Origin of the sequence: Xanthobacter albus, from assembly GCF_043194895.2 — a bacterium.
Lineage (GTDB): Bacteria > Pseudomonadota > Alphaproteobacteria > Rhizobiales > Xanthobacteraceae > Xanthobacter.
In genome coordinates this window covers 2,043,949-2,100,658 of the sequence record NZ_CM195532.1, presented here as the reverse complement: position 1 = coordinate 2,100,658, position 56,710 = coordinate 2,043,949, and the positions used below count along the sequence as shown (strand labels likewise).

General features: G+C 70.4%; 46 protein-coding genes (2 of these 46 running past the window's edge). 21 read left to right on the top strand and 25 right to left on the bottom strand.

Annotated features, from left to right (window positions below):
- The 3 genes from rplM to V5F75_RS09310 form a co-directional block, all read right to left on the bottom strand.
- On the bottom strand, window positions 1-142 hold the 5' portion of the coding sequence (gene rplM / locus V5F75_RS09320) for a 50S ribosomal protein L13 (RefSeq protein WP_394037517.1). It extends 320 nt beyond the left edge of the window; only the first 142 of its 462 coding nucleotides appear in the window; its start codon is at window positions 140-142; its stop codon lies off the left edge, out of view.
- A gap of 237 nt (window positions 143-379) precedes the next feature.
- The gene (locus tag V5F75_RS09315) at window positions 380-958 is read right to left on the bottom strand and encodes an NAD(P)H-dependent oxidoreductase (protein ID WP_394037519.1); all 579 of its coding nucleotides are present in this window, start codon (window positions 956-958) and stop codon (window positions 380-382) included.
- 67 nt (window positions 959-1,025) lie between these two features.
- Window positions 1,026-1,475: a PaaI family thioesterase gene (locus tag V5F75_RS09310; protein ID WP_394037521.1), complete on the bottom strand. Its 450-nt coding sequence runs from the start codon at window positions 1,473-1,475 to the stop codon at window positions 1,026-1,028.
- 122 nt (window positions 1,476-1,597) lie between these two features.
- Here V5F75_RS09310 and V5F75_RS09305 point away from each other — a divergent pair, with 122 nt between their 5' ends.
- Window positions 1,598-2,434: an enoyl-CoA hydratase gene (locus V5F75_RS09305; RefSeq protein ID WP_394037523.1), complete on the top strand. Its 837-nt coding sequence runs from the start codon at window positions 1,598-1,600 to the stop codon at window positions 2,432-2,434.
- A 118-nt stretch (window positions 2,435-2,552) separates the two neighbouring features.
- On the top strand, window positions 2,553-3,986 hold the full coding sequence (locus tag V5F75_RS09300) for a hypothetical protein (RefSeq protein WP_394037525.1): 1,434 nt from the start codon (window positions 2,553-2,555) through the stop codon (window positions 3,984-3,986).
- A 26-nt stretch (window positions 3,987-4,012) separates the two neighbouring features.
- Here V5F75_RS09300 and V5F75_RS09295 read toward each other — a convergent pair whose 3' ends face one another.
- Window positions 4,013-4,231: a DUF2842 domain-containing protein gene (locus tag V5F75_RS09295; protein ID WP_394037527.1), complete on the bottom strand. Its 219-nt coding sequence runs from the start codon at window positions 4,229-4,231 to the stop codon at window positions 4,013-4,015.
- A gap of 109 nt (window positions 4,232-4,340) precedes the next feature.
- On the opposite strand from V5F75_RS09295, the gene V5F75_RS09290 reads away from it, so the two are divergent.
- Window positions 4,341-5,429, top strand: coding sequence for a COX15/CtaA family protein (locus tag V5F75_RS09290; RefSeq protein WP_394041029.1), 1,089 nt, complete (start codon window positions 4,341-4,343; stop codon window positions 5,427-5,429).
- On the opposite strand, the gene V5F75_RS09285 is transcribed toward V5F75_RS09290, so the two are convergent.
- A complete protein-coding gene (locus tag V5F75_RS09285) occupies window positions 5,414-6,112 on the bottom strand; it encodes an LrgB family protein (protein ID WP_394038031.1) in 699 nt (232 codons plus the stop codon). The two genes, V5F75_RS09290 and V5F75_RS09285, sit on opposite strands and share 16 nt — an antisense overlap.
- On the bottom strand, window positions 6,099-6,533 hold the full coding sequence (locus V5F75_RS09280) for a CidA/LrgA family protein (RefSeq protein WP_394038035.1): 435 nt from the start codon (window positions 6,531-6,533) through the stop codon (window positions 6,099-6,101). Before V5F75_RS09280 ends, V5F75_RS09285 begins: the two co-directional genes overlap by 14 nt.
- Before the next feature lie 108 nt (window positions 6,534-6,641).
- Here V5F75_RS09280 and V5F75_RS09275 point away from each other — a divergent pair, with 108 nt between their 5' ends.
- On the top strand, window positions 6,642-7,559 hold the full coding sequence (locus V5F75_RS09275; protein WP_394038029.1) for a LysR family transcriptional regulator: 918 nt from the start codon (window positions 6,642-6,644) through the stop codon (window positions 7,557-7,559).
- Between the two features lie 121 nt (window positions 7,560-7,680).
- Here V5F75_RS09275 and greA read toward each other — a convergent pair whose 3' ends face one another.
- Entirely contained in the window at window positions 7,681-8,154 is a 474-nt protein-coding gene (gene greA, locus V5F75_RS09270) for a transcription elongation factor GreA (RefSeq protein ID WP_394038027.1), read from the bottom strand.
- Between the two features lie 256 nt (window positions 8,155-8,410).
- On the bottom strand, window positions 8,411-11,776 hold the full coding sequence (gene carB / locus V5F75_RS09265) for a carbamoyl-phosphate synthase large subunit (protein WP_394038025.1): 3,366 nt from the start codon (window positions 11,774-11,776) through the stop codon (window positions 8,411-8,413).
- 285 nt (window positions 11,777-12,061) lie between these two features.
- On the opposite strand from carB, the gene V5F75_RS09260 reads away from it, so the two are divergent.
- Window positions 12,062-12,496, top strand: coding sequence for a GtrA family protein (locus tag V5F75_RS09260; protein WP_394038023.1), 435 nt, complete (start codon window positions 12,062-12,064; stop codon window positions 12,494-12,496).
- 19 nt (window positions 12,497-12,515) lie between these two features.
- Here the strand turns inward: V5F75_RS09260 and V5F75_RS09255 are convergent, their stop codons facing one another.
- Together V5F75_RS09255 and V5F75_RS09250 are read right to left on the bottom strand one after the other, a co-directional pair.
- A complete protein-coding gene (locus tag V5F75_RS09255; protein WP_394038021.1) occupies window positions 12,516-12,872 on the bottom strand; it encodes a c-type cytochrome in 357 nt (118 codons plus the stop codon).
- A 218-nt stretch (window positions 12,873-13,090) separates the two neighbouring features.
- Window positions 13,091-13,828 carry a hypothetical protein gene (locus V5F75_RS09250; RefSeq protein ID WP_394038019.1) on the bottom strand — a complete coding sequence of 246 codons (738 nt, stop codon included), beginning with the start codon at window positions 13,826-13,828 and terminating at the stop codon, window positions 13,091-13,093.
- Window positions 13,829-14,059: 231 nt separating this feature from the next.
- Between V5F75_RS09250 and V5F75_RS09245 the strand changes: the two genes are divergently transcribed.
- The gene (locus V5F75_RS09245) at window positions 14,060-15,529 is read left to right on the top strand and encodes an MFS transporter (protein ID WP_394038017.1); all 1,470 of its coding nucleotides are present in this window, start codon (window positions 14,060-14,062) and stop codon (window positions 15,527-15,529) included.
- Window positions 15,530-15,544: 15 nt separating this feature from the next.
- On the opposite strand, the gene V5F75_RS09240 is transcribed toward V5F75_RS09245, so the two are convergent.
- A complete protein-coding gene (locus V5F75_RS09240; RefSeq protein ID WP_394038015.1) occupies window positions 15,545-16,108 on the bottom strand; it encodes a DUF2478 domain-containing protein in 564 nt (187 codons plus the stop codon).
- A gap of 228 nt (window positions 16,109-16,336) precedes the next feature.
- Here V5F75_RS09240 and V5F75_RS09235 point away from each other — a divergent pair, with 228 nt between their 5' ends.
- Entirely contained in the window at window positions 16,337-16,735 is a 399-nt protein-coding gene (locus V5F75_RS09235; protein WP_394038013.1) for a DUF930 domain-containing protein, read from the top strand.
- A gap of 116 nt (window positions 16,736-16,851) precedes the next feature.
- Here V5F75_RS09235 and V5F75_RS09230 read toward each other — a convergent pair whose 3' ends face one another.
- The 5 genes from V5F75_RS09230 to uvrB all read right to left on the bottom strand — a co-directional run bounded on the left by V5F75_RS09230 (window position 16,852) and on the right by uvrB (window position 34,557).
- Window positions 16,852-17,481, bottom strand: coding sequence for a trimeric intracellular cation channel family protein (locus V5F75_RS09230; RefSeq protein ID WP_394038011.1), 630 nt, complete (start codon window positions 17,479-17,481; stop codon window positions 16,852-16,854).
- A gap of 178 nt (window positions 17,482-17,659) precedes the next feature.
- Window positions 17,660-18,427 carry a SapC family protein gene (locus V5F75_RS09225; protein WP_394038009.1) on the bottom strand — a complete coding sequence of 256 codons (768 nt, stop codon included), beginning with the start codon at window positions 18,425-18,427 and terminating at the stop codon, window positions 17,660-17,662.
- A 41-nt stretch (window positions 18,428-18,468) separates the two neighbouring features.
- Complete coding sequence (locus V5F75_RS09220) at window positions 18,469-19,023, bottom strand: invasion associated locus B family protein (RefSeq protein ID WP_394038007.1); 555 nt, start codon at window positions 19,021-19,023, stop codon at window positions 18,469-18,471.
- Between the two features lie 79 nt (window positions 19,024-19,102).
- Window positions 19,103-31,270 carry an autotransporter-associated beta strand repeat-containing protein gene (locus V5F75_RS09215; protein WP_509212165.1) on the bottom strand — a complete coding sequence of 4,056 codons (12,168 nt, stop codon included), beginning with the start codon at window positions 31,268-31,270 and terminating at the stop codon, window positions 19,103-19,105.
- 581 nt (window positions 31,271-31,851) lie between these two features.
- Window positions 31,852-34,557 (bottom strand): excinuclease ABC subunit UvrB, encoded by a 2,706-nt coding sequence (gene uvrB / locus V5F75_RS09210; RefSeq protein ID WP_394036839.1) that lies wholly within the window; start codon window positions 34,555-34,557, stop codon window positions 31,852-31,854.
- Window positions 34,558-34,692: 135 nt separating this feature from the next.
- Between uvrB and V5F75_RS09205 the strand changes: the two genes are divergently transcribed.
- Window positions 34,693-35,055: a DMT family protein gene (locus V5F75_RS09205; protein WP_394036841.1), complete on the top strand. Its 363-nt coding sequence runs from the start codon at window positions 34,693-34,695 to the stop codon at window positions 35,053-35,055.
- On the opposite strand, the gene V5F75_RS09200 is transcribed toward V5F75_RS09205, so the two are convergent.
- Window positions 35,031-36,170: a PQQ-dependent sugar dehydrogenase gene (locus V5F75_RS09200; protein ID WP_394036922.1), complete on the bottom strand. Its 1,140-nt coding sequence runs from the start codon at window positions 36,168-36,170 to the stop codon at window positions 35,031-35,033. The genes V5F75_RS09205 and V5F75_RS09200 overlap by 25 nt on opposite strands.
- Window positions 36,171-36,364: 194 nt before the next feature.
- On the opposite strand from V5F75_RS09200, the gene V5F75_RS09195 reads away from it, so the two are divergent.
- Entirely contained in the window at window positions 36,365-37,486 is a 1,122-nt protein-coding gene (locus V5F75_RS09195; protein ID WP_394036842.1) for a baeRF11 domain-containing protein, read from the top strand.
- A 136-nt stretch (window positions 37,487-37,622) separates the two neighbouring features.
- Here the strand turns inward: V5F75_RS09195 and V5F75_RS09190 are convergent, their stop codons facing one another.
- Both V5F75_RS09190 and V5F75_RS09185 read right to left on the bottom strand, forming a co-directional pair.
- On the bottom strand, window positions 37,623-38,054 hold the full coding sequence (locus V5F75_RS09190; protein WP_394036844.1) for a hypothetical protein: 432 nt from the start codon (window positions 38,052-38,054) through the stop codon (window positions 37,623-37,625).
- A 146-nt stretch (window positions 38,055-38,200) separates the two neighbouring features.
- Window positions 38,201-38,848, bottom strand: a complete 648-nt coding sequence (locus tag V5F75_RS09185; protein WP_393989398.1) for a glutathione S-transferase family protein — start codon at window positions 38,846-38,848, stop codon at window positions 38,201-38,203.
- A gap of 254 nt (window positions 38,849-39,102) precedes the next feature.
- Here V5F75_RS09185 and V5F75_RS09180 point away from each other — a divergent pair, with 254 nt between their 5' ends.
- From V5F75_RS09180 to msrP, 5 genes are all read left to right on the top strand, one after another.
- Complete coding sequence (locus V5F75_RS09180) at window positions 39,103-40,305, top strand: pyridoxal phosphate-dependent aminotransferase (protein ID WP_394036846.1); 1,203 nt, start codon at window positions 39,103-39,105, stop codon at window positions 40,303-40,305.
- A gap of 133 nt (window positions 40,306-40,438) precedes the next feature.
- Window positions 40,439-40,906: a DUF992 domain-containing protein gene (locus V5F75_RS09175; RefSeq protein WP_394036848.1), complete on the top strand. Its 468-nt coding sequence runs from the start codon at window positions 40,439-40,441 to the stop codon at window positions 40,904-40,906.
- A gap of 171 nt (window positions 40,907-41,077) precedes the next feature.
- Complete coding sequence (locus V5F75_RS09170; RefSeq protein ID WP_394036850.1) at window positions 41,078-41,602, top strand: DUF992 domain-containing protein; 525 nt, start codon at window positions 41,078-41,080, stop codon at window positions 41,600-41,602.
- A gap of 77 nt (window positions 41,603-41,679) precedes the next feature.
- Entirely contained in the window at window positions 41,680-42,372 is a 693-nt protein-coding gene (locus V5F75_RS09165) for a DUF992 domain-containing protein (protein ID WP_394036852.1), read from the top strand.
- A gap of 163 nt (window positions 42,373-42,535) precedes the next feature.
- Window positions 42,536-43,504: a protein-methionine-sulfoxide reductase catalytic subunit MsrP gene (gene msrP, locus V5F75_RS09160; protein ID WP_394036924.1), complete on the top strand. Its 969-nt coding sequence runs from the start codon at window positions 42,536-42,538 to the stop codon at window positions 43,502-43,504.
- Window positions 43,505-43,507: 3 nt separating this feature from the next.
- On the opposite strand, the gene V5F75_RS09155 is transcribed toward msrP, so the two are convergent.
- Window positions 43,508-44,737 (bottom strand): type III PLP-dependent enzyme domain-containing protein, encoded by a 1,230-nt coding sequence (locus tag V5F75_RS09155; protein ID WP_394036926.1) that lies wholly within the window; start codon window positions 44,735-44,737, stop codon window positions 43,508-43,510.
- A 282-nt stretch (window positions 44,738-45,019) separates the two neighbouring features.
- On the opposite strand from V5F75_RS09155, the gene V5F75_RS09150 reads away from it, so the two are divergent.
- The 4 genes from V5F75_RS09150 (at window position 45,020) to V5F75_RS09135 (ending at window position 48,003) form a co-directional block, all read left to right on the top strand.
- Window positions 45,020-45,529 carry a hypothetical protein gene (locus V5F75_RS09150; protein WP_394036854.1) on the top strand — a complete coding sequence of 170 codons (510 nt, stop codon included), beginning with the start codon at window positions 45,020-45,022 and terminating at the stop codon, window positions 45,527-45,529.
- 59 nt (window positions 45,530-45,588) lie between these two features.
- Window positions 45,589-46,278 carry a ribonuclease T2 family protein gene (locus V5F75_RS09145; RefSeq protein WP_394036856.1) on the top strand — a complete coding sequence of 230 codons (690 nt, stop codon included), beginning with the start codon at window positions 45,589-45,591 and terminating at the stop codon, window positions 46,276-46,278.
- Between the two features lie 118 nt (window positions 46,279-46,396).
- Entirely contained in the window at window positions 46,397-47,242 is an 846-nt protein-coding gene (locus V5F75_RS09140; protein WP_394036858.1) for a 23S rRNA (adenine(2030)-N(6))-methyltransferase RlmJ, read from the top strand.
- Between the two features lie 167 nt (window positions 47,243-47,409).
- Window positions 47,410-48,003 carry a glutathione S-transferase N-terminal domain-containing protein gene (locus V5F75_RS09135; protein ID WP_394036860.1) on the top strand — a complete coding sequence of 198 codons (594 nt, stop codon included), beginning with the start codon at window positions 47,410-47,412 and terminating at the stop codon, window positions 48,001-48,003.
- A 73-nt stretch (window positions 48,004-48,076) separates the two neighbouring features.
- Here the strand turns inward: V5F75_RS09135 and V5F75_RS09130 are convergent, their stop codons facing one another.
- Window positions 48,077-49,498 (bottom strand): aspartate aminotransferase family protein, encoded by a 1,422-nt coding sequence (locus tag V5F75_RS09130; RefSeq protein WP_394036862.1) that lies wholly within the window; start codon window positions 49,496-49,498, stop codon window positions 48,077-48,079.
- Window positions 49,499-49,786: 288 nt separating this feature from the next.
- On the opposite strand from V5F75_RS09130, the gene V5F75_RS09125 reads away from it, so the two are divergent.
- The gene (locus V5F75_RS09125) at window positions 49,787-50,716 is read left to right on the top strand and encodes a hypothetical protein (RefSeq protein WP_394036864.1); all 930 of its coding nucleotides are present in this window, start codon (window positions 49,787-49,789) and stop codon (window positions 50,714-50,716) included.
- Between the two features lie 16 nt (window positions 50,717-50,732).
- On the opposite strand, the gene V5F75_RS09120 is transcribed toward V5F75_RS09125, so the two are convergent.
- The 4 genes from V5F75_RS09120 to V5F75_RS09105 all read right to left on the bottom strand — a co-directional run bounded on the left by V5F75_RS09120 (window position 50,733) and on the right by V5F75_RS09105 (window position 54,728).
- Entirely contained in the window at window positions 50,733-52,211 is a 1,479-nt protein-coding gene (locus V5F75_RS09120; RefSeq protein ID WP_394036866.1) for an aldehyde dehydrogenase, read from the bottom strand.
- A 325-nt stretch (window positions 52,212-52,536) separates the two neighbouring features.
- Window positions 52,537-52,761, bottom strand: a complete 225-nt coding sequence (gene yacG / locus V5F75_RS09115; RefSeq protein ID WP_394036868.1) for a DNA gyrase inhibitor YacG — start codon at window positions 52,759-52,761, stop codon at window positions 52,537-52,539.
- On the bottom strand, window positions 52,758-53,384 hold the full coding sequence (locus V5F75_RS09110) for a Maf family nucleotide pyrophosphatase (protein WP_394036870.1): 627 nt from the start codon (window positions 53,382-53,384) through the stop codon (window positions 52,758-52,760). The genes yacG and V5F75_RS09110 overlap by 4 nt, the downstream gene beginning before the upstream one ends.
- A gap of 204 nt (window positions 53,385-53,588) precedes the next feature.
- Window positions 53,589-54,728, bottom strand: a complete 1,140-nt coding sequence (locus V5F75_RS09105; protein ID WP_394036872.1) for a bile acid:sodium symporter family protein — start codon at window positions 54,726-54,728, stop codon at window positions 53,589-53,591.
- A 577-nt stretch (window positions 54,729-55,305) separates the two neighbouring features.
- On the opposite strand from V5F75_RS09105, the gene V5F75_RS09100 reads away from it, so the two are divergent.
- Both V5F75_RS09100 and livM read left to right on the top strand, forming a co-directional pair.
- The gene (locus V5F75_RS09100) at window positions 55,306-56,223 is read left to right on the top strand and encodes an ABC transporter permease subunit (protein ID WP_394036874.1); all 918 of its coding nucleotides are present in this window, start codon (window positions 55,306-55,308) and stop codon (window positions 56,221-56,223) included.
- On the top strand, window positions 56,223-56,710 hold the start of the coding sequence (livM, locus tag V5F75_RS09095) for a high-affinity branched-chain amino acid ABC transporter permease LivM (protein ID WP_394036876.1). Its footprint extends 1,000 nt past the window's final position; 488 of the gene's 1,488 nt are visible here — the first part of the coding sequence; the start codon lies at window positions 56,223-56,225; its stop codon lies beyond the right edge, outside the window. The genes V5F75_RS09100 and livM overlap by 1 nt, the downstream gene beginning before the upstream one ends.

Genomic DNA, 56,710 nt, shown 5'->3' with positions numbered 1-56,710 from the left:
CGTGGGGGGTGTAGAGGGGCAGGTGCTTGCCCTTCAGGCGCATGGCGATGATGGTGGCGAGGCGGCCCACGACGAGGCCGCTCGCGTCGATCACCACCCACTTCTTCTCGATATCGGCGGGCTTGGCCGAATACGTCTTCATGGGGATCGGTTCCGAATAAGAAAGCCGGACGTGACGGCCGCGAGGCCGCGCGCTGTCCGGCGATGCAGGGCTTCTAAAGGAGGCCAGGGTATCCGTCAATGCGCACCGGAACTGAAAACACATTCAAAATCATATGGTTATAAAATTGGTATTTTAACACCGTTGAAATTCAGCCGTTTTTGCCTTGGCTTGCGGCCCTCGGAAGCATCGGCGCACCCGGCCACCGCTGCGGCATCCTCACCGCGCCGCGCGGCCGAGCGCCTCCATCCGCCGCAGCCAATCCCGCCGCCGCTCATCGCCCGCTGCCTCGACGCCGCCGAGCACGGTGGCGCGCACGGGCCGGAAGCCCACGAAGGCCAGGATGTTCCGTGTCACCGCCGAGAGGCCGGCGCCGAGATACCAGATGCGGAAGACCAGGGCCGGCATGCCCATGGTCACCACCACCCGCGCGGAACGGCCCTTCAGCAGCATCTGCGTGCCCCCCGGCACGTAGCGGAAGGCGAATCCGGGGCGCAGAAGCTGCTCCAGAAACCCCTTCAGCACCGCCGGCGCGCCGCCGAGCCACAGCGGAAAGAACAGCACCAGATGCTCGGCCTCCATCAGCGCCCCGCGCGCCTCGGCCAGGACAGGGGGAGACGGCGCATCCAGGAAATCCTGCTGCGTGCGCAGGAGGGGCACGTCGAGGCGCGCCACCTCCAGCAGCGTCACCCGGTGTCCGGCGGCGCGCGCCCCCGCCGCATAGGCCTCGGCCAGCGCATGGCACAGGTGCCCCCCGGCCGGATCGGGGTGCCCCTGCAGGATGAGGATGCCGGTCATCTTCGCCTCCCGCCTTTCCCGGTGATTCTGCCTCCGGCGGACGGCGCCGTCCTTGCGCGCGATCAGCTCAGGCCGGGCCGGGGATGGAATAGGTGGCGACGCAATGGGCGACGAGGTCGTCGCTGCCCGCGCCCCGGATGCCCACATCCCCCACCGCGAGGCGCTTGCCGAGCTTGATGAGCCGCGCATCGGCATGGATCGGCCCCGGCGCCGGCTTGCGCAGGAAATTGATGGAAAGGTTGGTGGTGACGGCCAGCGCCACCGGCCCGATCTGCGCCAGCAGCGCCACATAGACCGCGATATCCGCGAGCGCCATGAGCGCCGGGCCGGAAACCGTGCCGCCGGGCCGCAGGTGCTCGTCGGCGGCATCGAGGCGGATGGTGGCGGTGCGCCGGCCGATCGCCTCGATGTGATGGGGCCTGCCGGGCCCGAACGCCTGCGGGAACGCGCCGTGCAGGAACTCCTCCAGCGCCGCGATGGTCATGACCGTCGCCGGCGCGCCACCCTGGATCGTCATCTGTTTCCTCCCATGCCGGAGTTGCCCGGCTGTCGTTCTGCGGGCGGCTCGCGCGCACCCCGCCTTGTGCATAGAATGCCGCCCCACAAGATCAAGCATTCCGCTTTCCGGGAGGATCGCCCATGTCCACGCCGATGCCCGCGTCCGCAGCCGTTGCCGGCGCCTCCGACGGCGCCATCGTGAGAACCGAGGTGGCCGAGGGCGTCGCCACCCTCACCCTCGCCCGGCCGCAGTCGCGCAACAGCCTGTCCGAGGCGATGATGGCCGCCCTCTCCGCAGCCCTGGCGGCCATCGCCGCCGACCCGGCGGTGCGCGCGGTGGTGCTGGCGGCGGAAGGCCCGGTGTTCTCAGCCGGACACGACCTCAAGGAAATCCAGGCCCACCGCGGCGATGCCGACCGCGGCCGCACCTATTTCGAGCAGGTGCTGAAGCGCTGCTCCGCGCTCATGACCGACATCGTGCTCCTGCCCCAGCCCGTCATCGCCGCCGTGGAGGGCATGGCGACCGCCGCCGGCTGCCAGCTGGTGGCGAGCTGCGACCTCGCGGTGGCCGGGGCCGAGGCGCGCTTCTGCACGCCGGGCGTCAACATCGGCCTGTTCTGCCACACCCCCATGGTGGCGCTTTCCCGCAACGTCTCGCGCAAGCACGCCATGGAGATGCTGCTGCTCGGCGAATGGGTGGAGGCGGAGGACGCCCTGCGCATGGGCCTCCTGAACCGGGTGGTGGAGAAGGGCGCGGCGCTGGCGGAGGCCACCGCCCTCGCGCGGCGAATCGCCGGGAAGTCGCAGGTGCCGGTGAAGCTCGGCAAGGCCGCCTTCTACGCGCAGATCGAGATGGGCCTGGAGGAGGCCTATGCCTACGCCTCCCGCGTGATGACCCAGAACATGCTGGCGCGCGACGCGGACGAGGGCATCTCGGCCGTGCTCGAGAAGCGCGCGCCGCGCTGGGAGAACCACTGAGCCCCGCCCCGGTGGGCACCGCACATAGCGGCCTTAACCATCTCTCAACCATAACTGGGTTTTGCTGTCTCATCGAAGCCGGCGCACCTTGCGCCGGCCAGGACGGGACCAGCAGCGCATGGCCTCGAATGTCGCCGAGATCGGGATCAGCGCCGCCGTTGCGGCGCCGGCGCGGGCGCGCCGCCTCGGCGGCTTCAACGCGGGCGCGCTGGCGCTCGCCGCCATGGCCCTCGCCAGCGCCCTGCCCCTGCGCTTCACCGCCTCCGCCGACATCGCCTTCGACACCGCCACCCAGCCGCCGGCCGCCACCGTGCGCGGCATCGCCCAGGTGCTGGGCTCGCGCGAGCTGGCCCGCGACGCGCTGGGGCGGCTCGACCCCGCCGAGGTGGCGCGCCTCGCCTCCGAAGGCCTCTTCCCCGCCGCCGCCGGCCCGGACCTGCCGGCCCTCACGGAGCAGGCGGCCCGGCGCGTGGCGCAGGATGTCTCCGTCGCCCCCGTCAACGGCGGGCGCGGGTTCGACATCGCCGTAACCGCCCCCTCGCCCGCTCTGGCCGCGCGGCTCGCGGACGCCTATGTCTCCGCCGCGCTCGGCCTGGAAGCCCGGCCCTCGGCCGCGGCGCTGCCCGGCCTCAGCCGCGGAGCACCGGCGGCAGCGCCGTCGCTGCCGGATGCGCCGGGGCCCCTGCCCTTCACCCTGCTCGCCGCGGCCACCGCCACCTTCCTCCTGGGCCGGCGCCGCCAGCGCCGCGAGCCGCTGCCGCAGGGTCTTCTCGACCGCGCCGCGCTGCCGCGCCAGCTCGACACGCCCCACCGCATCACCTGGCTCGACGGACCCGCCGCGCGGGGACTGGAGCTGGACGCCGCGGTGGAAAAGCTGCTGCCCCATGCCACCACCTGGCCCGAAGGCCCGGCGCGGGCGCGCGGGCGGCTGGTCTATGTCACCTCTGACAGCCTGCCCGACGCCGCCGGCCATTGCGCGCGCGCCCTCGCCCGCCGCCTCGGCGACGACGCCGGCGTGGTGCTGGTGGTGCTGGACCGCGCGGCGGACAGCGCTGACCTCATCGACCTCGGCTGCGAGGCGGGCGACCCCGGCGTGCGCGAGCTGCTGCTCGGCCGAGCCCGCTTCGGGGAGGCGCTCCACCGCGATCCCCGCTCGCGCGCCCATGTCATCCCGCCCGGCCACCTGCCGCCGGGCTGGACCTCGGTCACCGGCGCGGAAGCCGACGAAGCGGCCGGCGAGACGGCGCGCCTCTCCACCATGCTCGACGCCCTGCGCCAGACCTACGACTATGTGGTGGTGGCCAACCCGCCGCTGGCGGCCGACGAGGCCCTCTCCGGCTGCGATCCGCTGATGGTGTGCCTGACCGCCGACACCGCGCCGTCCACGGCGGCGGTGGAGAGCTTCGATGCCCTCGCGGCCATGCGCTTCCCCCGCATCGTCATGCTGCGCTTCGCCACCGGCGCTGCGGCGGACGAGCCGGAGCCGAAAGAAATCCTGCCGCCCGACATGATCGCCATAATGGACGAGCCGGCCCGCAGGCGGGCGGCCTGAGGCGGGACGGCTCCGCGACGGCCGGCTCAGGCCTTGGGCCGGTCCGGTCGCTCCATCCACCAGATGAGCGCGCCGGCGGGGATCACCCACAGCGTGCCGAGCAACACGTAGCACACGGCCTGCGCCGCCCAGTGCAGCTCGGTCACGCGCCCCTGCGCCAGCGCCATGGCCCCGAGCGCCCACACCACCACCAGGACCAGCAGCAGCACCGTGCCGATGAGCTTGCGGATGCGCTGGGGCATCATGGGCCTCTCTCTCCCTGTCGCGGCCGCCTTGTGGCGCCGATGAGGAGCCCTCTATAACGGATCGGCCGCGAGAGCCACGACAGAATGGCCGCCGGCACGGAGGAAGGCCATGATGGAGGCCACGCGGAACATCGCGCGCCCCTTCACGCGGGACGAGTGCCTGCGGCACGCGCCGGCCGGCGCGCCGCGGGCGGTGCGGCTGTGGCTCTGGGCCATCGCCGCGCTCATCATGGCCATGGTGGTGGTGGGCGGGGCCACGCGGCTCACCGAATCCGGCCTCTCCATCACCGAATGGAAGCCCGTGACCGGCATTTTCCCGCCCCTCTCGCCGGCGGCCTGGGCGGCTGAATTCGACCGCTACAAGGCCATTCCCCAATATGAGATCCTCAACAAGGGCATGGGGATCGACGCCTTCAAGCGCATCTACTGGTGGGAATGGGCGCACCGGCTGCTGGGAAGGCTCACGGGCGCCGCCTTCCTGCTGCCGCTGCTCTGGTTCGCGGCCACCGGGGCGATCCGGGGGCGGGTGCTGGCCCTGTGCATGGGGCTGTTCGCGCTCGGCGGGCTGCAGGGGGCCGTGGGCTGGTGGATGGTGGCCTCCGGGCTCAGCGCGCGCACGTCCGTCAGCCAGTACCGGCTTGCGGTACACCTCACCCTCGCCTGCCTCATCCTGTGCGCCACCGTGGCGCTGGCGCGCGCTCTCGCCCCGGCCCTTCCCGGCCCGGCTGCGCCGAGGCGGCTGCGCGCAGGCGCCCTGGGGCTCGTCGGCCTCGTGCTGGCGCAGATCTTCGCGGGCGGGCTGGTGGCCGGGCTCGACGCCGGCATGGCCTTCGACACATGGCCGCTCATGGACGGGCATCTCATCCCGCCGCCAGAGCAGCTCCTGGCGGCTCAGCCCTGGTGGCGCAATGTGTTCGAGAACGCGCTCACGGTCCAGTTCGACCACCGCATGATCGCCTATGCCCTGTGGGCGGCGAGCCTGCTCCACGCCATCGCCGTGCGCCGCACGCCGGCGGCGTGCGGCGCACTCATCCTCTTCATGCTGGTGAGCCTCCAGGCGACGCTCGGCATCGCCACCCTGCTTTCCGCCGTCGCGCTGCCGGTGGCGCTGGCCCACCAGCTCGGCGCCACCGTGGTGCTGGTGGCGGCCACCGTGCACGCGAGCGACCTGATGCGGGCGCCTCAGCGCAGCAGGTAGGCCACGGCCGGCGCCATCATCACGTTGAACAGGCCCGCCAGCACCATCACGAGGCCGGCGATGGACCCTTCCTCGCCGCCGATCTGGTGCGCCTTGGCGACGCCCGCGCCGTGAGCGCCCATGCCGAACAGGGCGCCCCGCGCCAGGGAGGAGCGCAGCGGCATCACCTTCAGCAGCACCTCCCCCAGCGCCGCGCCGCAGACGCCGGTGAGAATCACGAACACCGCCGTGAGGTCCGGCAAGCCGCCGATGTCGTCGGAAACCGCCATCGCGAAGGGCGTGGAAGTGGAGCGCGGCATCAGCGAGAGCTGCATCGTGGACGACAGGCCGAGCCAGGAGGCCATGAAGAAGGCCGCCACCATGGCGATGGACGAGCCCACCAGCACGCCCAGCAGCAGCACCGGCCAGTGCCGGCGGATGACCGCCCGCTGCTCGTAGATGGGAATGGCGAAGGCCACCGTCGCCGGGCCCAGCATCAGCACCAGCCAGTGGGTGGAGCGGATGTATTCCGCATAGCCCGCGTGCAGGGTGACCGCGACCACGCCCACCAGGATGGGCGTGAGCAGCAGCGGCGAGGTCCACCAGAAGCGCCAGCGCCGGGCGATGAAGCGCGACACGAGATAGGCGCCGATGGTGACCGCCGACCAGAAGAGGGTCGCCTCCAGGGCGTCAAGCGCCGGCATGGGTCTCCTCCCGCCGCGCGCGCCAGCGGTAGCACAGGTCCACGGTCAGCGCCGTGCCGCCCATGACGAGCACCGTGCCCACCAGGATGACGGCCACGATCTTGAGGCCGAGCAGCCCCACGAACTCATGATGGTCGAGCACCGCCATCACCGCCGGCACGAAGAACAGGAGCATCTCGGCGATGAGCCAGGAGGCCCCGCGCCGCACGGCCTTGGGGCGGATCCAGCCGCTGGCGAGCAGAACAAGCACCACCGCCATGCCGACGATGCCGCCGGGAAGGGGCAGATGGGCGACGCGCACCAACGCCTCGCCGAGCCCCCAGAACAGCGCGAGCACGGCGATCTGCATCAGGCCCGAGCGATGCAGGGTGGAGCGGAATAGAACGGCGCTGCGCCGGAACGCGCGCTTGGGAACAGGCATTTTGGTAAACATGGGGGCACCTCCAGTGCCGTCACCCTGAAGATAGTGCCGCCCCCGCTATTATGAAAATGAATTGACTGAATTCAATCCATTCCATAGAGGAATTGAATGGAACTGCGGACCCTGAGGGCCTTCGTCGAGGTGGTGCGCCAGGGCGGCTTCTCCCAGGCCGCCAAGGTGGTGTTCGCCACCCAGCCCACCATCTCCAAGGCGGTGAAGCAGCTGGAGGAGGAGCTGGGCGTTCCGCTGCTCGACCGCATCGGCCACAAGAGCGTGCTCACCGCCGCCGGGGAGATCGTTTACCGACGGGCGCTCACCATGCTGGCCGAGCGCGACGACCTCATCGCCGAGCTCGCCGACCTGCGCGGGCTCCGCACCGGCACGCTGCGGCTCGGCCTGCCGCCGCTGGGCGCCAGCACGCTGTTCGCGCCGCTGTTCGCCATCTACCGGGCGCGCTATCCGGGCATCGACATCCGCCTGACCGAGCAGGGCTCCAAGCGGCTGGAGGAGATCGTGCTGGCGGGCGAGGTGGAACTCGCCGCCTCCCTTCTGCCCACGGCGGAGGATTTCGATTTCCAGCCCGTGCGGTGCGAGCCGCTGATGGTGGTGATGCACAAGGACCACCCGCTGGCGGGGAAGAAGGCGGTGGGCATCGGCGCGCTGTCCGCCTCGCCCTTCATCCTGTTCGAGCAGGGCTTCGCGCTCAACAAGGTGCTGCTGGAGGCGTGCGAGCGCAACGGCTTCGCACCCACGGTGGCGGCCCGCAGCGGGCAGATCGACTTCATCGTGGAGCTGGTGGCCGCGCGCCTCGGCGTCGCCTTCCTGCCCATGACCATCGCCGCGCTGCGGCGCACCTCGGCGGTGTCGCTGGTGCTGCTGGAGGAGCCGGGCACCCAGTGGCACATGGCGCTGGTGTGGCGGCGCGGCGGCTACCTCTCGCGCGCCGCGCGGGCCTGGGTGGACCTCACGCGCGAGGTCTACGGCGCGACGGCGGAGGCAGAGATCGCTCCGGCGCCGGCAAAATAGCATCAACGCCCATGAGCGTGGCGCAAATGCCCCTGCCTCAAGCCCGCCGGGCGCCTGGGTGAAACTCAACGGGCCCCGGTCGAAGACCGGGGCCCGTTACATTGGGAACGACGCCAGGCCGTCAGGACCAGCGCACCTCGACGATCTCGAACGAACGGGCGCCCTTGGGGGTCACCACCTCCACGGAGGAGCCCTTCTTCTTGCCGATGAGGGCCCGCGCCATGGGTGAGGAAATGGAGATGCGGCCCGCCTTGGCATCCGCCTCGCTGTCGCCGACGATCTGCCAGACCCGCTCTTCCTCGGTGTCCTCGTCCACCAGGGTGACGGTGGCGCCGAACTTCACCACGTCTCCCGAGAGCTTGGTCACGTCGATCACCTCGGCGCGGGAGATCTTGTCCTCCAGCTCCGCGATGCGACCCTCATTGAGAGACTGCAGCTCCTTGGCGGCGTGATACTCGGCATTCTCGGAGAGGTCGCCGTGGGCGCGCGCCTCGGCGATGGCGGCGATGATGCGCGGGCGCTCCACCTGCTGGCGCTGCTTCAACTCCTGCTCGAGGGCGGCATGGCCCCCGATGGTCATGGGAATCTTCTCCATGGGTCCTTTCAAGACCTCCTGAAACTGTTCTGCGCGACATGCCGCCCCGCGGCCCGTCGCCCTTCAAAAAACTCCGTGCCCGCGCAACGCGGAAACCAGCGGCACGGCAGCGACGGCATGGAACCCGGTCTCCCGCCGGCCCCGCGCCAGAACCGCCCGGCTGACGCCACGCGACCCCCACCGGACACAGGAGACAAAATAACCACCACGCGCGGACGCCGAAACGCCCGCGCTGCTCAACCTGTCCGTGAATCCCTCAGGCGACGGAGGTCTTGCTCCGCGCCAGCGGGTCGTCGGCGGCGTGGAAATAGTCCTGGAGCGGGCGCACCTTCAGGTCGCCCCCCACATAGGCCTTGATCCCCTCCGCCGCCGCGACGGCACCCGACAGCGTGGTGTAATACGGCACTTTCTGCAAGAGGGCCGCGCGCCGGAGGGAGCGGCTGTCCGCAAGAGCCTGCGCGCCCTCGGTGGTGTTGAACACCAGCTGCACCTCACCGTTCTTGATGGCGTCCACGATATGGGGACGGCCTTCCAGAACCTTGTTGATCTTGGTGGCGGAAATGCCGTGCTCCTCCAGGAAGCGCTGGGTGCCGGAGGTGGCGATCACCTTGAAGCCCAGGTCCTGGAGCATCTGCACCGACGGCAGGATGCGCGCCTTGTCATGCTCACGCAGGGAGATGAACACGGTGCCGGCCTTCGGCACCTTGGTGCCGCCGCCGAGCTGGCTCTTGGCGAAGGCGACGCCGAAGTCGGTGTCGAGGCCCATCACCTCGCCGGTGGAGCGCATCTCCGGGCCGAGCACGGTGTCCACGCCCGGGAAGCGGGCGAAGGGGAACACCGCCTCCTTGATGGCGATATGGTCGAACTTCGGCTTCTTGAGATCGAAGTCCGCGATCTTCTCCCCCGCCATCACCCGCGCGGCGAGCTTGGCGATGGGCAGGCCGATGACCTTGGCCACGAACGGCACCGTGCGCGAGGCGCGCGGGTTCACCTCGAGGACGTAGATGTCGTCGTCCTTGATGGCGTACTGCACGTTCATGAGGCCGCCGACGCCCAGAGCCAGGGCCATGGCCGCGGTCTGCTTCTCCAGCTCCGCGAGGATCTTCGGGCTCAGGGAATAGGGCGGCAGCGAGCAGGCGCTGTCGCCCGAATGGATGCCGGCCTCCTCGATGTGTTCCATGATGCCGGCGATGAACACGTCCTTGCCGTCGCAGAGCGCGTCCACGTCCATCTCGATGGCGTCGGACAGGTAGCGGTCGAACAGGAGCGGGTTCTTGCCCAGCACCGTGTTGATCTGGCCGGTCTTGTCGTTGGGGTAGCGGGCCTTGATCTCCTGCGGCACGAGGCCCGGCAGGGTCTCCAGCAGGTAGTCGCCGAGCTGGCTCTCCTCGCGGATGATCTGCATGGCCCGGCCGCCCAGCACGTAGGAGGGGCGCACCACCATGGGATAGCCGAGGTCGGAGGCGACCAGCCGCGCCTGCTCCACCGAATAGGCGATGCCGTTGGCCGGCTGGCGGATGGCGAGGCGCTCCAGCAGGTGCTTGAAGCGGTCGCGGTCCTCGGCCAGGTCGATGGCGTCGGGGGATGTGCCCAGGATCGGCACGTTGGCGTCGGCGAGCGCCTTGGCGAGCTTCAGCGGGGTCTGGCCGCCGAACTGCACGATGACGCCCCGCACCTTGCCGTTGGTGCGCTCCCGCTCGATCAGCTCCAGCACGTCCTCGGCGGTGAGCGGCTCGAAATAGAGCCGGTCCGAGGTGTCGTAGTCGGTGGAGACCGTCTCGGGGTTGCAGTTGACCATGATGGCCTCGTAGCCGACGTCCTTGAGAGCGAAGGCCGCGTGGCAGCAGCAATAGTCGAACTCGATGCCCTGGCCGATGCGGTTCGGACCGCCGCCCAGGATGATGACCTTCTCGCGGTCGGAGGGCCGCGCCTCGTCGGCGAGCGCGCCCGCGAAGGGGGTCTCGTAGGTCGAGTACATGTAGGCGGTGGGCGAGGCGAACTCGGCGGCGCAGGTGTCGATGCGCTTGTAGACCGGGTGCACGTCGAGCGCGCGGCGCTGGGCCCGCACGTCCGCCTCGGCGCGGCCGGTGAGGGTCGCGAGGCGCGAGTCGGAGAAGCCCATGGCCTTCAGCCTGCGGAAGGCGCCGGGGGTGGCGGGCAGGCCGAGGCGGCGGATCTTCTCCTCCGCCTCCACAATGCCGCGGATCTCCGCCAGGAACCAGCGGTCGATCTTGCAGGCGGCGTGGATCTGCTCATCCGACATGCCGAGCCGCATGGCCTGGGCCACATAGAGCAGGCGGTCGGGCGTGGGCCTGCCGAGCGCGGCGCGGATGGCGTTCTTGTCGTCGCCCTGGCCAAGGCCCTCAATCTCGATGTCGTCGAGGCCGGTGAGGCCCGTTTCCAGCGAACGCAGGGCCTTCTGCAGGGATTCCTGGAAGGTGCGGCCGATGGCCATGGCCTCGCCCACCGACTTCATGGCGGTGGTGAGCACCGGGTCGGCGCCGGGGAACTTCTCGAAGGCGAAGCGCGGCACCTTCGTCACCACATAGTCGATGGTGGGCTCGAAGGAGGCCGGGGTGGCGCCGCCGGTGATGTCGTTCTCGATCTCGTCCAGCGTGTAGCCCACCGCGAGGCGGGCGGCCACCTTGGCGATGGGGAAGCCGGTGGCCTTCGACGCCAGCGCCGAGGAGCGCGACACGCGCGGGTTCATCTCGATGACGATGAGGCGGCCGTCCTCGGGGTTCACCGCGAACTGCACGTTGGAGCCGCCGGTCTCGACACCGATCTCGCGCAGCACCGCAAGCGATGCGTCGCGCATGATCTGGTATTCCTTGTCGGTCAGCGTCAGCGCCGGGGCGACGGTGATGGAATCACCGGTGTGCACGCCCATGGGATCGATGTTCTCGATGGAGCAGACGATGATGCAGTTGTCCGCCTTGTCGCGGACAACCTCCATCTCATACTCCTTCCAGCCCAGCACGCTCTCTTCCACCAGCACCTCGTTGGTGGGGGAAGCATCGATGCCGCGCTCGATGATCTCGATGAACTCGGCCTTGTTGTAGGCGATGCCGCCGCCGGTGCCGCCCATGGTGAAGGAGGGGCGGATGATGGCCGGCAGGCCCACCACCTCCAGCGCCTCCAGCGCCTGGGAGAGGGTCTTGATCTGGCGCGACTTGGGCGTGGAGAGGCCGATCTTGGTCATGGCCTCGCGGAACAGCTCGCGGTCCTCGGCCTTGTCGATGGCCTCGGCGGTGGCGCCGATCATCTCGACGTCGAACGCCTCCAGCGTGCCCATCTTCTTGAGCGAGAGGGCGCAGTTGAGCGCCGTCTGGCCGCCCATGGTGGGCAGAAGGGCGAACCCCTTGGAGCGGTCGCCGCGCTCCTTCTCGATGATCTTGGCGACGATCTCGGCGGTGATGGGCTCGATATAGGTGGCGTCCGCCATGTCCGGGTCGGTCATGATGGTCGCCGGATTCGAGTTCACCAGAACGACTCGGTACCCCTCCTCCTTCAGCGCCTTCACCGCCTGGGTGCCGGAATAATCGAACTCGCACGCCTGGCCGATGACGATCGGGCCGGCGCCGATGATGAGGATGGTTTCGAGATCGGTGCGTTTCGGCATGTCTTCCTGGCGCTCTGGATCACGCGGGCCTCGGGCGCGCCCCCGCCCGCGACAAGACGCGGGCCTGGGAACGTGCTCTAGGCGCAAAAAAAGGGCCGCGGGTCACGCGCCCCTGGAGGATCAGTCCATCGCGCGAGCACGAGGCGCACGGCGGCGATGGATGCGGTTCTAGCCGGCGTGACGCGCGAAAAATCGTGCGTGCCGGCTCCATGGGGCTTCCTTAGACCATAATTTCGGGCGACGGAAGACGCCTTTCCCATTCCTGCCCTGCGGGAGCATCACGCCTTGCACGCAAATCTCGCGGCCCTGCTGCGGCGCTACCGGCCGCTGCTCGCGCAGATCGCTTCCTTCGCCTGGGTCGGCATCCTCGCCACGGGCGCGCATTTCGCCACCCTGGCCCTCGTCGTGGAGCGGGGCATCGCCGGGCCGGTGGTGGCCTCCACCCTCGGCGCCGTGGTGGGAGCGGTGGTGTCCTACGTGCTCAACCGCGCCTTCACGTTCGAATCGACCCGCAGCCATGCCGGCGCGGTGCCGCGCTTCATGGTGGTGGCGCTCGTCTCCTTCATCCTCAACGGCGCGCTGATGGACCTGCTGGTGCACCGGCTCGGGGTCTTCTATCTCCTCGCCCAGGTCATCACCACGGCCGTCACCATGCTGTGGACGTTTTCGGGGTACCGTGTGTGGGCCTTCGCCCACCGGGCGGGCGCCCGGCGCACCTGATGCCCGCCCGGCGCGACTGTCACTTCAGCGTCGCGAGATAATCCACCACCGCCTTCACGTCCTCGGGCTTCTTCAGGCCCATGAACGCCATCTTGTTGCCCGGAACGGCCTCCTTGGGATTGGAGAGGTACTTCGTGAGCGAGGCCTCATCCCACGTGAGGTTGGCGTTCTTCATGGCCGGGCTGTAATTGAAGCCTTCGACAGTGCCCGACTGACGGCCATAGACGCCGAACAGGCTCGGCCCGACGAGATTCTTGCCGGCCTCGACCCGGTGGCAGGCCTTGCACTGGTTGAAGGCGGGCGGCGCATCCGCCGCCTGGGCGGCGCTCGCGAGCAGAAGCGCCGCGGCAGCGGCGCCCATCAATATCCTGGACATTCGGCTCTCCAATGGCGAGGACCGCGCGGCGCCCTTCAGCCTGGGCGCATGCGGTCCGGGTCATGTTCTGCGGCCCGAACGCCCAACAGTCCCCCCATCGACCGCCCAGCCCGGCCGGACGCTAGCCACGAGGCTGGAACGTGTCCAGACAGGCGGACGCAGCGGAGGTCTCCGCCGCCCGCGCATCTTGACGCTGCCCCAGGGTCAGGCGGGCCGCCTCAGCGATAGTTGATCCAGAACACGCCCACCGTTGGGTTGGCCGCCCGCACGCCGGCGTCCGTGGAGGACAGCCGGCGCGGACCGGAGATCCGGCCCTGGGCCGCGGTGCTCACCGTGGCCGGAAGCGCGAGCTGCACGCCCAGCCGGCAGCCGGCGCCGAGATTGGCGAGCTTCCCGCCCTGCCAGTCGGCCACCACCCCGCCGGCCTGGCCGCCGAAGCCCTGGATGCGGAACGGGCCGCCGTTCGCCTTCTCGAGATCGGCGACGGAGGCGCCGATGCCGATGCCGTTCACGGTCCAGGCGCTCTCCTCGGTGAAGGAGATCCGGCGCGGCGCGGCCAGCGCGCCGGGGTCCTTGAAGGAGATCTCCATGGCGAGGGCGGGATCGTTGGGCAGCACCACCACGCCGGAGGAGGTGCTGCCGTCCGGCGAGGTGACGGTGCCGGTGATCACGTTGGCCTGGCCGAAATCGGCCGCGAGGTTGATGGCGGTGCTGTTGGGCGCGAACGGCCCCGCGCACTGGAACTGGCGCGGGCCGGCGGTGGGCTTGGGAATGGCCACCACCGTCTCGGAATAGTCGCCGAAGCCGTCGGTCTGCTTGACGACGCCGGTGCCCCAATTGTCCGGCGAGCCCTGGCAGGCGGAAAGGAACGCGGCCAGCGCGAGGGGCGCGGCGGCGGGCGCCCATGCGGGCAGGCGCGGGAAGAAGCGCTGGAGGGTGTGGCGACGCAGGAACATGGCGGCCTCTCGCATACCGGATGTCGCGGGCGGCGCAGCACGGCCCCGGCACGCGCCGGTCCCGTCCTGCGGGCTTGGGTCGCGGCGCCCGGCGGGGCCCGGCCCGCGCGCATATGCGCCTGCGTCTTTTATCCATAGCCCGGCACGGGCATGGCCGCCAGGGGCCGCTGCCGTCACAACGGTTTCACGGTAAAGAGGTTTCCCTCGGCATCGCAGATTGGGGGCGACACCATGAACGAGATGCGCGCGGACGCGACCGCCACGGCGGGGAAATCGGTCCAGGACTATATCGACGAAGCCCCCCTGTGGCCCGATGGCACGCCAGTGGGCGCCGCCCCCATGACCAGCATGCAGTGGCGCATCTGGTGGCTCGCGGCGGCCGGCAAGTTCTTCGAGGGCCTCGTGGTGTTCATGACCGGCGTGGCCATGCCGCTGATGTCGCGGGAGTTCGGCATGAACGCCTTCGAGCACGGCCTGGTGGGCGCGGCGAGCCTCGCCGGTATCCTCGTCGGCGCGCTGTTCCTGGGCGGGCTCGCCGACCAGTTCGGCCGCAAGATGATGTTCATCGTGGAGATGGTGCTGTTCATCATCTTCCTGGCCCTGCTCTCGGCCAGCCCCAGCTTCTACTGGACGGTGGCGTTCCTGTTCGGCATGGGCGTGGCCCTCGGCTGCGACTACCCCACCGCCCACATGGTGATCTCGGAGAGCATCCCCACCCGCGCGCGGGGGCGGCTGGTGCTCGGCGCCTTCGGCTTCCAGGCGGTGGGCGCGCTCACCGGCACGCTGGTGGGCTATCTCGTGCTCTCCAACCTCTCGAACGTGACCGGCTGGCGCCTCATGTACGCGGTCGCCATCCTGCCCGCGCTGGCGGTGGTGGTCGGCCGCTTCTTCGTCACCGAGAGCCCCTCCTGGCTGATGGTGCACGGCCGCCACGCCGATGCCGAGCGCGAGGCCCACAAGCTGCTCCGGCGCAAGCCGCAATATCCCAAGCACATCAAGCTCACCGCCCGGCACAAGCCCCACGCCAAGGAGGAGCGCCACCCCACGGCGCTGTTCAGCGCGCGCAACCGCCGCGCCACCATCCTCGCCTCCGTGCCCTGGTTCCTTCAGGATCTCGGCACCTACGGCATCGGCATCTTCACGCCCACCATCCTGGCCGCGGCCCTGGGCGTCGCCGCCACCCATGCCCAGGACCTCACCGACATCATCGCCAGCGACGAGCTGGCGGCGGAGGGCGCGGCCGCCATCGACCTGCTGCTCATCGTCGGCATCGGCGCCGCCGTGCTGCTGGCTGATCGGGTGGGGCGCATTCCGCTGCAGATCATCGGCTTCGTCGGCTGCGCGGCGGGGCTGCTCATCGCCGCCTTCTCCACTTACTATACCGACGGGCCGCGGCTTCTTCTCGTCTTCGGCGGCTTCATGCTGTTCAACTTCATGACCAATCTCGGCCCCAACGCGCAGACCTACCTGCTGGCGGGCGAGGTGTTCCCCACCCACATCCGCGGCATGGGGGCGGGCTTCGCGGCGGCATTCGCGAAGCTCGGAGCGGTCATGACCGCCTTCCTGTTCCCCATCCTGCTGGCGGAGATCGGCACCGCGACGCTGCTCTACATCCTGGCCGGCACGTCGGTGCTGGGCGCGGTGCTCACCTACGCCTTCCGTATCGAGACCGCCGGCCGCAGCCTCGACGACATCGGTTAGGACCGGAAGGCCCTGTCAGGACGTGAGGGCTGGCACGCCGCGCCACCAGGCCTCCACCTCCGCGAGCTCGGCTGGCGCGAGGCGCGCCATGTCGCCGGAGAAGCCGCCCCACTCCTCCGCCACGGTGGGGGAGACGGAGGTGAGGATGAAGAACTCGGCCGCCACCGCGGCATGGAAAGCGGCGGTGAGGCCCCGCCCCTCCGCTTCCTGGCGGCCGAACTTGGACAGGACGACCACCGTGCCGGCGCCGTCTTCCCCCTCCGCGCCCGCCTGGGCGAGCCGCGCGGCGATGGCGCTCTCCACCCCCGCGCAGGCGGCGGCAAGTCCCTCCGGGTCCAGGCTGCAGCCGCTGGAGCCGGGGCCGAGATCCTGGTGCAGGCGGTTGGTGGCGCCGGTCACGAGGTCGAGCAGCATCACGTCCTGGTGGGCGATGCCGGGCACCATGTCCTCCACCACGCCGATCACGTGGGCGCCCTGCGCCTTCAGCCGGCGCGCCGCCTCCACCAGCAGCGCCTGGATCACCTCGCGGTCGGCGCCCTGCACGGCGAGGATCATGGGTCGGTTCGGTGCGTCCGGCATGGCGAGCTTCCGAGCGGGCGGCGGGGCCGCCCGTCACGCTGTGTAGTCGGGATACATATCGCACGATCGCCGGCCGGGGCCAATCTGCGCCGGGGCCGCGGCGCGTCGGCTCCTCATCCTCGCCACAGATTCGACTTAAGTCGACCGCGAATGGCCCGTGCGACGCGCGGGCGAGGCACACCGGGGTGGAGCGGGACCGCTCGCGCCCCTTCGAGCGAAAGGCATCCCTTGGCACCCCGTCATCGCCCTGCCGCCGCCGCGGCCGCCCTCCTGCTGTGCGCCGGCGCCGCCCAGGCCTCCCCGCCGAAGCGCGACGAGATGATCCGCCACCTGGACCCCGCCGCCCGCGTGGAGCAGCGCTGCAACGCGCGGGCCATGGGCGTGATCAGCCGCGAGCACCACGACATGCGGCCGGACGAGCTGGTGGCCTATGCCTTCGCCGATACGAAGGTGGGGAGCGATTCCATCGCCGCGCCCGGCGCGGCGGTGCGCAGCGCCGGGCGCTGGTATCACCTCTCCTACCGCTGCCACACCACGGCCGACGGCCTGGACATCAAAGACTTCAGCTACGCCCTCGGCTCCGAGGTGCCGAGGGCCGACTGGACCGCCCACTATCTGGTGCCCTGAGGCCGCGCCCCCGCATGCCGAAGCCCACGCGCTCGGCTCCTGAGCCGTCCGCGCGGACCTTTGGCCAAGCCCACGCGGCTTTTGGGCGGACCCGGTCGAAGACCAGGCCGAGGGTATCAGTGCAGGGTCTCGGTGTAGGCGAACTTCGGCATGCGCCAGCCGAAGCGCAGCGCCAGCAGCCGCAGGCCGAGGCCCAGCAGCATCACCCCGATCATCAGCGGATCGTGCGACACCCCGAGCCGGGCGCCGGCCACGTAGAGTCCGCCGGTGACGATGGAGACGGTGCCGTAGAGCTCGGCGCGGAACAGCAGCGGGACGTCCGCGCACAGGACATCCCGCAGCACGCCGCCGACGCAGCCCGTGATCATGCCGGAGGCGATGACGATCACCACCGGCATGCCGAGGCCCATGGCGATGTTGCAGCCGATGATGGTGAACACCACGAGGCCGACCGCGTCCAGGAACAGGAACAGGTGCCGCAGGTGGTGCATGTAGCGCGCGACCACGATGGTGCCGAGCGCAGCGCCGCAGGTGATGAGCAGGTAGGAGGGGTGCTCGATCCAGGTGAGCGGATGGCGCCCCAGCAGCACGTCGCGCACCGATCCGCCGCCGAGCGCGGTCACCGAGCCCAGCAGGCACACGCCCACCCAGTCCATCTCCCGCCGCCCCGCCGCCAGCGCCGCCGTCATCGCCTCCGCGACGATGGCGATGATGTAGAGCACCTTGAAGACCAGCGCCGTTTCCATCCCCAGCCCCTCCCCTGGCCGCGTCCCCCGCCGCCCCCGCCCGGAACCGCAGAGACGACGCCCCCCGTGCCATCGGGGGCGCGAGGCGCGTGTCCACGGTCCTGGGACGTACGGGAAGCGGGGGTACCACATCGCCAGGGGAGCGACGAGGGTGGGCCTCCGGGTGTGAGGGGCTAACTCAGTTGAGGGGCGTCGCGTGCGGCTCCGGCGCGGCGCGCTGGAGCAGGAAGAGCCAGTTGGCCTGCGACGCAAGGTGGAGGACGATGAGGTCCAGCCACGCATTGGCGTGGAATTCCGCCACCACCTCGGCCGGCAGGGCGCGGAAAGCCGCCTCGTCGATGAGGCGGAAGCCCTGCACCACGTGCTCCGCGCCGTCGGGGCTGTTGATGCGGACGGAGCGATCGGCCAGCAGGGCGTGCGCCATCAGCGCGTCGGCGAAGCGGCGGGTGCGCTCGTGCTCGACGGCGTATGCGTCGCAGAAGGCCATGGCGGCGCTGCCGGCGGGAGTGGCGGTGCCATCGGGGGCGAACAGACGCTCGGCGCCGTCGCGGGCGGCATCGTCGCTCACGCGGGAGCTGGCCGTGTCGAGGCCGAGCATGGTGGTGCCGCCATTCTCCGGGGCCATGCCGATGAAGGGATAGCGACGCACGTAGCCGGGCACGTAGCAGCCGGCGGTCCAGGCGCCCTCGGCATCCACGAACAGGTTACGCTCGGCGGTGAGGCCGGTGACGGCGAGCGGCATGGCGGCGTCGTTGGAGGAGAAGACGATGGGATAATGCCGCTGGGCCTGGGCGAACTCGGTGGCCACCAGCGGAATGGCCGCGGCCGTGGCCGCGAAGCGGTAGTCCACCTCGGGCCGCAGGCCGAGCTGCCCGTGCTCGTTGAAGCGCAGAAGCGTGGGCTTGTGGTAGAAAAGCGGGTTCTGGGCGGCGGAGGTCTCGGCCATGGAAATGCCCTTGCTGCTGCGGGGGTCCGGAAGTGGGGATCTCAGGACTTCACGCCCGCGTCAAGCGCAGGGGCGAAGCCCTTGAAGGAGACCGGCAGCGTGGTGGCGCGCCGGGCTCCGTTCTCGAACGTGAAGCTGCCGGGCCCGCCGGCGGCGCGCATCTGCTGGAGGGTGGCGGCGTCGAGGGTGGCTTCCGCGAAGCAGCTCTGCAGGCAGCGCTTGAATTCGAGGGCGATGGGCTTGGCCTTCTCGTCCACCTGCAGCTTGACGCCGGCCGGCAGCCACACCCCCGGCGGCAGCTGCACCACGACGCTGACGGGCGCCTTGGGATCGGCCCGGCCCACGGCGATGCTCGCAACCACCCCCTGGCCCTGGACCTGGAGGTTCTGGACGATCTCGCAGGTGCGCGCGCTCTCGTCCTGGGCCACGCAGCGCAGCATCCAGTCCTGGTAGGTGGCGGTGGTGGCCGCGGGCTGCGAGGGCGCCGGCGCGGTGCCGGCGGCGGGCGCCGCCGCCGGCTTCTGCTGTGCCGACACCGGCGCCGCGGCGAGCAGGGCGAGGCCGGCGGCGGCCAGCGCGAGAACGGAACGCTTCATCTTTCACATATCCCCTGGGCGAGGCCCTACTGCGTCATTGGAGCCCCCCGGCGGGGTTGAGCGGCCGGGGGGCTTGAGTTCAGAACTTGAGTGAGAACTGGGCTGAGAAGGCGTTCTGGGTGGCGGAGGTCGCGAACTGGCCGGAGTAGGTGACGGCGAGGGTCGCAGCGTCCGTCAGGCCGTAGGCGAGGCCGGCGTTGACCAGCAGCGTGTCCGCGGCGATCGGCACGCCGGAGACCGCGAACGGCGTGGCCCCGCCCAGGAACCGCATGGCGGCCGAGGGCGCGGTGTCGCCGAAGGCGTGCTGCCAGCCCAGCGTCACGCTCGGGGTCAGGGCCCGGCCGAACAGCTGCACCGAGGTCGCCGCCCGCACGCCCAGCGTGCTGTAGAGCGTGTCCATGGCGGCGGTGTCCACCGCCAAAGCGGCGCTGGAGAGCCCCTCCGAGAAGGACGCCCCGGCCACGTTCACATAGGCGAGGCCCGCGAACGGCTCGAAGGCGTAGCCGCCGAGCGCGACGTCGTAGCCCACCTCGCCGAAGACCTGCGTGGTGCCGGTGGAATAGCCCGCGCTGGCGTTCTGGCTGAAGCCGGGGAAGGAGACCATCCGGCTGGTCGAGATGTCGTGCCAGCCGTAGGCGAAGCCGCCCCGCAGCGCCCACGCCCCGAACTGCCCGCCGGCGTAGAAGCCGACATCGTAATTGTCGCTGTTGCCGCTGGAGGCGCGGGCATCCACGTCGAAGCTCGAGCGGCTGTAGCCGCCGAACACGCCGGCCCACGCATTGGGCGCGACCGCCACGTCCGCGCCGATGAGGAAGCCGCCGAGGCTGCTCGACACCGAGGCCGCGTTGCCGTTGCCGAAGCCGTTGCCCCAGCCGCCGTAGCCGTGCGCCCACAGGGTCACGTCGAGATCCTTGCTCAGCCGCGCCGTGGCCGGGCCCGCCCCCTGCGCCGCGCGGCCGAGGGCGTCGGGGCCCTCCGCCGCCTGCCGCAGGCGCGTGCCCACCGCCTCGCGCACATAGATGGACTGCTGCTGCAGCACCCCGTCCACCGAGGCGTAGACCTCGCCCGTGAGCGCGTTGAAGGCCGGCGCCACCGCCCCCTCCGGCAGGGAGAGGATGGCGTCGTAGATGGCGTTGCCCGCCCCCAGCGCCTGCGCCGCCACCGCCACCCCGGCCTCGTTCATGGTCCGCGCGTAGGAGATGAAGTCGATGCCGGTGTAGCCGAGCGTCAGGTAGACGTTCTGCGCGTCGTAGCTGAGCGTCGGGTCCAGGAAGGCGTAGTCCGAGGTCACCCCGCCGAAGGTGCCGCTCACGGTCCCGGAGGTGGTGAGGATGGCGACGGTGCTGGACGCGGGATACCGGCCCTTCTCGGCCAGGACCTCGACCGTGGCGCCATTGGAGAGGGTGACGGCGCCGGAGGCGATGATGAGGTCGTGGGCGCCGGCCGGCGTCACGTCCACCCGGTAGACCGCGCCCGCGTTGAAGGCGACCGCGCCGTTCACCGTCAGCATTCCCGGCGAGTAGCCGGGCGCCGCGATGCCGCCCGCGTTCACCGTCAGCCCGCCGATGGTCGCGGTGCCGCCGAGGGTGCCGCCCGCGTTCACCGTGAACGGCGAGGCCGTCACCGTGCCGCGTTCCAGCACCACCGCGCTGTTGTCCACCGCCACCGGGCCCTGGTAGGGCGCGGAGAAGACCACGTTGCCGCCGCCGGTGAAGGTCACCTGCCCGGTGCCGGAGATGGAGCCGGTGAAGGCGTAGCTGTCCGAGCGGTTGAACACCAGGCTGGCGTTGTTCACCACGTCGCCCAGGATCGAGCCGGTGGTGCCGCCGTTGCCCAGCTGCAGCGTGCCCCCCGAGATGGTGGTGCCGCCGGCATAGGTGTTGGTCCCGGTCAGGATCAGCGTGCCGCCGCCGGACTTGGTGAGCGCGCCATTGCCCGAGACCACGCCCGAGAGGGTGAGGGCCTGGGCCGTGTCCACCGCGAAGGTGCCGCCGCCGCTGCCGTTCGCCGCCGCCAGCGTCACCCCGCCGCCATAGGCGAAGGTGGCGGCGGCGCTGAGCGTGCCCGCCCCGCTGAGCCCCAGCGCCCCGCTGCCGAGCGCGCCCGCCGACGCCGCCCGCACCGTGCCGGAAGCGATGGAGAGCCCGCCCGAGAAGCTGTTCGCTCCGCTCAGCGTCACCGTGCCGGGGCCCTGCTGCACCACCCGGCCGGTGCCGGAGATGGCGCCGGAGAAGGTGCTCTCGCCCGAGAGGTCGAACGCCAGCGTGGCGTTGTTCACCACGTCGCCCAGGATCGAGCCGGTGGCGCCGCCGTTGCCCAGCTGCAGCGTGCCCCCCGAGATGGTGGTGCCGCCGGTGTAGGTGTTGGCGCCGGTGAGAATGAGCGTGCCGAAATCGCTCTTCTCGACGCCGCTCGCGCCCTTCAGCACGCTGGCGATGGTGGCGCGCGTGCCCGCCCCCGCCTGGGTGCCGTCACCCACGCGGATGGGCGCCGGCGCGGCGCCGGAGAGCAGGATGTCGCCGCCGCTCACCACATAGCCCGTGTCCACGAACTGCATGCCGAGGGCCGTGACCTGGCCTTGCCCATTGTCCACGTTCACCGTGCCGGGGCCGGCCTGGAACACCGCGAAGCCGCTGTTCCACGCCTTGGAGAGGGTGCCGCTGGCATTGGTCCAGTTGGTCTGCGGGCCCGCCGTCCAGGTGCCGGTGCCGCCCTCGACCGCCTGGGTCGGGCTGGTGTGCGGGCCGTTCCAGAACAGGATCGGGCTGTTGGGATCCTCCACCACCAGGTTCACCTGCCCGGCGAGCGCGGTCTGCATGCTGCCGGCATAGCCGAGCGGCATGGTCCCCACCTCGAGGCCGTTGTCGGTGAGGGCGCCGGTGTAGCGGATCACCCGGTAGATGCCGAGGCCGAAGCCGGTGCTGGCGCTCACGTCCAGCGTGCCGTCCAGCGTCACGTTGCCGTTCACGTTGAACACCGCGCTCTGGCTCACCGCGCCGAGGCCGACCGCCAGCGTCGCGCCGGACGACAGGTCGAGCCCGCCCATGGTCAGCCCGCTCGCCTGGGTGCCGGCCAGGGTGCCGCCGTTGAGCACGTGCACCGTCTGCGCGATGGTGCCGCCGCCGGAGAGCGTCGCCTGGTCGTGGACATAGACGTCGCCGGCAAGGCTGCCGTCCACCGCGAGGGTGCCGGCGTTCACCGCGGTCGGGCCGCTGTAGGTGCTGGCACCCGAGAGCGTCAGGGTGCCGGAGCCGGTCTTGGCGAGGCCGCCGGTGCCCGTGATGGCCCCCGCGAAGGTGGTGCTGGCATTGTTGCCGCCGATGGTGAGGCTGGCGCCGAGCTCGATCCCGCCCGCCCCGGCGATGGAGCCCACCGTCTCCGCCGCCTGCAGCACGAAGCGTGCCCCCGCGGCCACGCTCACCGCGCTGGCATCGCCGATGGCCGACCCGCCGGTGGCCACCAGCGTGCCCGCCGTCACGTCGGTGGCGCCGCCATAGCTGTTGGCGCCGCCCAGCACCAGGGTGCCGGTGCCGGTCTTGGCCAGGCTGCCGAGCCCGGCGATGGCCCCGCTCAGGGTCAGCGTCTCGGCCTCGTCCACCTCGAACGTGCCCCCGCCGACCCCGCCCACCGGCGTCAGCGAGATCGCCTGCCCATAGCCGAAGCTCCCGCTCGCCCGAAGCGTCCCACCCCCCGAAAGCGAAAGCGGACCACCCCCCAACGCACCCCCGTCATAAACCTGGACCGTGCCAGCCGAAACCGAAGTGCCGCCAGCGTAAGTGTTTACACCCGTCAGCGTCTGCGTGCCGTCCCCGGTCTTGGCGAGGCAGCCCGAGCCGCCGATGGTGCCGGAGAAGGTGGAGCTGGTGCCGTCGCCGCCGGTCGTCAGGCAGTAGCCGTTCAGCGCGATGGCGCCGCCGCCAGCCAGCGAGCCGACCGTCTCGTCGGCATCGGTGAGGGCAAGGCCCGCGCCCGCCGCCACCGTCAGCCGCGCGCCGTCGGCGAGGGAGGCGCCGCCGCTGAGGAACATGCGCCCCGCCGCCACCGTGGTGGCCCCGGTGAAGGTGTTGGCGCCGGCGAGGGTCACGTCTCCCGCCCCGCTCTTGGTGAGCGCGCCGGTGCCGGAGACGACGCCGGAGACGGTGAGCATCTGCCCGTCGTCCACCGCCAGCGTGCCGCCGCCGGTTCCGGCCACCGGCGTCAGCGAGACGCCGGTCGCATAGGTGAAGGTGCCGCTCGCCCGCAGCGCGCCGCCGCCCTCAAGCGCGAGGCTGCCGGTGCCCAGCGCGCCGGCGCTCGTCACCTGCACCGCCCCCTCGGTGATGATGGTGCCGCCCGCATAGGTATTAGCGCCGGTGAGCGCGAGCGTGCCCGCGCCCTTCTTCACCACCGCGCCGGTGCCGGAGATGATCTCGGCGAAGGTCACGTCGTCGGCGCGATTGAACGCAAGCCGGGCATTGTTGACCACATCGCCGGAGATGGCCCCGGAGGTGCCGCCATCGCCGATCTGCAGCGTGCCCTGGGTGACGGTCGTTCCACCCGTATAGGTGTTCTCTCCGGTCAGGATCAGCGTGCCGAGGTCGGTCTTCTCAAGTCCGGTCGTGCCCCGCAGCACGGAGCCGATGGTGGCCACGATGCTCGCGCCGGACGGCGTGCCGTCGCCCACGCGGATCTGCGTCTGGCCCGACGGCGCGTCCAGCAGGATGCGCCCGCCGACGACCTGATAGCCATCCACCATGAACTGCATGCCGGTGACCGCGGGCGTGCTGTCCGAGGCATTCACCGTCACCGTCCCCGGCGCTCCCGCGAACACCGCGAAGCTGCTGCTCCACGCCCGCGACTGGTTGAGCGGCGCCGTCAGCCAGTTGGTCACGCCCGTGCTCGCGTTCCAGGTGCCGCTGCCGCCATGCACCGTGCCGTCCGGCGTGGTCGTCGTGCCGTTCCAGTACAGCATGTCGCCGTTCAGCACCGCCAGGTTCACCTGCCCCGGCGCCTGTTGGATCTCGTAGGCATACTGGGTCGGGGTCGTCCCGAGCGCCAGCCCGTTGTCGGCCGCCAGCGTGCCGTAGCTGAGGATGCGGTAGACGCCGAGCGCCATGCCGCCCGCATCGGTGACGTTGAGCACGCCGTCCAGCGTCAGCGTCCCTGCCGAGAACACCGCATTGCCGGTGTTGGAGCCCAGCGTCACGTCCAGGATCGAGCCGCTCGAAAGGGTGAGGCCGGTCATGGCGAGGCCGTGGACGCCGGCGCTGGCGGTCGGCGCCGCCTTCAGCGTGCCGCCGTCGCGCACCGTGACCACGCCGGCCACCGCCGCCCCGGCGGTGCCGCTGGTCTCGCCCTTCAGCGTGGCCCCGGCGTCCACCACGATGTCGCTGGCGAGGCTCACCCCGCTCAGGATCTCCAGGGTGCCGGCCGCGACCGTGGTGCCCGCCGCCGCGCTGTTCGCACCCACCAGCGTCAGCGTGCCCGAACCCGCCTGGACCAGCGCGCCGGTGCCGGTGATGGCGCCCGGCGCCGTCACCGCGTCGGAGCGGTTGAACTCCACTATCCCGCTGTTGGCGATGGCGCCCAGGATCGAGCCCGAAGTCCCCCCGTCGCCAATCCGAAGCGTGCCCGCCGAAACGATGGTGCCGCCGGTGTAGACGCTGTCGCCCGTCAGCGTCAGCGTGCCGGCGCCGGTCTTCGTCAGCGCGCCGATGCCGGACAGCACGCTGGAGGTGCCCACATCGAAGCCGTTCGAATCGATGGTGCCGCCGCCGGCCGCGAGGTTGAGCTCGCCGGAAGCGAAGCCGTAGATGAAGTCGGATTCGTCGGCTGACGCTTTCAGCACGCCGCCGTTGAATGTCACGCTCGCGCTGGCGGCGTCCCAGCCCTTCGCCACCACCCAGGCAGTCACCGTGCCGCCATCGGCGATGGTGAGCGCGCCGGTGCTGCCGCCGTAGCCGACGAAGAGCGTCGAGTTTCCGAGGTTCCAGCTCGATCCCGCGCCCGTCACCGTCGCCGTGCCGGACGAGCCGACCTGCGAGCCGACATAGCCCACGCCGCTCGTCACAGCGCCGCCGGCCTCCACCAGGAGCGTGCCGTCGCCGGCGCTGCCGACATAGAGGATGCCTTCGCTCCCCAGGTTCAGGCTCGACCCCACGCCAGTCACCGTCGCCGTGCCGGAGACGCCGGCGTCGACGCCGAGGTGGACGTTGCCGGTGTTCTGCACGGTGCCGCCATCCGCCACGAGCAGCGTTCCGGTGGCGCCGCTGCCGACATACAGCGCGCCGGTGCCGAGGTTCCAGGTCGAGCCCGTCCCCGTGACCGTCGCGGCGCCCGATGCTCCCCCGTATTCGCCGATATAGGACTCTCCGCTCAACACCGTGCCGCCGTTCGAGACGGTCAGCACGCCGGTGCCGGAAGCGCCCACGCTCAGCGAGCCAATGCCGAGGTTCCAGGTGGAGCCGGCCCCGGTCACGTTGGCCGTGCCCGGCGAGCTGCTGGTCTCGGCGAGGATGGCGGCGCCGCTCGTCACCGTGCCGCCGTTCTCGATGTTCAGGGTGCCCGTGCCGCCGTCATAGCCGATGTAGAGGGTGGAGGTCCCCAGGTTCCAGGAGGAACCCGCCCCGGTCACGGTCGCGATGCCGATGGCGTTTGAATACACGCCGAGATATCCGGAACCGCTGGTCACCGTGCCGCCATCGGCGACGGTGAGGCTGCTGACGGTGCCCGCGCCGGAATAGCCGATGGAGACGTCGTGGCTGCCGAGGTCCCAGGTGGAGCCGGTGCCCGTCACCAGCACCGTGCCGGGCGCATCGGCGTCGCTGCCCACGTAGCTGGAGGCGCTCAGCACCTTGCCGCCCGCCGAAATGGTGAGGCTGCCGGTGCCCTCATAGCCGACGTAGGCGCCGTCGGAGCCCATATCCCAGGTGGAGCCGATGCCGGTCACCGTCGCCGTGCCCACAGAGCCGCCGTAATAGCCGAGCGTGCCATAGCCGCTCGTCACCGTGGCGCCGTCGGACACCACAAGCGCGCCGTGGCCGTAATAGCCCACGGTAATCTCGGACGTCCCGACGTCCCAGGTAGAGCCCGCCCCGGTCACGGTGATGGTGCCGGTCACCGCGGAGTCATACCCGAGGTAGCTATCGCGGTGGCCGACGACCGAACCGCCATCGGAAATGGTCAGGCTGCCGGAGCCGTAGTAGCCGGCATAGATCCCATAGCCGCTGGCGAGCTGCCAGGACGAGCCGGCGCCGGTCACCGTGGCGGTGCCGGAGGAGCCGGCGAGATAGCCGAGCGTGCCGTAGGCGCTGTTCACCGTGCCGCCGGCCGAGACGACGAGGGTGCCGGCGCCGCCGTAGCCCAGGTTCAGGTCGTTGTTGCCTAGGTTCCACTGCGAGCCGCTTCCCGTCACCGTCACGGCGGCGGCGGAGCCGGCGGCGGACGCGATGGTGCCGGCGCCGCTCGTGAGCTGGCCTCCGGATGAGACGACCAGGCTGCCGGCCAGGACCTCCAGCTCGCCGCTGAAGCTGTCGGTGCCGGTGAGGACCAGAGTGCCGCGGCCCGCCTTCTGCAGGCCCGCCGTGCCGGTGAGCGCGGAGGCGATGGTGGCGGTGATCCCACCGGAAGCCGGCGTGTCGTCGCCCACGGTGATGCGCGGGCGGGCCCCGGCCGAGAACGGCTGAACGGCGATGCCGCCGCCTTGGATCTCATAGCCGTCCACCAGGAATTCCATGCCCGCCACCTGCGGCGCGGTCGCCCCGCTCACGGTCACGGCGCCGCCGGTGCCGGCGAAGATGGCAAGGCCGTTCTGACCCCAGGCGGAAGAGACGCTGCCCGCAGCGTCGGTCCAGTTGGTGGTGCCGGCGGCCACATCCCACGTGCCGGCGCCGCCCGTCACGGCCCCCTCGGCGCTTGTGACCGTGCCGTTCCACCACTGCCCCGCCGAAACCGTCAACAGCAGCGTGGTATTGACTTCGCCAACGCTGGTCGACAGCGCGAAGAGAGAATGGGCGGGAGTGGCGCCGATCTCCAGGCCGCTGTCGTTGAGCGTGCCGGAATAGCTGATCAGGCCGTAGGTTCCAGAGGCAAAGCCTGCCCCCGCCGTGAGGTTCAGCGTGCCATCAAGGACCAGGTTGTCGGTGGCAGCGACGGCGATCGCGGTGGGGGCCTGCAGCGTCACGGCCAGGATGGAGGTGGGGCTGAACGACAGAGTGCCGAAGTTGGTGAGGGTGGAACCGGAGGTTCCGGCGAGGGTCGCCCCGCCCTTGAGCGCGATGTTGCCCTCCACCGTGCCGGTGCCGGTGAGCCGCGCCCCGTCCTTCACCTCGACACTGCCGCCGAGTGCGCCGGTCAGGGCGAGCGTGCCGGCGGAGACCTTGGCGAAGCCGGTGAAAGCGGCGCCCGCGCCGCTCAGGGTGAGGGTGCCGGTGCCGGCCTGCTCGACCGTCCCGTAGCCCTGGAGCGCCCCCCCATAAGTGACGTCATCGGAGCGCTTGAAGGCCAGCACGCCCCCGGAACTCCCGGTATTGACGCTCGACGACGCGATGGCGCCCGCCGTTCCCCCGTCGCCGATCTGCAGCGTGCCGCCGGAGATGGTGGTGACGCCCACATAGGTGTTGCTACCGGTCAAGGTCAGCGTGCCGGAACCCGCCTTCGTCAGGCCGAGGGTGCCCATTATTGGGTTCTGTTGAAGCGTGCCGGAGAAGGTGGTGCTGGCGTTGCTGCCTCCAGCCGTCAACACGGCCCCGGGCGCGGCCCCGACAACCGCGCCAGCACCGGCCAGCGAGCCGATGGTCTCCGAGGCACGCAGTTCGAGGGTGCCCGACGCACCGACAGTCACCGCCACGCCGTCGGCCACCGCCGCGCCGCCGGACAGGCGGATCGAGCCCCCCTCCACCTGCAGCGGCCCGGTGAAGGTGTTGGCGCCGGACAGATCAAGAGTCTGCACGCCGACCTTGGTCAGGCCGCCGGTGCCCGCGATCTTTCCAGAATAGGAGCCCGCTCCAAGGGTGAGGGTGTTGCCGTTGAGCTTCACCGTGGCCGAGCCCGATCCGCCGGAGCCGTCACTCAGGCTCTGGAGCTTTTGCCCGCCGCTCACCAGCTCCAGCGTCGCGCCCGGCGAAAGAGTGAGACTCGCCGTTTCAGGCAGAGCCACCCCGCCGGACAGCACGAGCCCGCCAGCCCGCACCTGAACGACACCACCCAGCGTGTTGGCGCCGCTCAGCGTCAGCGTGCCGGTGCCCACCTTCTCCAGGGCGCCGTCACCCGAGATCACGCCGGAGAATGTCGTGGACGTATTGTCGCCACCCAGGTTGAGCGCGGCGGGACTCGTCAGCGACACGGCCCCCGCGCCCGCCAGCGATCCGATCATCTCAAAGGCGTCGACCGTGAGACCCGCGCCACTCGCCACCGTGACGGCGCTGGAATCGCCGATGGCCGAGCCGCCGGACGCAATGAGTGTCCCCGCACCGATCGTGGTCGGCCCCGAATAGGTGTTGGCACCGCTCAGCGTCAGCGTCCCGGTGCCGGACTTCGTCAGGGCGCCGGAACCGGAAGTGACGCCGGACAGGGTCTGCGCCGCCGAGGAGGCATAATCGAGCGTCGTGCCCGCCCCGAGCACGATGGCGTCCGCATAGGTGCCCGCCCCCAGGCGGCCCGCGCCGGCAACCTGGAGCGTGCCCGCCGAAATCGTCGTGCCGCCCGTATAGGTGTTGACCCCGCTCAGCACCAGCGTGCCCGCGCCGCTCTTCTCCAGGCCGTCCGTGCCGATGACACCGGCCGAGATGGTGGCGACGGTGGCCGCGCCCACCACGTCCACTTTGGGCTGCGCCGAGGCATTCGCAAGCGTGAGCTGGTAGCCGGTGGAATCGGCGGCGAGCTCATAGCCGGAGGTGATGAACTTCAGGCCCTTGGCGACGACGGGACCCGAGCTGGTGTCCACCCAGACGGTGCCGGCCGTGCCGGCGAACACCGCGTTCTTGCCGTCGCTCCACGCCACATGGCTGGTGCCGCCGGAATTGGTCCAGTTGGTGGAGCCGTTCGCGCTCCACGTGCCGGTGCCGCCGACCACCGAGGAGGTGCTGCCCCCCGTCGTGGTCCCGTTCCAGTAGAGGCCGCCCTCGGCCACCAGAAGGATCACCTGACCAGCGGTCGTCGAGGTATCGATCGTGTATTCGTAGTCACCGGGTGCGGTACCGACCGTCAGGCCGGAGCCGCTCATGGAGCCGGTATACTGGATCAGAAGGTAGCTGCCGGCAGCCATCGCGCCATTGTCGGTGATGTTCAGCGCACCGTTCAGCGTCACGCTGTTACCGACGAAAATAATGCCCGTGCTCGTCGGCGCGCCCAGCTTCACGTCCAGGTTCGCGCCAGAATTCACAACGAGCGAGCCCGAACCGAGCATGAATGCCGAAGCGGGCGCCGAGAGCTGCGTGACGGAAAGGTGGCCTCCGCTCTCCACCGTGACTCCACCATGCACGGCACCCATCTGGGTACCGGTCGGATCGTTCGAGAGCCTGGCGCCGCTCAGAACGGTGGCGGCTACCACGAGCCCGCCGGCATCGTTCGCATCGCCGAGCTGCAGGGTGCCCGCCGTCACCGTCAGAGGCACGATCGTCGCCGGCGTACCCGGTTGCGTGGAGCCCGTGATGATCCAAGTGCCGGTCGTGTCGATATCGAAAGCGGTGAAGTTCTTGAACTGTCCGCCGGAGCCGTTGTCGATCAGCGTGGCATTGAACGCACCGCCGGCACCGCCGAATCGCAGCGTGTTGGACACGCCGGCATTCGTCGTGCCGACCACATCACCGGTGATGGCGGCATAGGTCTGGCCCGAGATGCCCCCGTTGCCCCGGAGCTCCAGGACGTTCGTGCCGCCGGTGAATTCGATGGCGTTGGCGAACTCGCTCATGCCCGAAAGGCCGGCGATGATGACTGCATTGGCCCCGAGGACGACATTGCTGCCGAGCGTTCCCCCGGAAATGGCGACGCCGCCGGCACCTGTCCCGGCGAAGGATGTCGCGCCACCTGCATTTCCGCCGGAAATAGTGCCGCTGTTGACGGTCAGGTCCAGGGTTCCGGTGGCGGAAATCGCCCGGCCGCCATTCGACGCCGCAAGGCCGCTGCCGAGTTGGGAGCCGAAGGCACCGCCACCGCCAGAGATATTCGCATTCACAACGGCCACGACATTGGTTCCGGAAATGCCGTCGCCGCCGGAACCACCGCCGTGGCTCGTGTCATATCCGCCAGAACCGCCGGCCACCGTGGCGTTGACGATCAGATCGACGCTGCCCCCGGCGATGCCGGCGCCGCCTTGGCCGCCGGCGCCACCGTCGTTGGACGCGCCGCCATTGCCACCCTTCACCGCGGCATTGATCGTCGCATCCAGGCTGCTGGACACCGTGACACCAGCGCCGCCGAAGCCGGCAGCGCCATAATACGACGTGTCGCCACCATTTCCGCCCGTTGCCGCGCCATCGAGCGTCAGAAACAGAATTCCACCGCTGATCGCATCACCGCCGCGCCCGCCGGCGCCGTCCCGCCCGGCACCGCCGACGCCGCCCTGAACGGAACCGCCGATGGTCGCGATGCTCGTGCCCGCCGGAGCAAAGACAAGTCCGGCTCCGCCGGCGCCGCCCACGTCGCCATTGCCGCCGGCACCGGCGGTGATGGCGACGCCCGAGCCCGTGGTCAGCGTGACGTCGCTGGTGAAATAGAGGCCATGACCGCCGCTGCCGCCATCACCGGTGCTCGAGCTGTCATCACCGGGACCGCCATGACCGCCGGCGCCGCCCCCGATCAGCACCGCGATGGACGACCAGTCCAGAACACCCGTTCCGGTAATGACCGCGCCCCAGCCGCCGGCGCCACCACCGCCGCCGATATAAGGGCCTGCGCCGTTGCCGCCCTTGCCACCGGAAATGGTCGAACCGCCGATGGGCAATGTCACCCCGACATAGCCATGGGCACCGCCGCCGCCGCCTGTGCCGATGACGCCGTCGGTCGAGACGCCATTGCCGCCATCTCCACCACCGGCGATGCCGCCCGCGCCGCCGGGAGTGACCGTGACACCGGAAGTGACGGTGCCGCCGGCGCCGCCGGTCACACCCGCGCCGCCACCGCCGCTGGGTTCACCACCGGCCCCTCCGCCACCGGCACCACCGGCACCACCGGCAGACGTTGCCGAATTGGTGCCGCCGGAAGCGCCATAGGCGCTGGCGCCGCCATCGGCATGAACCGGCGTCGCCACCGCCAGCGAAAGCGCCAGCACGGGTACCAGGGCCGAGGTGAGAAGCAGGGCCTGGCGAATCGTTCGCGCCCCACGACCGCGCGCAAGGAAGCCCGCGCCACCATTCGCCTCGTGGCGACCCACAATCCGCGCGCGCTCCATGCCAGTTCCCCCAGATATCGCCCGATGGCCCGGCGCTCCGCGGATTCGGTCGCGGAGGGCGGGTACTCCCGTGGGTTTTCCCTGAGAAGGCTGGTGAGCTGCTACCAAGATCGCGCAACGGAACATCCAGATTGCGCAGCGGCGCGAAATAAATTCCGTGGGTGCATCTGCGCCACAGTCGCGGGCGCGCGGACGCAATCACTTCGCCGAACGGGCCGGATCGGGCCGCGGGCCCCTGAGAAGGCGGAAGCATCAGCCAAGGCCGGCGCGGTGTCAGCCTTTCCCGCGCCCATCCCTTCGCGCCATTCCCGCCCGGATCGAGCCCCGGGCCCGGCCGGAGCCCCGCTACGGCGGCGATGAGGCACCAGCCCGTGCGGCGCTGGCCCCCGGTGGCAGGCATGCGCACGCAAACGGCCCCTCCCCCGATGGGGCCGAAGCGTCAGTCGAGGGGCGGGGCGGCGTCAGCCCTTGCGACGTCCGCCCTTGCGGTAGCCCTTCGTGCCCGGATCGGGCCTCGGGCCGGGGCGGAAGGCGTCCTCGGAGAGGGGCACGGCGCGGTCGGTGCCGGGGCCCATGTCGTCGAGGGAGGGCTTGTGGGCGCGCGCGGCACGCGGCGCCGCATAAGGCGCCTGCTTCTCAGCCCAGCCTTCCAGCGCGGCTTCGAGATCGGTCTTCGCCTTGGATGCGCGGGCCGGCGCCTTGGCGGGCGCCGCATCCTCCGCGGGCAAAGGCGCCTCAGGTGCCGCCGGCCTGGATGCCCGCCCCCTCACCGCCCCCTTGGGAGAGGCCCCGGAAGCCCGTTTGGCAGGGCCGTCCGCGGGCGCCTCGGGCGGCAGGTTGGCGGCGCGGCCGTACTTGCGCGGGCCCCTGAAGCCGCCGGACTTGTCCTCCACCGCCTCCTGCCGCGCCATGGGATCATCCGCCACGGCCAGCTCGGTGGCCTCCAGGCGGCGAATCTCGTCGCGCAGGCGGGCGGCGGTCTCGAAATCGAGGTCCGCGGCGGCGGCGCGCATCTTCTTCTCGAGGTCGGCGATGACGGCCTTGAGATTGTGGCCGAAGGCCGCCCCCTCCTCCATCAGCCCCGTGTCCACCTGCACGTGGTCGCGCTCGTAGACGGAATTGAGGATGTCGCCGATGGCCTTCTTCACGCTCTCGGGCGTGATGCCGTGCTCCACATTGTAGGCGACCTGCTTCTCGCGGCGGCGGGTGGTCTCGGCCATGGCGCGGCTCATGGAGCCGGTGATGTTGTCCGCATAGAGAATGACCCGCCCGTCCACGTTGCGGGCGGCGCGGCCGATGGTCTGCACCAGGGAGGTCTCCGAACGCAGGAAGCCCTCCTTGTCCGCGTCCAGGATGGCCACCAGCCCGCACTCGGGAATGTCGAGGCCCTCGCGCAGCAGGTTGATGCCGATCAGGGCATCGAACGCGCCCAGGCGCAGGTCGCGGATGATCTCGATGCGCTCGATGGTATCGATGTCCGAGTGCATGTAGCGCACGCGGATGCCGTTCTCGTGCAGGTATTCGGTGAGATCCTCGGCCATGCGCTTGGTGAGCACGGTGACGAGGGTGCGATAGCCCTTGGCGCTGGCGGCGCGGATCTCGCCCAGCAGGTCGTCCACCTGGGTGCGGGCCGGGCGCACCTCCACCGGCGGGTCCACGAGGCCGGTGGGGCGGATGACCTGCTCCACGAACACGCCGCCGGTCTTGTCCATCTCCCAGGGGCCGGGGGTGGCGGAGACATGCACCGTCTGCGGCCGCATGGCCTCCCATTCCTCGAACCGCAGCGGGCGGTTGTCCATGCAGCTCGGCAGGCGGAAGCCGTATTCGGCCAGCGTCGCCTTGCGGCGGAAGTCGCCGCGATACATGGCGCCGATCTGCGGCACCGTCACATGGCTCTCGTCGATGAACACGAGGGCGTTGTCGGGCACGTATTCGAACAGGGTGGGCGGCGGCTCGCCGGGCTTGCGGCCGGTGAGCCAGCGCGAATAGTTCTCGATGCCGGCGCAGGAGCCGGTGGCCTCCATCATCTCCAGGTCGTAGCGGGTGCGCTGCTCCAGGCGCTGGGCCTCCAGCAGGCGGCCCATCTTGTAGAGCTCCTCCAGCCGCATCTTCAGCTCGGCCTTGATGCCGGTGATGGCCTGGATGAGGGTCGGGCGCGGCGTCACATAGTGGGAGGCGGCGTAGACGCGCACGCTCTTCATGTCGCCGCTCTTGGTGCCGGTGAGCGGGTCGAACTCCTGGATGCTCTCGATCTCGTCCCCGAACAGGGAGACGCGCCACGCCCTGTCCTCGTAGTGGGCCGGAAATATTTCCACCACGTCGCCGCGCACGCGGAAGGTGCCGCGGGCGAAATCGGCCTGGATGCGCTTGTATTGCAGGGCCACCAGATCCGCCAGAAGCGCGCGCTGGTCGATGCGCTCGCCCACCTTCAGGTCGAAGGTCATGGCCGAATAGGTTTCCACCGAGCCGATACCGTAGATGCACGACACGGAGGCGACGATGATGACATCGTCACGCTCCAGCAGCGCGCGGGTGGCCGCGTGGCGCATGCGGTCGATCTGCTCGTTGATGGAGGATTCCTTCTCGATATACGTATCGGTCCGGGGCACATAGGCTTCCGGCTGGTAGTAATCGTAGTAGGAAACGAAATACTCCACCGCATTGTCGGGGAAGAAGCTCTTGAACTCGCCATAGAGCTGGGCCGCCAGCGTCTTGTTGGGGGCGAGGATGATGGCCGGGCGCTGGAGCGTCTCGATCACCTTGGCCATGGTGAAGGTCTTGCCGGATCCGGTGACGCCCAAAAGCACCTGGTCGCGCTCGCCCTCCCGCGCCTGGGCGCACAGTTCGGCGATGGCCTGGGGCTGGTCGCCGGAAGGCTTGAACTCGCTCTGCATGTCGAAGGAAACGCCGCCCTCGGACTTCTCCGGCCGCGGCGGGCGGTGGGGCACCCAGGTCTGGCCGTTGATCTCCGGGCGGCCGTTCTCGATGAGGCTGCTGAGCGCCTGCACCGTGGCGGAGGCGCCGGAGGCTTCGAAATCGAGCGCGATGTCCCCCGGCTCCAGCCCGAGGGACTTGGCGAGGGCGGGGTCGAGCGCCTGCTGGGGCGCCGGCTCGAAGGCGCGCTGGGAGCGCTCGCCGAGCTTTCCGGGGCGGGATGCTTTGGCCATGGCGTCAATATGGGCGCCGAGGTGCCGCCGGAAAAGCCCCCTCTCATGGAGCGCGCGGAGGAACCGCCTTGCGGCCGCCCCGGCGGGGGCCTAGGCAGTCGGGCCAAACCCGCCTCACATTCCTACCGGCCGCCCATGCCCGCCCTGTCCTCCCTGCTGCCGCCGCAGATCGCGCCCCTGGTGCTGCTCCTCGCCTCGAACGTGTTCATGACGTTCGCGTGGTACGGGCACCTGAAGTACAAGGGGTCGCCCCTCGTGCTCGCCATCGTCGCGAGCTGGGGCATCGCCTTCTTCGAATATTGCCTGGCGGTGCCAGCCAACCGGCTGGGCTCCCAGGTCTATTCCACCGCCCAGCTCAAGACCATGCAGGAGGTCATCACCCTCCTGGTGTTCGCCGCCTTCTCGGTGCTCTACCTGAAGGAGCCGCTGGGCTGGAACCACCTCGTCGGCTTCGCCTTCATCGCCGCCGGCGCCTACTTTATCTTCCACGAATTCTGATCGTCCGGCGTGGCCGGGCGCGGGGCGGAGGCGGGCACCACCCGCAGGATCTGGCCCTCGTCCGAATCGGTGGCGAGCCAGAGCGCGCCGTCAGGCCCCATCCGCACGTCGCGGATGCGCTCGCCCATGGGCAGCCGCTCCTCGCCCATCACCACGCCGTCGCGCACCTTGACCTCCACCAGCGCCTCGCCGGCCAGGGCACCCACGAAGAGATGGCCCTTGAAGGCGGGCAGCAGCTCACCGTCATAGAAGGCGGCGCCGGAGGGGGCGATGGAGGGGTCCCAGTAGAACAGCGGCTGCTCCATGCCGATCTTGGCCGTGCCCTCGCCGATCTTCGCGCCGGAATAGTCGCGCCCGTAGGTGATGACCGGCCAGCCGTAGTTGAGGCCCGGCATGGGGCGGTTCACCTCGTCGCCGCCGCGCGCGCCGTGCTCCACGGTCCACAGGCGCCCCGTCGCCGGCTCGATGGCGGCGCCCTGCACGTTGCGGTGGCCGTAGGAATAGATTTCCGGCCGGGCGCCGGTGGTGCGGGCGAAGGGATTGTCCTTGGGGATCGAGCCGTCCGGATTGATGCGGACGATCTTGCCGAGGGTGGTGGAAAGGTCCTGTGCCCGCTCCTTCAGGTCATAGCGCTCGCCCAGGGTGACGAACAGGGTGCCGTCCGGCGCGAACGCCAGCCGCGAGCCGAAATGGTTGGGGCCCGACCACGCCGGCTGCTGGCGGAAGATGACGGCGACGTCGGTGAGCGCGTCCGCTTCGGGGCTGAGCTTCCCCCGCGCGACGGCGGTGGCGAGGCCGTCCGGCCGCCGCTCGGCGAAGCTCAGGTAGACCAGCCGGTTGTCGAAGAAGGCGGGATCGAGGGCGACATCCAGCAGGCCGCCCTGCCCCACCGCCGCCACCGCCGGCACGCCCTTGAGCGGCGGCCCCACCCGGCCGTTGCGCTCCACCATCCGCAGCCGCCCCGGCCGCTCGGTGACGAGCAGCCGCCCGTCCGGCAGGAAGGCCATGCCCCAGGGGTGCTCCAGCCCGGAGGCGAAGGGATCCACCCGCACCGTCTCACCGCCGAAGCGCACGGGCCGCTCAGGCAGCGCCCGCGCCGGGCCCGCGGCCAGCATGGCGGCCGCGAGGCCCGCCACCGCAAGCCGGCGTGCCCGGCATCGGAAAAGCGTGGTCGTGAGATAATGAAGCACGTTTCCCTCCCTGCGTCGGGCTCGTTTTCCGGAGCGGCCTGATAAATAGACTTTGTTTCACATCAAGGTTCAGATTCGATTCTGAGCTAGCGTGAGGCGCATCACAAGGGAGTTTTTTCGTGCTTCATATCGACCTTCCGAGCCGTGCGCAGATCGAAAAGCTTGCGGCTTATCGCGGTGCGCCGGCCGTTTCCATTTACCTGCGGACCACGCCCAACACGCAGGAGACGAAGGCCGACCGCATCGAGCTCAAGAACCTGCTGAAGACCGCGCTGGGCGAGCTCGAGGCCGTGGACACCGCCAAGCGCACCCTCTGGCCGATCCAGGAGGGCATCGAGGCGCTGGTGGAGGACGATGAGTTCTGGGTCACCCAGGCCAACAGCCTCGCCATCTTCGCCACCCCCGACCGCGTGCGCACCTTCCGCCTGCCCAACAAGCTCGCGAATGCGGTGGAGGTGTCGGACCGCTTCCACATCGCCCCGCTCATCCGCTCGGTGACCTTCGCCCACGAGGCCTACGTGCTCGCCATCGGCGTCGGCCGCGCCCGCCTCATCGAGGTGTCGGCGGACCTGCCGCCCCATCATGTGCCCGTGCACGGCATGCCCCACAACTTCAGCGACGCCCTGGGCCGGCGCAGCCACCTGGAGCGAGACAGCGGCATGCGCAGCGGCGAGGGCACCAGCGAAAGCGCCCTGCTCACCCGCTATGCCCGCATCGTGGACCAGTCCCTGCGCGCGGTGCTCACCGGCGACGAGCGCCCGCTCGTCATCGCCGCGGCCGAGCCCATGGCCTCGGTCTACAAGTCGGTGTCGAGCTATCCCCACGTGGCCGAGGGCGTGATCTCCGGCAGCGCCGACGACACCCCGGACCACGTGCTCGCCGAGGCCGCCCGCAAGGTGCTGGACGAGGTCTACGCCGGGCAGATCCGCGACTTCGGCGCCCTTTATGCCGCGCGCGAAGTGCAGGGCCGCGCCACCGCCGACGTGGCCCAGGCGGCCCGCGCCGCCACCTTCGGCGCCGTGGACACGCTGATGGTGGACATGGACTCCGCCCTCACCGGCCTCGTGGGCGAGGAAGACGGCGCCGTGACCTTCGACTCCCAGCCCGACGCCGTGAACTACGGCATCGCCGACGAGATCGTCCGCCGCACCCTGCAGGCCGGCGGTCGCGTGCTTTCGGTGCGCCGGGCCGACCTGCCCGGCAACGGCGATCTCGCCGCCATCCTGCGCTACGCCATCTGAGGGCGGCGGAGCCCCGGCCGGCGGCCGGGGCTCCGGCCACCAGAGGGGCACGCAGCTCCCGCATCACGTGAAAAAAGGCGCCGGAGGATTCCTCCGGCGCCTTTTTGTCATTCCAGGCTCTCAGCGTCCGGGCGGATCATCCCCGGCGGCGGTCGCGCACCCGCACCCGCACGCGTGACAAGGTCATGCGCGCGGCGACGAGCAGGGCGCCCCCGGCAAGAGCGAGGGCGCCGAGGGTCGCGGCATGGCCCGCCACGTCCTGCGCCAGGAGGCCGGCGGCAGCCGCGCGGCCGGAGGAGAGCACGAACGCCACCGCGCCGATGGCGAGCATGAGGGCGATGGTGAGCGCCGCCTGGGCGAAGGCGTCCCCCGCCTTGTGGGCCCGCACCGCGCGGGCCAGCGTATCGGGATCGGCGGCGGAGAAGGCGGGCGTCTCGCCGGACCAGGGCGCGGACCATGAGACGAAGCCGCGATCGATGGCCTCCCGCTCCGCGCGCACCGGCTCGCGGCGCGCGCCCGTGGCGGGACGGACGGTCGAGAAGGGCGTTTCGGCGGCGAGGGGGTTCATCTGGACGCTCCCACACGATTCGAAAATGTGGCTTCCGCCACGATCAGCCGGCGAATCACCTGTGCCGGCCGGATTGAAACTGTTCGAAGAGTGTGGCCCGTCCGCGGCGGCACCCCGGTAAATCATGGCCACATCATGACAATCACTCACGGCCGCGCGAGTTCTCCCCGCTCTACCGCCGTGACAGATGGGCGCCACGCCATGTCCACATGGCCGGGGTCCGCCGCCACCCGTTCCAGCCAGGCCCGCACCAGGGGAAAGGCGGCGAGGCTGAACTCGCCCTCCTCCGCCACATGGGTGTGGGCGTAGAGGGCGAGGTCGGCGATGGTGAGCCGGTCGGCGGCGAAGAAATCGTGGCGCGCCAGGTGCCGTTCCATGATGGCGAGAGCGGCGTAGCCCTCCTCCATCCAGCGGTCCACGTCGTGGGTGCGCAGGTCGCGCCCGCCGCGCACCTGGGTGAGCCAGAAGCGGGCCGCGGCGATACCGGGCTCGTGGCTGTTCTGCTCGAAGAACATCCAGCGCAGGGTATCCGCGCGGCCGAAGGCGTCGGCGGGCAGGAAGCGCGTGCCCTCCGCGAGGTAGAAGAGGATGGCGTTCGATTCGGCGAGCAGGCGCCCGTCCGCCTCCAGCAGAGGCACACGCCCCTCCGGGTTCAGCGCCAGGAATTCCGGCGTCCTGTGCTCGCCCGCGAAGATGTCCACCTCCGCGAGCTGGAACGGGCGGCCGAGCTTCGCGAGCATCAGCCGCACCTTGTATGAATTTCCCGACGATTGCGTGGAATAAAGCTTCAGCACCGGCCCTCTCCCCGCCCCTGGCCGGCATGTGGCGTCTGCCGGGCCGCCCCGCAAGGGCCCCGGCCGGCGTGGGACGATCCATCACGCGCGGGCGGCTGTTTCATTCATCATCGTCGCTTGTTCCGGCACGGCGGCTGAACTAGTGTCCGCGCGCGCCGGCTGAACCTGCGGCGCTCCATTCGTGCCAAACCTTTGCGCCCCCAAGGCCGCCGCGGATCCGCCGCTGCGGGCGGGCGCGTCCGGAGCAACCGGCCATGAGCCTGATTTCGTCCGCCCTGAAGCGTATCAACCCCTCCGCGACCATCGCCATCTCCAACAAGGCGCGCGAGCTGAAAGCAGCGGGTCGGGACATCATCGCGCTGTCCGCGGGCGAGCCGGACTTCGACACCCCCGAGAACATCAAGGAAGCGGCCATCGCCGCCATCCGCCGCGGCGAGACCAAGTACACCGCCGTGGACGGCATTCCGCAGCTGAAGGCCGCCATCGTCCGCAAGTTCAAGCGCGACAACGACCTCGACTACAAGCCCTCGCAGGTGTCCGTGGGCACCGGCGGCAAGCAGGTGCTGTTCAACGCCCTGGTGGCCACCGTGGACGCGGGCGACGAGGTCATCATCCCCGCCCCCTACTGGGTGAGCTACCCCGACATCGTCCAGTTCTGCGGCGGCACGCCGGTGCCGGCGCCGACCCGCCTGGAGGACAATTTCAAGCTGCGTCCCGAGGTGCTGGAAGCCGCCATCACCCCGAAGACCAAGTGGCTCATCTTCAATTCGCCCTCGAATCCCTCGGGCGCGGCCTATTCCTATGACGAGCTGAAGGCGCTCACCGACGTGCTGGTGCGCCACCCCCATGTCTGGATCCTGTCCGACGACATGTACGAGCACCTCGTCTACGACGACTTCAAGTTCGTCACCCCGGCGCAGGTGGAGCCCCGGCTCTACGACCGCACGCTGACCATGAACGGCGTCTCGAAGGCCTATTGCATGACCGGCTGGCGAATCGGCTACGCCGCCGGCCCCGAGGCCCTCATCAAGGCCATGGGCACGCTGCAGTCGCAGTCCACCTCCAACCCCTCCTCCATCGCCCAGTGGGCGGCGCTGGAAGCGCTCGAAGGGCCGCAGGACTTCATCGCCGCGAACAACGCCGTGTTCAAGGAGCGCCGCGACCTGGTGGTGGCCATGCTCAACCAGGCCAAGGGCCTCACCTGCCCGAAGCCGGAAGGCGCCTTCTATGTCTATCCCTCGTGCGCGGGCGCCATCGGCAAGTCCACGCCGGCCGGCGTGAAGATCGCCACCGACGAGGACTTCGCCACCCAGCTCCTGGAGGCGGAAGGCGTCGCGGTGGTGCACGGTTCCGCCTTCGGCACCGGCCCGGCGTTCCGCATCTCCTACGCCACGGCCACCTCCGCCCTCGAGGAAGCCTGCCAGCGCATCCAGCGCTTCTGCGCCGCCCTGAGCTGAGGATGCAACAGGGGCGGGAGAACATAAGCTCCCGCCCCATAGAGTCGTTGGCGTTGGGGAGGAGTCAGGCTATGGCTTCGCTGTCGTCCGGCGCGGTCTGATGCCCGCTGGCTTCCCCAGGAGGAACGACATCATGAAGACTGTTTTCAAGGCCGGCCTCGCCGCCGCTGCCCTGTGCGTCCTCGGCGCCCTGCCCGCTTCGGCCCAGTCCCGCGTGCAGGTGGGTGAGCTGCGCTGCACCCTCGCGCCCAACGTGAGCTTCATTCTCGGCTCCGTGCGCGACATGAGCTGCACCTTCACGGGCCGCAAGGGCAAGACCCGCACCTACACCGGCACCATCCGCCGCCTCGGCCTCGACGTGGGCGTGAGCGGCAAGGGCGTGCTGGTGTGGGGCGTGTTCGCCCCCTCGTCCTCGGTTCGCCCCGAGAGCCTGCGCGGCAACTATGTGGGCGCCTCCGCCAACGCCGCCATCGGCGCGGGCCTCGGCGCGAACGCGCTGGTGGGCGGCAACAACAACACCATCGCCCTGCAGCCCCTGTCCGTGGAAGCCCAGACCGGCCTGAACCTGGCCCTCGGCGTCGCCGACATGTCGCTGCGCTGACAGGCTCCCCTCCCGGAGCCTTGCATTTGTGCCACACCCCCGGGGAAACCCTCGGGGGTGAAGGCACTTCAAGCCCCTAGCGAAATTGCAGCCACGATCTCTCCCTAAGAGGGGGTTGCGCGTATCCGCGGGGCGTTCTTTCCTCGCTTCACCGCATCATTGGGGGATCCCATGCGTACCTTGTCCGGCCTCATCGGCCTCGCCGCTGTCGCGGCTGTCTCCGCCACTCCCGCCGCCGCCGTCGAGGCGCCGAAGGTGCAGATCGGCGTGCTCGTGTGCTCGGTGGCCCCGTCCGTGGGCTTCATCCTCGGCTCCGTGCGCGACCTCGCCTGCGAGCTGCGCACCTCCCGCATCGAGCCCTACACCGTGCAGGCCGCCTACAAGGGCACCGTGTCGCGCTTCGGCATCGACATCGGCATCACCTCCGGCAACACCCTGTCGTGGGCCGTGTTCGCCCCCTCCACCAGCGTGGGCCCCGGCGCTCTCGCCGGCCAGTACGTGGGCGTGTCGGCCAATGCGGCCTGGGGTCTCGGCGGCGGCGTGAACGTGCTCGTCGGCGGTTCCACCCAGACCGTCGCCCTCCAGCCCCTGTCGCTGGAAGGCCTGACCGGCGCCGCCGTGGCCGCCGGCGTCGCCGACCTGAAGCTGGAGCAGATCGCGGCCCCCACGCCCGTGAAGGCCAAGATCACCAAGTGATCCGAAAGGGTCGCGGCACAGCCTGAAGGGTCACCAAATGACCTGAAAGGCATGCAAGATCGGGGCAGGAGACGATCATGAACAGCTTCCGCCCCGTCCTTCTCGCCACCATGGCGACCCTGCTGACGACGACCGCCGGGGCCCAGGGCCTCGGCAGCGTCCCCTCCCAGGGCGGCACCCCGCCGCCGGCCCAGTCCACGAGCCCGGCGGCGACTCAGGCCGCGCCCGCGGTCCAGGCCCTGCCGCAGATGAATGTGGCGCCTCCGGCCGTGAATGCCGCGCCGGCCTCCACCGCGACCGGCCCTTCGGCTGACGGCCCCAGGATGCCGGCGGTGTCGTCGGGCCTCCTCGAATGCCGGGGAGACATGGCGACCGCCACCGGCTTCGGCTCCACCCGCCGCGTGCGGTGCGAGTACCGCCCGAGCATGGGCCAGAATCACTATTACATCGGCACCCTCAACCGGACCGGCCTCGACATCGGCGTGTCGGACCAGGGCAGCATGCTGTGGGGCGTCCTCTCCACCTCGCGGAGCCTCGACCGCGGGGCGCTGGCGGGCACCTATGTGGGCTTCACCTCGGGCTTCGCGCTCGGCCCCGGCTTCTCCGCGAACGTGCTCGCGGCCCAGGACCCGTCAAAGCAGGTCACGCTCCAACCCCTGAGCGTCTCCTCGGACAGCGGGCTCAGCCTCTCCATCGCCGGCGCCACCCTGGTGCTCGAGCCCTCGACCCCGCTGGTGGCGGGCGATCAGCCGCCGCAGCCCGCGCGCTGAGGCCCCCGCGCCCGCCTCCCCCCATGGCGGAGCCACACGCCGGTGTGACTTGCGCCCGGCGCCCCGTGTCCCGATCCTCCCGCCGAGCCCGCCTGATGGGAAACCCGCGCCTCGCCGGCGCGCGCCCTCGGGAGGCCGGAACTGCCCCTTCCGGGAGGCCATGATGCATATTCGACGCCGGCGCGGCTGGGAGCTTCCCGAAGCCGCCGCCACCCCCGAATCGATCTATCTCAGCCGCCGCGCCCTCATCGGGGCAGGCGCGGGCCTCATCGGCGCCGCCGCCCTTGGCATTCCCGCGACGGCCGGCGCGGCGACCGAACCCGCCGACCCCAGCGGCGCCCTCTACCCCGCCCCCACGAACCCGCGCTACACCCTCGACCGGCCGGTGACGCCGGAGGCCAAGTCCTCCGTGGTGAACAATTATTACGAGTTCAGCTACGCCAAGAACGTGGCGCCGGCCATGGGCCGCTTCCAGCGCCGCCCCTGGCGCATCGCCATCGACGGCCTGGTGGAAAAGCCCCAGGAGATGGACATCGACGACCTCCTGAAGAAGGTCCACCTGGAAGAACGGCTCTACCGCCACCGCTGCGTGGAAGCCTGGTCCATGGCCATTCCCTGGACCGGATTTCCCATGTCCGCCTTGGTGGAGCTGGCCCGGCCCACGGCTGCGGCGAAGTTCATCCGGATGGAATCGTTCCGCGATCCCAAGATGGCGCCCAACCAGCGCGACTTCCGCTACCCCTGGCCCTATGTGGAGGGCCTCACCCTCAAGGAGGCGCAGAACGAGCTCGCCTTCCTCGTCACCGGCGCCTACGGCAAGCCGGCCCCCGGCCAGTTCGGCGCGCCGCTGCGGCTGGCGCTGCCGTGGAAATATGGGTTCAAATCCGCCAAGGGCATCGTGCGCTTCACCTTCACCGACACCCAGCCGGTGAGCTTCTGGGAGGAGGTGCAGGGCGCCGAATACGGCTTCTGGGCCAATGTGAACCCCAAGGTGCCGCACCCGCGCTGGAGCCAGGCCAGCGAGGAGGACATCGCCACCGGCGAGCGCCGGCCCACCCTCCTCTTCAACGGTTATGGGGACTATGTGGCGCCCCTCTATGCGGGCATGGAGAGCCAGCGCATCTGGTATTGACACCTATTCCGGCGGCCTGCCGCGATATTCCGGCTCCGCGAAGCCCTGTGGCGCGTCGCCCGCGTCGAAGGGCTCGTCCACCATCACGAAGGTGTCGGGGTAGAAGCCGTTGAAGCGGGTGCGCAGGGAGAGGGAATAAGCGCCCATGTGGCCGATCTCGATCCAGTCGCCCGTCTCCACGCCCTGCGGCAGGTAGAAGGGACGGGAGAGCACGTCCACGCTGTCGCAGGTGGCGCCGTAGATGCGGAACGGCTCGATGGCCTCGCTCCGCACCGGCCGGCGGCGCCGGGCGGGATCGGGGATGTGCCGCACCGGCAGCAGGATCTTGCCCGTCCACGAATCCGAGAGCGAGGCCCAGATCCCGTCGTTGATGTAGAGCCGCTGCCCCTTCTTCAGCAGCACCCGCACGATGACCGAGAACGCGCGCGCGACGATGACGCGGCCGGGCTCCGCCACCAGCGGCACGCCGGAGAAGCCGTGGCGCTCCACCGCCTGCATGAGGCCGGAGACGATCTCGCCCAGGGGCGGCATCGCCCGCTCCTCCCGGCGGGGGTCGCGGGCATAGGCGGCGGGAAAGCCCCCGCCCACGTCGAGCCCGTGGAGCGGCACGCCCGCCACCGCGCGCACCTCGGCCGCCGTGGCGACGGCGCGGGCATAGGTGCCCGCATCCTCCACCTGGCTGCCCACGTGGAAGCACAGGCCGCAGCGGATGCCGAGGCCGTGGATGCGCCGCAGCAGCTCCGCCGCGTGGCCGGGCGCGGCGCCGAACTTGCGGGAGAGCTCGTAGGCCGCCTCCCCCTTGGTGGCGAGCCGCACGAAGAGGGTGAGATCCTCCGGATCGAGATCGAGCGCGCGGACGATGCGCAGGATCTTCGCCACCTCGTCCTCATGGTCGAGGGCGGTGACGCGGATGCGGTAGCGTTCCAGCGCCAGGCGGATGTCCGACTGCGCCTTCACCGGGTGCATGTAGAAAAGCTCCGCGCCGGGTGCCAGGGCGCGCACGGCCGCGAACTCGGCGGGGCTCGCCACATCGAAGGCCGAGATGCCGGCCCCCGCCAGGGTTTCGAGCACCATGGGCTCGCCATTGGTCTTCACCGCATAGGCGGTCCTGCCGGGAAAGGCGGCGAGGAAGGCCGCCGCATCGGCCCGCAGCACCTCGGGCCGGAAGCAGTAGACCGGATGATCGGGCCGCAGCTCCAGCGCCGCCGCCCGCCCGCTCGCGAAGCGCGGCAGATCCCCGGCTCCCGCGGAGCCCGCGCGCGGAGCGTCCCCGGCGCCGAAAGCGAAACGGGACTGGGACATGGGAGCCTCCCTCCTGCGCGCCGCCGTGCTTTCTCCCTTATCCCAGCTTTCCGGCAGCGGCGCGACGGCCGCGGCGGGTAGCCGGAGCCGGAAATGCGCATTGACGTTTTCTCAAGAAGTGTGGCACCCCTGCGCTTGACCGGCGTGGGTGGGGGCTCCATCGTCCGTGGCGACATGGCCGCGCGAGCGCGGCACAGACCAGTGGAGACGACCATGGGGATTGGGCTGCGCACCGCGAACGCCAAGGCGGGCCGCACGGGCCTCGCCCGTCTGGCGGGCCTTGGAGCCGCCGCCCTCGGGCTCGCGCTGTCGCTCGGCCTCGCCGCTCCCCGCGCCCAGGCGGCGAACCTGCTGGAGCTGAACTTCTGGCTCTCCGGCCCCAATTATTCCGGCAACGTGCCGGCCTGCGACGAGCAGGCCGCCCTCGGCCTCATCGCCCAGCGCTTCGGGGAGACCGAGCAGCGCTTCTGGTCCTCCAATCTCACCATCACCCAGTTCGAGCGCCTGAGCGAGATCGCCTTCCGCCCCTGGGGGCCGGAATACCTGCCGCGCCGCTATTGCCACGGCACCGTCTACACCTCCGATGCCCGCAAGCGGCAGATCTACTACGCCATCGTCGAATCGGGCGGCCCCATCGGCGCCACCTGGGGCGTGGAGTGGTGCATCGTCGGCCTCGATCGCGAATACGCCTTCGCCCCGTCCTGCAAGATGATCCAGCCGTGAGGGCTGCGGCGGCCCCGCAGCCAGTGGGGCCTGTTGCGTTCCAGGCGCCGTTCGCGCGCATGGTTGCCATTGGCCGCCGGCTGCGCGGAGCGGTGCTGGCCGGCATGGCGCTCATGGCCACAGCGCTCATGGCCACGGCGCTCGCGCAGCCCGCCGCGGCCAAGGACTCCGGCGCCTTCGATTTCTACGTGCTCTCCCTCTCCTGGTCCCCCACCTATTGCGAGGCGCGGGGCGCGCGGGCGGCCGATGAGCCGCAATGCACCCTCACCCGCCCCTATGCCTTCGTGGTGCACGGCCTGTGGCCGCAATACGAGCGCGGCTTTCCCGAATATTGCGAGAGCCCCGCGCCCTACGTCCCGAACGGCCTCGTCCGCTCCATGCTCGACATCATGCCGAGCAAGGGGCTCGTGATCCACGAGTGGAAGAGGCACGGCACCTGCTCCGGCCTCGACGCGACAGGCTATTTCAAGGCGATCCGCGCCGCACGCGACAAGGTGGTGGTGCCGCCGGAGTTCCAGCGCCTCGACGACTACCGCATGGTGTCGCCGGCGCAGATCGAAGACGCCTTCCGCGCCGCCAATCCCGGCCTGCAGCCGGACATGATCTCCGTGGACTGCGACAAGCGCCGCCTGCGCGAGGTCCGCATCTGCCTCTCGCGCGAGAACCTCGCCTTCCGCCCCTGCCCGGAGGTGGACCGGCGCGCCTGCGCCCTGCCGAAGATGGTGATGCCCCCCGTGCGCGGCAATTGACGCCGCCGGGCGTCCCGCTTTTTCCCGCCGGGGCGGATCGAAAATGCCGCCCGCGCGCCGTATAGAGGCGGCAGCCCGAGCGCCCCTCGCTCCGAAACCGCCGCGGTGAACGACCCTCATGAACTATCGCCACGCCTTCCATGCCGGCAATCCGGCCGACGTGATGAAGCACGCGGTGCTCGCCCGCATCCTCGCCTATCTCGGCAAGAAGGACACGCCCTACCGCGTGCTGGACACCCACGCCGGCGCCGGGCTCTACGACCTCGATGGCGCCAATGCCCAGCGCACGCTGGAGGCGGAAAGCGGCATCGAGGCGGTGCTGGCCGCCCAGTTGCCGGAGCAGGCGGCGGCGCTGCTGGCGCCTTATCTCGACACGGTGCGCGCCGTCCGCGCCGAGGGGCGGCGGCTCTACCCCGGCTCGCCGGCGCTGGCGCTCGCCCTCTCCCGCCCGCAGGACCGCTTCCTGTTCTGCGAGCTGAACAAGGAGGAGCGCGTCAAGCTGGAGAAGCGCGTGGGCGAGGACCACCGCGCCAAGATCCTGCCCCAGGACGGCTGGCAGGCGCTCGCCGCCCACCTGCCCCCGCGCGAGCGGCGCGGCCTGGTGCTGGTGGACCCGCCGTTCGAGGAGCAGGGCGAGTTCCACCGCATGGTGGAGGGGCTGAAGGCCGCCCACACCCGCTTCGCCACCGGCATCTTCATGCTGTGGTATCCCATCAAGGACCTGCGGGCGGTGGACGCCTTCCGGCGCGAGGTGGCCCAGCTCCAGATGCCCAAGACGCTGCGGGTGGAGATCGATTTCGCCGAGGTGCGCAGCCTCGACACCCTCTCCGGCAGCGGGCTCATCATCGTGAACCCGCCTTTCACCCTGGCGGACGAGGTGCGCACCATGCTCGCGCCGCTCACGCCGCTGCTGGCGCGCGACGGCAAGGGGCGCCTGCGCGTCTCCTGGCTGACGGCGCATTGAGGCCCGTTCGAGCATCCGGCGGGAAAGGCGGAGCGATCTTCCTGCGCCCACGGACGCCGATCCGGACGAGTGAGCGGACACGCGTTCTTCGCGCGAACCGGATTCCCCTTCGCCTGAAAACGCCTTAACCAGGGCCGCCACGGTCCCTCCACCCCCGGATGCCCCTCATGCTCCTGCGCTATTCCGCAACCTCGCCGTTCGCCCGCAAGGTGCGCCTCGCCGCCGCCGTCGCCGGCGTGCCGCTCGACCTCGAGCTGGCCGACACCACCAATCCGGACGACACGCTGCGCCTGCAGAACCCCCTGGGCAAGGTGCCCACCCTCCTCACCGACGATGGCGACTGCCTTTATGATTCGCGCGTCATCCTGAGCTATCTCGACCTCGTCTCCGGCGGGCGCCTGCTGCCCGCCGAGCCGAAGGCCCTCATCGGCGCGATGAAGCTCCAGGCCCTGGCGGACGGCCTGATGGATGCCGGCGTCCTGGTGCTCTACGAGGCGCGCTTCCGCCCCGTGGAGAAGCACGAGCAGCGCTGGCTCGACCACCAGCGCCAGAAGATGGCCCGCGCCCTGGCGGCGCTGGAAGCCGCCCCGCCGGCGGCCGACGGCCCCCTCGATGCCGCCGCGATCACCCTCGCCTGCGCCCTCGGCTTCCTGGATTTTCGCTTCGGCGGGGAATGGCGGGCGAGCCACCCCCGGCTGGTGACCTGGCAGGCGGCGTTCGCCGCCCGCTGCCCCATGTTCGAGGAAACCGCCCCGCGCTGAGCCGCGCCATCGCGAAAAACGAAAAGGGCCGGCGGAAGCATCTCCCGCCGGCCCTTTTCACTTCATTCAGTCCTCAGGCCGCGGCGTCCACGCGCGGCACCGGCACCATCAGGCCGCGGCTCTTGAGCGCGGCGAGGGTCAGGTCCAGCACCTTCCAGGCGATGGCCACCAGCTCGTCCGCCTCGGCGTGGGAAAGGGTGAAGGGCGGGGCGAGGATCATGCCGTCGCGCACCGCGCGCATCACCAGCCCCTCGCGGAAGGAGAAGTCGCGGCAGATGAGGCCGACCGTGCCCTCTTCCGCTGCGAAGGCGGCGCGGGTGGCCTTGTCCGGGGTCAGCTCCAGCGCGCCGACAAGGCCCACCATGCGCGCCTCGCCCACCAGGGGATGGTCCGCGAGCTTCAGCCAGCGCTCCCTGAGGTAGGGGCCGATGTCGTGCTTCACGCGCGCCACCAGCTTTTCCTCATGCATGATCCTGAGGTTGGCGAGGGCCGCCGCGCAGCCGCCGGGATGGCCGGAATAGGTGTAGCCGTGGTTGAAGTCTCCGCCGTTCTCGATGAAGCCTTCCGCCACCTTGTCGCCGACGATGACGCCGCCGAGCGGGAAGTAGCCGGAGGTGATGCCCTTGGCGAAGGTGACGAGGTCCGGCTTCACGCCCATATGCTGGCTGCCGAACCATTCCCCCGTGCGGCCGAAGCCGCAGATGACCTCGTCGCAGACCAGCAGCACGTCGCGCTCTCGGCAGATCTTCTCCACCTCGGGCCAGTAGCTGGCGGGCGGGATGATGACGCCGCCGGCGCCCTGGATCGGCTCGCCGATGAAGGCGGCCACATTCTCCGGCCCCGCCTCGTCGATGGCGCGGGCCACCTCGCGGGCGGCGAACAGGCCGAACTCGTCCGGGTCCATGGTGCCGCCCTCAGCCCACCAATAGGGCTGCTGCACATGGATGATGCCGGGAATGGGCAGGCCGCCCTGGGCATGCATCGGCCCCATGCCGCCGAGCGAGGCCCCGCCCATGGTGGAGCCGTGGTAGGCATTCTTCCGTGAGATGAAGATGGATTTCTGCGGCCGCCCCATGGCGGCCCAGTAGTGCCGCACCATGCGCAGCACCGTATCCACCGCCTCGGAGCCGCCGGAGGTGAAGAACACGCGGCTCATGCCCTCCGGCGCCACCTCCGCGATGGCGGCGGAAAGCTCGGCGGCGGCCGGATGGGTGGTCTTGAAGAAGGTGTTGTAATAGTCGAGCTGGTGGAGCTGGGCGGCGATGGCATCGACGATCGCCCTGCGCCCGTGGCCCACCTGGGAGCACCACAGGCCGCTCATGCCATCCAGGATCTTGTTCCCGTCGCTGTCATACACATAGACCCCTTCCGCCCGGGTGATGACGCGCACGCCTTCGGCGTTGAGTGCCTTCGTGTCCGAGAACGGATGCAGATGGTGGGCGGCGTCGAGCGCGCGCCAGTGGGCCGTCGAGTTGGACAGGGGGGAGGATGGCACGATGGAGAGTCTCCGTTTCGGTTTCAGACCGACGCCGGCCGGTTCGCGGGCGGGCAGACAGGGCGTTTCCCGGCCTCCCCGCGCGGGGAAGAAAGCGCGGCCTCCCGCAGCGTCCCAGCCCGTTCAGAAGATGTGAATTCCGCTTTCCCGTCAAGAAAGGCGCAAGCGCCGCATCGAGCGGGAACGGGCCCCCTCCCAGGCGGAAAGCGCAACAGCTCAATATCTTATGGCGCGCTTGCGAAGCCCGTGCGAACGAAGGGGCTCCCGCATCCTCGATTCGCCCCCCCGATGACCGATCTGCTCCAAGCCCCCGGCGCCGCCGTTGCGGCGCACGCGCCGGCCACTCCCGAGACCGCCTGCCGCGGCGCTTCCATGCCGCCCGTGCGGATCGTGGTGTATGGCACCCATTCGGAGGACTGGAACGAGTCCCTGGCGCCGACGGCGCCGGTCTGGGCCCAGGTGGAAGGCGTGCGCGAGGTGCTGCTGGCGGCGGACACCGCAGCCCCCCTGCCGCCGCCGCGCGACGACATGCGCACCCTCGTGCTGCCGCTGATGGAGCCGCACCTTCTGGCCTGCCCGCGCGCGGAACACGAAGGACTGCTGCCCAGCCACGAGGCGGTGCGCACCCTGGCTGACAAGGGCGCTTTCGCCGCTTATGCCGCCCGCGAGGGGCTCGCCCATCACTGCCCGCCCGTCTTCGCCGCGCCCGAGACGGCCGAGCTGCCGTGCGTGGTGAAGCGCCTCGACCTCAACGCCGGGGTGGGGGTGGAGGTGGCCACGAGTCGCGAGGCGCTGCGCGAGATGCTCGACACCCCGCCGTGGAAGGGCTTCCCGGTGGTGCTCCAGGGCTACGTGCCCCACGCCCATGAATTCGCGACGCACGCCGTCTGCCGGGAGGGGCGGATCGTGCTTCACCGCACCTTCCGCAAGACGCTGCTGGCGGATGCGCGCATCCAGCGGCCGGGCGCGAGCTTGACGAGCGCGGTGCCACCGGCGGCGGAGCAGCACCTGCGGGTGCTGGAGAGCTTCCTGGCGCCGCTGCGCTACGACGGCCCCTGCAACTTCGACTACGTGATCCGCGACGACGACTCTCTCTGCGTGTTCGAGATCAACCCGCGGCTCGGCGGCTCGCTGATGAAGGCGCAGAACCGCGAGGCGCTCGCCGCCGTGCTGAATGCCATCGTGCGCGGCGCCCGGCCTCTGGCCGGCGGGGCGTGACCCGCCGGCCGGGGGCTCACAGCCGCGTCCAGACGGTCTTCAGGTCGCTGTATTTCTCCAGCGCATGCAGGGACTTGTCTCGCCCGAATCCGGACTGCTTCACGCCGCCGAAGGGGGTGGTGATGTCATCCGCATCGAAGCAGTTCACATAGACGATGCCGGCCTTGAAGCGCCGCGCCACCCGGTGCGCGGCGGCGAGGTCTTTGCTCCACACCGCCGCGCCGAGGCCGTAGACGGTCCCGTTGGCGATCTCCACCGCCTCGTCCAGCCCGTCGAAGCCGATGACGGAGAGCACCGGGCCGAAGATCTCCTGCTGCGCCAGGGAGGAGCCGGCCGCCACGTCGTCGAACACCGTGGGCGCCACGAAGGCGCCGCCCGTCTCCTCCAGCACCGCCGCGCCGCCGGTGACGAGCCGGGCCCCTTCGGCGATGCCGCGGTCGATGGCCGAGAGGATGCGCCGCTGGTGCTCCCGGCTCACCACGGCGCCGGCCGGCGCCGCCGGATCGAGCGGGTTGCCCGGCATCCAGCGCGGGGCCAGGGCGGCGACGCGCGCGACCAGCTCGGCGCGGATGCGGTTGTCCACCAGCAGCCGCGAGGCGGCGGTGCACATCTCGCCCTGGTTGAAGAAGATGCCGCCGGCCACCGCCTCGGCCACGGCGTCGAGATCGGGCACGTCGTGGGCCACCACGAAGGCGGTCTTGCCGCCCAGCTCCAGATAGACGCGCTTGAGGTTGCTGTCCGAGGAATAGCGCATGAAATAGCGCCCCACCTCGGTGGAACCGGTGAAGGCGAGCGCGTCCACGTCCATGTGCAGGCCCAGCGCCTTACCGGCCTCGACGCCAAGGCCCGGCACCACGTTGAACACCCCGTCCGGAATGCCGGCCGCGTGCGCCAGCTCGGCGAGGCGCAGGGCGGTGAGGGGCGATTCCTCCGCCGGCTTCAGCACCACCGAATTGCCCATGGCGAGGGCGGGCGCCACCTTCCAGGCGGCCATGATCATGGGGAAGTTCCAGGGCGTCACGCAGCCCACCACGCCCAGCGGCTCGCGCAGGATGAGGGCGAGATTGTCCGCGGTGGTGGGCGCGATCTCGCCATACACCTTGTCGGCGCACTCGCCGTAATAAGCGAAGCAGTCGGCCGCCGCGCGCACGTCCACGGCGCGGGCGTCCGAGATGGGCTTGCCCATGTTGAGCGTCTCGGTGAGGGCCAGCTCGTCGCGATGCTCGCGGATCAGCTCCGCGAAGCGCTGCAGCGTGCGCTTGCGCTCCAGCGGGCGCAGCCCGGCCCAGCGGCGGTCCTCGAAAGCGCGGCGGGCGGCGGAAACGGCGCGGTCGATATCGGCGGCGTCACCGGCCGCCACCTCGGCCAGCACCTCGCCGGTGGCCGGGTTCACGGCGCTGAAGGTGCGCCCCGAGGCGGCGGGCGCGAAGGCGCCGTCGATGAAAGCCTGGGTACGGAAGGCGGGACGCACTGCGGATTCCGCGGTGGCGGTCATGATGGCTCCTCGGCCGCGGGACGGGCCTCAAGCCTCGAAACTCGCGCGCCGGCGCGGGCGACGTCAAGGCGCGGCGGCGCCGTTCACAGCCCTTCGCCGACAAACCCTCCCGTGGCGCTCCGCGGCGGAAATGCGCCGCTCACGGCCGGCGCGGGAGCACATGGCGCCGCCGCCGGCCCGCTCTGTTTGCCGGCGAAGTTTAAATTTCCGTTCATTAATCAATGAAACGTAAACGGCCGGGGAAAGCGCGGGCAGCAGAGCGCCACGCCGCGCGCGGCGTGGCGGCGGAAGGGAAAGGGTGGACATGAAAAGGCGCGCGCGGCGCTCAGCGCCCCGTTTCCGGCGGCTCGCCGTCCTCGTCTTCCTCGGCGGTGACGGGAATGGCATAGGCGCCGGAGAGCCAGCGGTTGAGGTCCACGTCGGCGCAACGCTTGGAGCAGAAGGGGCGATACTTCTCCACCGGCGGCTTGCCGCAGATGGGGCAGGGCTTCGACGCGGGCGGCTTCGATGCGGACGGCTTGGGCGCGTCCTTTTCCGGATCGCCGCTCACTGGGCCAGCTCCGCCCAGCCGGCGCGCACGGGATAGCCCTCGCCGGAGAGCAGCCCCACCGCCTCGATCAGCGGCAGCCCCACCACATTGGTGTAGGAGCCCACCAGCTTCACCACGAACGAGCCGGCGATGCCCTGGATGGCATAGCCGCCCGCCTTGCCGCGCCACTCGCCGCAATCGAGGTAGTCGTCCATTTCCGCGCGCGAAAGGCGCTTGAACCGCACCCGCGTTTCCACGAGGCGCGTGTGGTCGCGGCCCTTGCGGCCCACCACGCACACGCCGGTGAAGACGCGGTGGCTGCGGCCCGAGAGCAGGCGCAGGCACTCTTCCGCCTCCTCGCGCAGATCCGGCTTGGGCAGGATGCGCCGGCCCACCGCCACCACCGTGTCGGCGGAGAGGATGACGGCCTCGAGCCCCGCCTCCCGCGCGCGCGCGGCGACGATCCGGCCCTTCTCGACGGCGAGGCGCTGGGCCAGCCGGCGCGGCAGCTCGCCCCGCTCGGGGCTCTCATCCACGTCGGCGGGCATCAGCAGGTCGGGCTCGATGCCCACCTGGTTGAGCAGCGCCAGCCGGCGCGGCGAGCCGGACGCCAGGACAAGCTTAAGCTGATCGGTCACACCCATCTCCTGATTCCGCCAGACACAAGGGCGGCGAACCGTGCCGCCCCGCCGTCGCGCCCCCACGCTCTAGAGCGTTTTCGAGCGAAGTGGAAACCGGTTCGCGTGAAGAAAACGCGTCAGCTCAAGAATCCGGAGGGTTTCCCCGATTCCATGGAATGGGAAACCCTCCGGCGGAAAGGGCGGGCGCTGCGAGCGGCGCGCACCCCCTCAGTCGCGCTTCGGCGCATCCTGCGATCCCGCGTCGGGATCATCCGCCAGGAGCGAGGGCTCTGCGGCCTCCTCCTCGGCGATGGCCTCCAGCACATCGCCCTTGGCGGCGCGATTGCCGGCGATGAAGCCGATCACCACCAGCTGGAGGAAGTGGTAGATCATGATCGGCGTGATGATGAGCGAGAGCTGCGGCGAGGTCCCGAACATCACCTTGGCGATGGGAAGCCCGGTCGCCAGCGACTTCTTGGAGCCGCAGAACAGCACCGCCGTGGTGTCGGCGTGGTTGAAGCCCGCCAGCCGGCAGAACAGGCCGATGAGCCAGTAGACCGCCACGAACAGCAGGCCGACGCCGACGATCATCTCCGCCAGCAGCGCCACACTGTGGCCGCTCCACACCCCCTCGGCGACGCTGTCGCAGAAGGCGTTGTAGACGATGGCGAGAATCACCGCCCGGTCCGCGATCTTCACCACCACCTTGTGCTTCTCGACCAGCTTGAGCAGCAGCGGGCGCAGCATCTGCCCCACCGCCAGCGGCAGGAGGACGATGACGACCAGCTTCAGGATCACGTCGCCGAGCGCCATGGTGCCGCCGGTGGCATGCAGGTACCACGCCATCAGCAGCGGCGTCACGAACACGCCGATGAGCGAGGAGATGGAGGCGTTGAAGATGGCCACCGCCACGTTGCCGCGCGCCAGCGAGGTCATGGCCACCGAGGACGACACGGTGGACGGCAGCGCGGCCAGGAAGAAGAAGCCGATGCCCACCTCCTCCGGCATCAGCCGGTTGATGAGCGGCATGGCGAGCACCACCACCAGCGGGAACAGGGCGAAGGTGGCGAGCTGCACCACGAGGTGGAGCTGCCAGCGGGTGGCGCTTTCCAGCAGCCGCCGGGTGGCGAGCGAGATGCCGTAGAGGAAGAAGATGACGCCGATGCCCCAGGTGGCAGCGCGATCGGCATGGAGGAAGCCGCCGGTCACTCCGGGCGCGGGCCACAGGATGGCCAGCACGACCACGCCGACCAGCGCCGGCAGGAAGGGGTCGATCTTGAAGCGCGCGGATGCGGGCTTGGGGGGCGGCGACTGAGGGGACGAAGACGTGGTGGGCGAGGGTTGGGGGGGCGTGCTTCTGGAGGACATGGCGTGGGGCAGACGTTAAGAAAGAGGAAACTGCGGAGCGGCGCACTGCCGGTGGCGACGGCGAGATCACGGAAAAAAGCGCCGGTGGCTGTCTTGGCGGCCCGGGCGCCCAGGCATGGGGCCCGGCCCCGGTGAACAGGCCGCCATCCTGTGCCGAGGCGGCCCGGCGCAACTTGGTCTGCCTTTCCGCGCCGGTCAACCTTCGCCGCACCAGGGCAAGGGCGCGTCCGGCCCGCGCGAACGCGCCGTTCCAGGAATTGCGGCCGCCGCGCAAGCCCTTCGCACGACAGGCGAAACATCGCGGCACGGGCACAGCCGGAGCCCGCCTTTCGTTTTGCCGGGCGGACGCGAGGCGCCTGACGCGCCCGTGCTTTTTGGAAGCCGGGACAGGACCGCGCGGGCGTTCGCGGGCCCCCGCCCGGTGCCGACGGCGCGCGACGGCAGAGGCGCACGCGCCATCGCGAGAATTGTCTCGGCCGCCGGGGCGGGCTATGAGTTGAAAAAATGCGTTTCGCCCAATCATCGTGCAAGATGAATTTGTAGGCGCGGCCACCAGAACAGAGGGGTCCAGCGGCGGATGGATATTTTCCTCCAGCAGCTCATCAACGGGTTGACCCTGGGGTCGATCTACGGGCTGATCGCCATCGGCTACACCATGGTGTTCGGCATCATCGGCATGGTCAACTTCGCCCATGGCGACGTGTTCATGGTGAGCGCCTTCATCGGCCTCATCTGCGTGCTGCTGCTCACCACGGTCGTCGGCATCAGCTCCATCTTCCTGGTGCTGGCCATCACGCTGGTGGTGGCCATGCTGTTCACGGGCCTGACGAGCTGGGCCATCGAGCGGGTGGCCTACCGGCCGCTGCGCGGCTCGTTCCGCCTCGCGCCCATGATCTCCGCCATCGGCATGTCCATCTTCCTGTCCAACTTCGTGCAGGTGGCCCAGGGCCCGCGCAACAAGCCGCTGCCCCCCATGGTGCCGGACGTGATCGTGCTGATGGAGCGCGACGGCTACGCGGTCACCCTCGCCTACAAGCAGATCATCATCATGGCGGTCACCGCGGGCCTCCTCTTCGGCTTCTGGTGGCTGGTGCAGAAGACGCCGCTCGGCCGCGCCCAGCGCGCCTGCGAGCAGGACCGCAAGATGGCCGCGCTGCTCGGCATCAACGTGGACCGCACCATCTCGCTCACCTTCGTCATCGGCGCCGCCCTCGCCGCCGTGGCCGGCGTGATGTACCTGATGTACTATGGCGTGGTGAACTTCGCGGACGGCTTCGTGCCGGGGGTGAAGGCGTTCACCGCGGCGGTGCTCGGCGGCATCGGTTCCCTGCCCGGCGCGGTGCTGGGAGGCCTGCTCATCGGTCTCATCGAGACCTTCTGGTCCGCCTATTTCTCCATCGAATACAAGGATGTGGCCGCCTTCTCCATCCTCGTGGTGGTGCTCATCTTCATGCCCCAGGGCCTGCTCGGTCGGCCGGAAGTGGAGAAGGTGTGATGGCGGCCCACAGATCCGACCTGTGGGAGCGCGAGGAAGGTCCGCCGGAAGGCGCCGCGCCGCCGGCCGTCCCCTCCCCGCCCCCCGCAGAGGCGGTGCTGCTGCCCGCCCTCAAGGATGCCGTCGCGAGCGCGATCATCACCGCCCTCCTGCTACTGCCCCTGGTAGGCTTTCGCGCCACCGAGTCCGGCTCCGGCCCCCTCACCCTCACCTATCGCTTCGGCCTGGTGGCGGTGTTCGCGGGGCTGGTGGCGGCGCTGCGGCTGGCGCTGAACCTCACCTTATGGCGGCCGGGCCGAGACACAGCGCCCAGGCGCTCCCCTCTCCTCGCGGGGCTCGCCGGAAAGCTGGGCCCGGCGGCCAAGCCCGCCTTCTTCCTGGTGGCGCTGGCCTATCCCTTCCTCGCCATTGCCCTTTCCGGCGGCCTCTCGCCCAGCCGCTACTGGGTGGACCTCGGCATCTACATCCTCACCTATGTGATGCTCGG

Excerpts from the sequence above, each read along its gene's own strand:
- V5F75_RS09315 (WP_394037519.1), bottom strand. The coding sequence starts at position 958 with ATGACCGGCATCCTCATCCTGCAGGGGCACCCCGATCCGGCCGGGGGG.
- V5F75_RS09310 (WP_394037521.1), bottom strand. The coding sequence starts at position 1,475 with ATGACGATCCAGGGTGGCGCGCCGGCGACGGTCATGACCATCGCGGCG.
- V5F75_RS09305 (WP_394037523.1), top strand. The coding sequence starts at position 1,598 with ATGTCCACGCCGATGCCCGCGTCCGCAGCCGTTGCCGGCGCCTCCGAC.
- V5F75_RS09300 (WP_394037525.1), top strand. The coding sequence starts at position 2,553 with ATGGCCTCGAATGTCGCCGAGATCGGGATCAGCGCCGCCGTTGCGGCG.
- V5F75_RS09295 (WP_394037527.1), bottom strand. The coding sequence starts at position 4,231 with ATGATGCCCCAGCGCATCCGCAAGCTCATCGGCACGGTGCTGCTGCTG.
- V5F75_RS09290 (WP_394041029.1), top strand. The coding sequence starts at position 4,341 with ATGATGGAGGCCACGCGGAACATCGCGCGCCCCTTCACGCGGGACGAG.
- V5F75_RS09285 (WP_394038031.1), bottom strand. The coding sequence starts at position 6,112 with ATGCCGGCGCTTGACGCCCTGGAGGCGACCCTCTTCTGGTCGGCGGTC.
- V5F75_RS09280 (WP_394038035.1), bottom strand. The coding sequence starts at position 6,533 with ATGCCTGTTCCCAAGCGCGCGTTCCGGCGCAGCGCCGTTCTATTCCGC.
- V5F75_RS09275 (WP_394038029.1), top strand. The coding sequence starts at position 6,642 with ATGGAACTGCGGACCCTGAGGGCCTTCGTCGAGGTGGTGCGCCAGGGC.
- greA (WP_394038027.1), bottom strand. The coding sequence starts at position 8,154 with ATGGAGAAGATTCCCATGACCATCGGGGGCCATGCCGCCCTCGAGCAG.
- carB (WP_394038025.1), bottom strand. The coding sequence starts at position 11,776 with ATGCCGAAACGCACCGATCTCGAAACCATCCTCATCATCGGCGCCGGC.
- V5F75_RS09255 (WP_394038021.1), bottom strand. The coding sequence starts at position 12,872 with ATGTCCAGGATATTGATGGGCGCCGCTGCCGCGGCGCTTCTGCTCGCG.
- V5F75_RS09250 (WP_394038019.1), bottom strand. The coding sequence starts at position 13,828 with ATGTTCCTGCGTCGCCACACCCTCCAGCGCTTCTTCCCGCGCCTGCCC.
- V5F75_RS09245 (WP_394038017.1), top strand. The coding sequence starts at position 14,060 with ATGAACGAGATGCGCGCGGACGCGACCGCCACGGCGGGGAAATCGGTC.
- V5F75_RS09240 (WP_394038015.1), bottom strand. The coding sequence starts at position 16,108 with ATGCCGGACGCACCGAACCGACCCATGATCCTCGCCGTGCAGGGCGCC.
- V5F75_RS09230 (WP_394038011.1), bottom strand. The coding sequence starts at position 17,481 with ATGGAAACGGCGCTGGTCTTCAAGGTGCTCTACATCATCGCCATCGTC.
- V5F75_RS09225 (WP_394038009.1), bottom strand. The coding sequence starts at position 18,427 with ATGGCCGAGACCTCCGCCGCCCAGAACCCGCTTTTCTACCACAAGCCC.
- V5F75_RS09220 (WP_394038007.1), bottom strand. The coding sequence starts at position 19,023 with ATGAAGCGTTCCGTTCTCGCGCTGGCCGCCGCCGGCCTCGCCCTGCTC.
- uvrB (WP_394036839.1), bottom strand. The coding sequence starts at position 34,557 with ATGGCCAAAGCATCCCGCCCCGGAAAGCTCGGCGAGCGCTCCCAGCGC.
- V5F75_RS09205 (WP_394036841.1), top strand. The coding sequence starts at position 34,693 with ATGCCCGCCCTGTCCTCCCTGCTGCCGCCGCAGATCGCGCCCCTGGTG.
- V5F75_RS09200 (WP_394036922.1), bottom strand. The coding sequence starts at position 36,170 with ATGCTGGCCGCGGGCCCGGCGCGGGCGCTGCCTGAGCGGCCCGTGCGC.
- V5F75_RS09190 (WP_394036844.1), bottom strand. The coding sequence starts at position 38,054 with ATGAACCCCCTCGCCGCCGAAACGCCCTTCTCGACCGTCCGTCCCGCC.
- V5F75_RS09180 (WP_394036846.1), top strand. The coding sequence starts at position 39,103 with ATGAGCCTGATTTCGTCCGCCCTGAAGCGTATCAACCCCTCCGCGACC.
- V5F75_RS09175 (WP_394036848.1), top strand. The coding sequence starts at position 40,439 with ATGAAGACTGTTTTCAAGGCCGGCCTCGCCGCCGCTGCCCTGTGCGTC.
- V5F75_RS09170 (WP_394036850.1), top strand. The coding sequence starts at position 41,078 with ATGCGTACCTTGTCCGGCCTCATCGGCCTCGCCGCTGTCGCGGCTGTC.
- V5F75_RS09165 (WP_394036852.1), top strand. The coding sequence starts at position 41,680 with ATGAACAGCTTCCGCCCCGTCCTTCTCGCCACCATGGCGACCCTGCTG.
- msrP (WP_394036924.1), top strand. The coding sequence starts at position 42,536 with ATGCATATTCGACGCCGGCGCGGCTGGGAGCTTCCCGAAGCCGCCGCC.
- V5F75_RS09150 (WP_394036854.1), top strand. The coding sequence starts at position 45,020 with ATGGGGATTGGGCTGCGCACCGCGAACGCCAAGGCGGGCCGCACGGGC.
- V5F75_RS09145 (WP_394036856.1), top strand. The coding sequence starts at position 45,589 with ATGGTTGCCATTGGCCGCCGGCTGCGCGGAGCGGTGCTGGCCGGCATG.
- V5F75_RS09140 (WP_394036858.1), top strand. The coding sequence starts at position 46,397 with ATGAACTATCGCCACGCCTTCCATGCCGGCAATCCGGCCGACGTGATG.
- V5F75_RS09135 (WP_394036860.1), top strand. The coding sequence starts at position 47,410 with ATGCTCCTGCGCTATTCCGCAACCTCGCCGTTCGCCCGCAAGGTGCGC.
- V5F75_RS09125 (WP_394036864.1), top strand. The coding sequence starts at position 49,787 with ATGACCGATCTGCTCCAAGCCCCCGGCGCCGCCGTTGCGGCGCACGCG.
- V5F75_RS09120 (WP_394036866.1), bottom strand. The coding sequence starts at position 52,211 with ATGACCGCCACCGCGGAATCCGCAGTGCGTCCCGCCTTCCGTACCCAG.
- V5F75_RS09110 (WP_394036870.1), bottom strand. The coding sequence starts at position 53,384 with ATGGGTGTGACCGATCAGCTTAAGCTTGTCCTGGCGTCCGGCTCGCCG.
- V5F75_RS09105 (WP_394036872.1), bottom strand. The coding sequence starts at position 54,728 with ATGTCCTCCAGAAGCACGCCCCCCCAACCCTCGCCCACCACGTCTTCG.
- V5F75_RS09100 (WP_394036874.1), top strand. The coding sequence starts at position 55,306 with ATGGATATTTTCCTCCAGCAGCTCATCAACGGGTTGACCCTGGGGTCG.